At 72.1% G+C, this 57,671-nt stretch carries 45 protein-coding genes and 3 pseudogenes (1 of these 48 running past the window's edge); 28 read left to right on the top strand and 20 right to left on the bottom strand.

Annotated features, from left to right (window positions below):
* From E1166_RS02710 to E1166_RS02700, 3 genes are all read right to left on the bottom strand, one after another.
* A protein-coding gene (locus E1166_RS02710; RefSeq protein ID WP_132335478.1) for a long-chain fatty acid--CoA ligase crosses the window boundary here: on the bottom strand, positions 1 to 1,355 show its 5' portion. 472 nt of this gene lie to the left of the window's left edge; 1,355 of the gene's 1,827 nt are visible here — the first part of the coding sequence; its start codon is at positions 1,353 to 1,355; its stop codon lies beyond the left edge, outside the window.
* 141 nt (positions 1,356 to 1,496) lie between these two features.
* Positions 1,497 to 2,441, bottom strand: a complete 945-nt coding sequence (locus E1166_RS02705) for a terpene synthase family protein (RefSeq protein ID WP_132335476.1) — start codon at positions 2,439 to 2,441, stop codon at positions 1,497 to 1,499.
* Positions 2,442 to 2,651: 210 nt separating this feature from the next.
* Positions 2,652 to 3,281 carry a TIGR03085 family metal-binding protein gene (locus E1166_RS02700; RefSeq protein ID WP_132335474.1) on the bottom strand — a complete coding sequence of 210 codons (630 nt, stop codon included), beginning with the start codon at positions 3,279 to 3,281 and terminating at the stop codon, positions 2,652 to 2,654.
* A gap of 165 nt (positions 3,282 to 3,446) precedes the next feature.
* Here E1166_RS02700 and E1166_RS02695 point away from each other — a divergent pair, with 165 nt between their 5' ends.
* Complete coding sequence (locus tag E1166_RS02695; RefSeq protein WP_132335472.1) at positions 3,447 to 5,321, top strand: ABC transporter ATP-binding protein; 1,875 nt, start codon at positions 3,447 to 3,449, stop codon at positions 5,319 to 5,321.
* Between the two features lie 175 nt (positions 5,322 to 5,496).
* Positions 5,497 to 7,275 (top strand): ABC transporter ATP-binding protein, encoded by a 1,779-nt coding sequence (locus tag E1166_RS02690; RefSeq protein WP_132335470.1) that lies wholly within the window; start codon positions 5,497 to 5,499, stop codon positions 7,273 to 7,275.
* 61 nt (positions 7,276 to 7,336) lie between these two features.
* Here E1166_RS02690 and rpsD read toward each other — a convergent pair whose 3' ends face one another.
* Positions 7,337 to 7,948 carry a 30S ribosomal protein S4 gene (gene rpsD, locus E1166_RS02685; protein WP_132260647.1) on the bottom strand — a complete coding sequence of 204 codons (612 nt, stop codon included), beginning with the start codon at positions 7,946 to 7,948 and terminating at the stop codon, positions 7,337 to 7,339.
* 69 nt (positions 7,949 to 8,017) lie between these two features.
* Between rpsD and E1166_RS02680 the strand changes: the two genes are divergently transcribed.
* Positions 8,018 to 8,785 (top strand): DUF2470 domain-containing protein, encoded by a 768-nt coding sequence (locus E1166_RS02680; protein WP_132335468.1) that lies wholly within the window; start codon positions 8,018 to 8,020, stop codon positions 8,783 to 8,785.
* A 215-nt stretch (positions 8,786 to 9,000) separates the two neighbouring features.
* Here the strand turns inward: E1166_RS02680 and E1166_RS02675 are convergent, their stop codons facing one another.
* Together E1166_RS02675 and E1166_RS02670 are read right to left on the bottom strand one after the other, a co-directional pair.
* Positions 9,001 to 9,747 (bottom strand): NUDIX domain-containing protein, encoded by a 747-nt coding sequence (locus E1166_RS02675; RefSeq protein ID WP_243710113.1) that lies wholly within the window; start codon positions 9,745 to 9,747, stop codon positions 9,001 to 9,003.
* Positions 9,744 to 10,121, bottom strand: a complete 378-nt coding sequence (locus E1166_RS02670; protein ID WP_243710111.1) for a DUF4406 domain-containing protein — start codon at positions 10,119 to 10,121, stop codon at positions 9,744 to 9,746. Before E1166_RS02670 ends, E1166_RS02675 begins: the two co-directional genes overlap by 4 nt.
* A 57-nt stretch (positions 10,122 to 10,178) precedes the next feature.
* Between E1166_RS02670 and E1166_RS02665 the strand changes: the two genes are divergently transcribed.
* A complete protein-coding gene (locus E1166_RS02665) occupies positions 10,179 to 10,934 on the top strand; it encodes a DeoR/GlpR family DNA-binding transcription regulator (RefSeq protein ID WP_132335466.1) in 756 nt (251 codons plus the stop codon).
* Positions 10,935 to 10,979: 45 nt separating this feature from the next.
* On the opposite strand, the pseudogene E1166_RS32630 reads toward E1166_RS02665, so the two are convergent.
* The 5 genes and pseudogenes from E1166_RS32630 to E1166_RS02640 all read right to left on the bottom strand — a co-directional run.
* A pseudogene (locus E1166_RS32630) lies at positions 10,980 to 11,072 on the bottom strand (TetR/AcrR family transcriptional regulator); the annotation flags it as partial.
* An 85-nt stretch (positions 11,073 to 11,157) separates the two neighbouring features.
* Positions 11,158 to 11,562 carry a hypothetical protein gene (locus E1166_RS02655; RefSeq protein WP_132335464.1) on the bottom strand — a complete coding sequence of 135 codons (405 nt, stop codon included), beginning with the start codon at positions 11,560 to 11,562 and terminating at the stop codon, positions 11,158 to 11,160.
* 86 nt (positions 11,563 to 11,648) lie between these two features.
* Complete coding sequence (locus tag E1166_RS02650; protein ID WP_132335462.1) at positions 11,649 to 12,269, bottom strand: TetR family transcriptional regulator; 621 nt, start codon at positions 12,267 to 12,269, stop codon at positions 11,649 to 11,651.
* Positions 12,266 to 13,021, bottom strand: a complete 756-nt coding sequence (locus E1166_RS02645) for an ABC transporter permease (RefSeq protein ID WP_132335460.1) — start codon at positions 13,019 to 13,021, stop codon at positions 12,266 to 12,268. The genes E1166_RS02650 and E1166_RS02645 overlap by 4 nt, the downstream gene beginning before the upstream one ends.
* Before the next feature lie 116 nt (positions 13,022 to 13,137).
* Entirely contained in the window at positions 13,138 to 13,893 is a 756-nt protein-coding gene (locus E1166_RS02640) for an ABC transporter ATP-binding protein (protein WP_132335458.1), read from the bottom strand.
* Positions 13,894 to 14,004: 111 nt separating this feature from the next.
* On the opposite strand from E1166_RS02640, the gene E1166_RS02635 reads away from it, so the two are divergent.
* The 6 genes and pseudogenes from E1166_RS02635 to E1166_RS02615 all read left to right on the top strand — a co-directional run bounded on the left by E1166_RS02635 (position 14,005) and on the right by E1166_RS02615 (position 18,910).
* Positions 14,005 to 14,391: a MerR family transcriptional regulator gene (locus E1166_RS02635; protein WP_132335456.1), complete on the top strand. Its 387-nt coding sequence runs from the start codon at positions 14,005 to 14,007 to the stop codon at positions 14,389 to 14,391.
* On the top strand, positions 14,388 to 15,392 hold the full coding sequence (locus E1166_RS02630) for an aldo/keto reductase (RefSeq protein ID WP_132335454.1): 1,005 nt from the start codon (positions 14,388 to 14,390) through the stop codon (positions 15,390 to 15,392). The genes E1166_RS02635 and E1166_RS02630 overlap by 4 nt, the downstream gene beginning before the upstream one ends.
* A gap of 40 nt (positions 15,393 to 15,432) precedes the next feature.
* Positions 15,433 to 16,188: pseudogene (locus E1166_RS31740) on the top strand (phosphoribosyl-AMP cyclohydrolase); the annotation flags it as partial.
* 168 nt (positions 16,189 to 16,356) lie between these two features.
* Positions 16,357 to 16,770, top strand: coding sequence for a phosphoribosyl-AMP cyclohydrolase (gene hisI, locus E1166_RS31735; protein WP_132260686.1), 414 nt, complete (start codon positions 16,357 to 16,359; stop codon positions 16,768 to 16,770).
* Positions 16,767 to 18,320, top strand: coding sequence for an anthranilate synthase component I (locus tag E1166_RS02620; RefSeq protein WP_132335452.1), 1,554 nt, complete (start codon positions 16,767 to 16,769; stop codon positions 18,318 to 18,320). The genes hisI and E1166_RS02620 overlap by 4 nt, the downstream gene beginning before the upstream one ends.
* Positions 18,317 to 18,910, top strand: a complete 594-nt coding sequence (locus tag E1166_RS02615) for a Trp biosynthesis-associated membrane protein (protein WP_132335450.1) — start codon at positions 18,317 to 18,319, stop codon at positions 18,908 to 18,910. Before E1166_RS02620 ends, E1166_RS02615 begins: the two co-directional genes overlap by 4 nt.
* On the opposite strand, the gene E1166_RS02610 is transcribed toward E1166_RS02615, so the two are convergent.
* On the bottom strand, positions 18,903 to 19,172 hold the full coding sequence (locus tag E1166_RS02610; RefSeq protein WP_132260658.1) for a hypothetical protein: 270 nt from the start codon (positions 19,170 to 19,172) through the stop codon (positions 18,903 to 18,905). The two genes, E1166_RS02615 and E1166_RS02610, sit on opposite strands and share 8 nt — an antisense overlap.
* Positions 19,173 to 19,658: 486 nt before the next feature.
* Here E1166_RS02610 and trpC point away from each other — a divergent pair, with 486 nt between their 5' ends.
* The 5 genes from trpC (at position 19,659) to E1166_RS02585 (ending at position 25,371) form a co-directional block, all read left to right on the top strand.
* Positions 19,659 to 20,462, top strand: coding sequence for an indole-3-glycerol phosphate synthase TrpC (gene trpC / locus E1166_RS02605; protein ID WP_207913957.1), 804 nt, complete (start codon positions 19,659 to 19,661; stop codon positions 20,460 to 20,462).
* Between the two features lie 38 nt (positions 20,463 to 20,500).
* Entirely contained in the window at positions 20,501 to 21,733 is a 1,233-nt protein-coding gene (gene trpB / locus E1166_RS02600) for a tryptophan synthase subunit beta (RefSeq protein WP_132335446.1), read from the top strand.
* A 5-nt stretch (positions 21,734 to 21,738) separates the two neighbouring features.
* The gene (gene trpA, locus E1166_RS02595) at positions 21,739 to 22,542 is read left to right on the top strand and encodes a tryptophan synthase subunit alpha (RefSeq protein ID WP_132335444.1); all 804 of its coding nucleotides are present in this window, start codon (positions 21,739 to 21,741) and stop codon (positions 22,540 to 22,542) included.
* A 398-nt stretch (positions 22,543 to 22,940) separates the two neighbouring features.
* A complete protein-coding gene (gene lgt, locus E1166_RS02590; RefSeq protein WP_132335442.1) occupies positions 22,941 to 24,164 on the top strand; it encodes a prolipoprotein diacylglyceryl transferase in 1,224 nt (407 codons plus the stop codon).
* Between the two features lie 13 nt (positions 24,165 to 24,177).
* Positions 24,178 to 25,371: an NAD(P)/FAD-dependent oxidoreductase gene (locus E1166_RS02585; protein WP_132335440.1), complete on the top strand. Its 1,194-nt coding sequence runs from the start codon at positions 24,178 to 24,180 to the stop codon at positions 25,369 to 25,371.
* 22 nt (positions 25,372 to 25,393) lie between these two features.
* On the opposite strand, the gene E1166_RS02580 is transcribed toward E1166_RS02585, so the two are convergent.
* Positions 25,394 to 26,236 carry a GNAT family N-acetyltransferase gene (locus E1166_RS02580; RefSeq protein ID WP_132335438.1) on the bottom strand — a complete coding sequence of 281 codons (843 nt, stop codon included), beginning with the start codon at positions 26,234 to 26,236 and terminating at the stop codon, positions 25,394 to 25,396.
* A gap of 146 nt (positions 26,237 to 26,382) precedes the next feature.
* Here E1166_RS02580 and gltB point away from each other — a divergent pair, with 146 nt between their 5' ends.
* Both gltB and E1166_RS02570 read left to right on the top strand, forming a co-directional pair.
* A complete protein-coding gene (gene gltB, locus E1166_RS02575) occupies positions 26,383 to 31,038 on the top strand; it encodes a glutamate synthase large subunit (RefSeq protein ID WP_132335436.1) in 4,656 nt (1,551 codons plus the stop codon).
* On the top strand, positions 31,031 to 32,539 hold the full coding sequence (locus E1166_RS02570; protein WP_132335434.1) for a glutamate synthase subunit beta: 1,509 nt from the start codon (positions 31,031 to 31,033) through the stop codon (positions 32,537 to 32,539). The genes gltB and E1166_RS02570 overlap by 8 nt, the downstream gene beginning before the upstream one ends.
* A 93-nt stretch (positions 32,540 to 32,632) precedes the next feature.
* On the opposite strand, the gene E1166_RS02565 is transcribed toward E1166_RS02570, so the two are convergent.
* A complete protein-coding gene (locus tag E1166_RS02565) occupies positions 32,633 to 34,168 on the bottom strand; it encodes a M1 family metallopeptidase (RefSeq protein ID WP_132335432.1) in 1,536 nt (511 codons plus the stop codon).
* Positions 34,169 to 34,351: 183 nt separating this feature from the next.
* On the opposite strand from E1166_RS02565, the gene E1166_RS02560 reads away from it, so the two are divergent.
* Both E1166_RS02560 and E1166_RS02555 read left to right on the top strand, forming a co-directional pair.
* Positions 34,352 to 35,275 (top strand): hypothetical protein, encoded by a 924-nt coding sequence (locus E1166_RS02560; protein WP_132335430.1) that lies wholly within the window; start codon positions 34,352 to 34,354, stop codon positions 35,273 to 35,275.
* A complete protein-coding gene (locus E1166_RS02555) occupies positions 35,276 to 35,929 on the top strand; it encodes a hypothetical protein (RefSeq protein WP_132335428.1) in 654 nt (217 codons plus the stop codon).
* Between the two features lie 57 nt (positions 35,930 to 35,986).
* On the opposite strand, the gene E1166_RS02550 is transcribed toward E1166_RS02555, so the two are convergent.
* Positions 35,987 to 36,427, bottom strand: a complete 441-nt coding sequence (locus tag E1166_RS02550) for a VOC family protein (RefSeq protein WP_132335426.1) — start codon at positions 36,425 to 36,427, stop codon at positions 35,987 to 35,989.
* Positions 36,428 to 36,595: 168 nt separating this feature from the next.
* Between E1166_RS02550 and E1166_RS02545 the strand changes: the two genes are divergently transcribed.
* From E1166_RS02545 to E1166_RS02530, 4 genes are read left to right on the top strand one after another with little or no spacing between them, the layout of a single operon-like run.
* Positions 36,596 to 40,063 carry a DEAD/DEAH box helicase family protein gene (locus E1166_RS02545; protein WP_207913956.1) on the top strand — a complete coding sequence of 1,156 codons (3,468 nt, stop codon included), beginning with the start codon at positions 36,596 to 36,598 and terminating at the stop codon, positions 40,061 to 40,063.
* Positions 40,060 to 41,457, top strand: a complete 1,398-nt coding sequence (locus E1166_RS02540) for a restriction endonuclease subunit S (RefSeq protein WP_207913955.1) — start codon at positions 40,060 to 40,062, stop codon at positions 41,455 to 41,457. Before E1166_RS02545 ends, E1166_RS02540 begins: the two co-directional genes overlap by 4 nt.
* Positions 41,454 to 42,974, top strand: coding sequence for a class I SAM-dependent DNA methyltransferase (locus E1166_RS02535; protein WP_132335422.1), 1,521 nt, complete (start codon positions 41,454 to 41,456; stop codon positions 42,972 to 42,974). Before E1166_RS02540 ends, E1166_RS02535 begins: the two co-directional genes overlap by 4 nt.
* Positions 42,974 to 45,202 (top strand): DUF262 domain-containing protein, encoded by a 2,229-nt coding sequence (locus tag E1166_RS02530; RefSeq protein WP_132335420.1) that lies wholly within the window; start codon positions 42,974 to 42,976, stop codon positions 45,200 to 45,202. The genes E1166_RS02535 and E1166_RS02530 overlap by 1 nt, the downstream gene beginning before the upstream one ends.
* Before the next feature lie 54 nt (positions 45,203 to 45,256).
* Here E1166_RS02530 and E1166_RS02525 read toward each other — a convergent pair whose 3' ends face one another.
* Positions 45,257 to 45,502: a flavin reductase gene (locus E1166_RS02525; RefSeq protein WP_132335418.1), complete on the bottom strand. Its 246-nt coding sequence runs from the start codon at positions 45,500 to 45,502 to the stop codon at positions 45,257 to 45,259.
* 203 nt (positions 45,503 to 45,705) lie between these two features.
* Between E1166_RS02525 and E1166_RS02520 the strand changes: the two are divergent.
* From E1166_RS02520 to E1166_RS02510, 3 genes and pseudogenes are all read left to right on the top strand, one after another.
* Positions 45,706 to 46,473, top strand: a pseudogene (locus E1166_RS02520) (helix-turn-helix transcriptional regulator).
* Entirely contained in the window at positions 46,464 to 46,658 is a 195-nt protein-coding gene (locus E1166_RS02515; protein ID WP_132335416.1) for a DUF397 domain-containing protein, read from the top strand. Before E1166_RS02520 ends, E1166_RS02515 begins: the two are co-directional and overlap by 10 nt.
* Before the next feature lie 421 nt (positions 46,659 to 47,079).
* The gene (locus E1166_RS02510; protein ID WP_132335414.1) at positions 47,080 to 47,877 is read left to right on the top strand and encodes an alpha/beta fold hydrolase; all 798 of its coding nucleotides are present in this window, start codon (positions 47,080 to 47,082) and stop codon (positions 47,875 to 47,877) included.
* A gap of 48 nt (positions 47,878 to 47,925) precedes the next feature.
* Here E1166_RS02510 and E1166_RS02505 read toward each other — a convergent pair whose 3' ends face one another.
* Both E1166_RS02505 and E1166_RS02500 read right to left on the bottom strand, forming a co-directional pair.
* Positions 47,926 to 48,324, bottom strand: coding sequence for a hypothetical protein (locus tag E1166_RS02505; protein WP_132335412.1), 399 nt, complete (start codon positions 48,322 to 48,324; stop codon positions 47,926 to 47,928).
* 48 nt (positions 48,325 to 48,372) lie between these two features.
* The gene (locus tag E1166_RS02500) at positions 48,373 to 49,374 is read right to left on the bottom strand and encodes a YafY family protein (protein WP_132335410.1); all 1,002 of its coding nucleotides are present in this window, start codon (positions 49,372 to 49,374) and stop codon (positions 48,373 to 48,375) included.
* Between the two features lie 158 nt (positions 49,375 to 49,532).
* Between E1166_RS02500 and E1166_RS02495 the strand changes: the two genes are divergently transcribed.
* Positions 49,533 to 49,970, top strand: coding sequence for a VOC family protein (locus E1166_RS02495; protein ID WP_132260673.1), 438 nt, complete (start codon positions 49,533 to 49,535; stop codon positions 49,968 to 49,970).
* Between the two features lie 13 nt (positions 49,971 to 49,983).
* Here the strand turns inward: E1166_RS02495 and E1166_RS02490 are convergent, their stop codons facing one another.
* Positions 49,984 to 53,199, bottom strand: a complete 3,216-nt coding sequence (locus tag E1166_RS02490; protein WP_165944221.1) for a SpoIIE family protein phosphatase — start codon at positions 53,197 to 53,199, stop codon at positions 49,984 to 49,986.
* A gap of 600 nt (positions 53,200 to 53,799) precedes the next feature.
* On the opposite strand from E1166_RS02490, the gene E1166_RS02485 reads away from it, so the two are divergent.
* A complete protein-coding gene (locus E1166_RS02485; protein ID WP_132335406.1) occupies positions 53,800 to 56,649 on the top strand; it encodes a LuxR C-terminal-related transcriptional regulator in 2,850 nt (949 codons plus the stop codon).
* On the opposite strand, the gene E1166_RS02480 is transcribed toward E1166_RS02485, so the two are convergent.
* On the bottom strand, positions 56,641 to 57,671 hold a 1,031-nt coding region (locus E1166_RS02480; RefSeq protein WP_132335404.1), incomplete at its 5' end, for an aminotransferase class I/II-fold pyridoxal phosphate-dependent enzyme. The two genes, E1166_RS02485 and E1166_RS02480, sit on opposite strands and share 9 nt — an antisense overlap.

Below are 57,671 nucleotides of genomic sequence, written 5' to 3'. Positions count from 1 at the left end.
CTGCCGATGTCCCCGGTACGGAAGAAGCCGTCCTCGGTGAACACGGCGGCCGTCTCGGCGGGCAGGTTGTGGTACCCGCGCATCACCGGCCCGCCCCGCAGCAGGATCTCCCCGTCGGTGTCGATCCGGCACTCCAGGTCGCCCAGCGCCTGGCCGACGGTGCCGATCCGGTTGGCGTGCGGCCGGGCGACGAAGGCGCCGGCACTGGTCTCGGTGAGGCCGTACCCCTCGCAGATGGGCAGGTTGGCGGCGGCGAAGAAGGTGGCGATCTCCGGGCTCAGCGGCGCGGCGCCGGAGACCAGCACCCGGATCCGGCCGCCGAGGCGAGCCTGGAGCTTGCTGAACACCAACTTCTCGGCCAGCGCGTACTTCAGTCTCAGCCCGGTCGGGAGCGGCCTGCCGGCCTGCTCCAGGGCGACCTTCTCCTTACCGACCGCCACCGCCCAGGCGAAGATCTTGGCCTTGGCGCCACCGGCGTCCCGGGCCGTGGTGACCGCCTTGTTGTAGACCTTCTCGAAGACCCGCGGCGCCCCGCACATCAGCGTCGGGCGGATGATGCCCAGCAGGTCGACCAGCTTCTCCACCCGGCCGTCGACGTAGGTGGGCAGGCCGACGTGGGTCGCCCCGCACAGCAGCGTCTTGCCGAACGAGTGGGACAGCGGCAGCCAGAGGTACTGGAGGTCGTCCTGGCGCAGCAGCCCGATCTCGGACTGCGCCACACCCTCCCAGCACCAGCCGCCGTGCAGCAGCTCGACGCCCTTGGGGCGGCCGGTGGTGCCGGAGGTGTAGATCAGGGTGGCGAGGTTCTCCGGTCCGATCGGGGCGACCAGCCGCTCGATCAAACCCCGGTCCGCCGCGAGGACCTGCCGGCCCTGCTGTTCCAGCTCGGCCAGGGTGAGCTGGGGTACCGCGGCGGCCGGGTCGGGCACTCCGTCGAACAGGACCACGTGGGTCAGCGCCGGCAGGTGCGCGCCCGCGACCTTGGCGGCCTGGGCGGGATTCTCGGCGAACAGCACCCGCGACTTGGAGTCGGCGATGATGTACACCGCGTCCTCCGGTTCGGTGGTCGGGTACACCGTGGTGGTGGCGCCACCGGCGCACATGATGCCGAAGTCGGCGATCACCCAGTCCAGCCGGGTGTTGGCCAGGATCGCCACCGGATCTTCCAGGCCGACGCCCAGCCCGTGCAGGCCGGCGGCGACCGCCGTGGCCCGCTGTCCGACCTGTTCCCAGGTGAGCCACACCGCACCGGAGTCGTCCGCGTTGGGGTGACCGAAAGCGTGGCGATCGGGTGTCGCGGCCACGCGCTTGAGGAACATGTCGGGGATGGAACGGTACGGTACATCGAGAGCCATCGCTGTAGCCGCCTTCAAGGGGTGTCAGACGTGACGGGGGTCACGTCGCTTTGCGGTTACCGAAGAGTATTGCCTGCACCGGCGGGTCGGCTAGCCCTCAAAACTGAGAGGCGGCTGAGCCCCGGACGCAGCAGGTGAAGATCATGCATATCGGTCCGCCCGCAGCGACCAGTCGTACGTCGCCCGGATCCAGGCTCGCCGGGCGGCGAGGAAGGACGCCAGCGCCGGATCGGCGGCCAGCACGCTGTCCCGGGCCAGGTACCGGGCCAACCCCTGGTTGAACCGGTCCGCCGCGACCCGGAAGGCGCTGTCCGCGTCCAGCCCGGCCTGCGCCGCGATCACGGTGACCAGATTCTGCGCGTCGGACTCCGCCTGCCGCTCCTTGTGGTGCGAGAACAGGTCGTTGCACCAGCAGACCAGGTCGGCGGCGAGGTCGTCCAGGGCGAGCACCTCCGGGGCGCTGCGCCGCCGCGCCGTCGGCTGCCCGTCGTACGCCAGGTCGGTCAGGGTCAGGCTCGGCCGGGCGCCACCGGTGTGCCGCCGCATCTGCACGTATTCCGCCAGCCCCGGCACCCGCCGGCGTTCCCGGTTCGCCGCCTCCCAGAGTAGGGAGAGCAGGTATTCCCGCAGTTGGCTGATCAGTCGCAGCAGCAAAGCCGGCCGGTGCTGGTCCCGGACCCGCCGGCAGATGTCGGCCAGCGCCAGCCCGAGTGGGCCGGCGTCCCCCGGTGCCTGCCCGTGCGGCGCGCCGAGCCGGTCGAGCACGTCCAGCAGGGCGGCGACGGTCGGAGCCAGCCGGATTGCCTCCGCCCCGAGGCCGTCCTCGTCGCAGGCGTCGTCCATCACGAACAGCCAGGTGATCAGGTCGGTGAGCAGCCGGAGTCGGTCGAGCGGGGCGGCCGGGCAGGTGCGGCCGGCCAACTCCGCCGCGGCGGCCCGCCCCAGCCGGCGCTGCCGGGGCCCGCAGTCGACCAGTTCGAGGCGTCCGGCCCAGTGCAGGCTCTGCGCCGCCACCTCGTCGGTGCCCGGATGTCGGGCCGTGGCGAAGGGCGGCTCGTGCAGTGCCGACACGGCGGTGCTGCGCATGATGGCCCCCTGTCCGCACCGACCGGTCCGGGCCGGTGCGCAGAAGGGTACGGGAAATGCGACGGCGAGAATCCAGTGTGTACGGACGGCCAGCGTATTGACAATGACCGATTGTGCACATCGCGGTGGCTGGGTTCCCCGTCCCGGCCCCCGGCGGGCGGGGCCGCCCCGTCGGGGCGAGCGGGACTCCCGGGCGGGCCGGCCTGGGAATCAGAGGCCGAGCCGGGCGGTACGGAGTCGCTCGACGCCGGCCGGCGGGCCGTCGACCTGGACCCGGGCCACCCGCTGCCGCCCGGAGAGGAACAACGCCAGTTCGCCGGGGCTGCCCACCAGACGCAGCCGGTCGCCGCCCCGGCCCACGCCGACCTCCCCGTGCCCGGGCGCCTGCACCAGCAGGTCCGCCGGGAACCGGCGCAGCGCTGCGCGGGCCACCAGCCAGACCCGCTGCCACAGCTGGGTCTGCAGGCCGCTGGGCAGATCGCGGGGCTGCCATCCCGACTGCGCCCGGCGGACGTCCTCGTGGTGGATGAAGAACTCCAGGGTGTTCGCCAGCTCGTCGGTGACCGGGTTGCTCAGCGGGCTCCACAGCGGCGGCCGGCGGACCTGCCCGACCAGTTCCGCCCAGGGACGGGCGGCGATCCGCAGGCGTACCCGCTCGGCGTACCCGCGCAACGGCGGCAGCAGGATGCCGCCGGCGGCGTCCAACCTGCGTTCGCGCAGCACCAGGTGCGCGGCGAGGTCCCGGGTCGTCCACCCCTCGTTGACCGTCGGCGCCTCGGGGCCCCGCTCCAGCATGAGGTCGGCGAGCGCCTCGCGCTCCGATCGGGCGTACCGCGGCATGACAGAGATGGTAGGCCCGCGGGCAGCCGCCGGCGCGGCGGGGCGGACCGTCGGCCGGGGCTGTGGCACAACACGTGATGTCGGACATAGCGCTTGCGGTCGGCGGGGCTGGCTTCGAACGGTAAGGATGAAGGGATCCAAAGACGGCTTACGGCGGGGGAGAGCGTGGCGAGCGGAACGAGTCGGGACGTCATCGTTCGGGGCCTGTCGGTCCTCGGTCGGGCGATCCGGGAACAACCACGCATCTTCGCGGTGGCGGTGGCGGGAAGTGTGCTGTTCAGCCTCCTGATAGTCGCCAGCGCGTACGTGGTGGGCGCGGTGGTCGGCGAGGTGGTGGTCCCGGCGATCGACCGCGGGTCCGTCCCGGTCGCCGCGCTGGCCCTGGGCGCGGCGGCGCTGTTCGGCATCAGCGTGCTGCGGGTGGTGGGCATCGTCGGCCGTCGCCTCGGTGCCGGCTACATGCAGTACCGCCTCCAGGCCGCCTACCGCCGCCGGGTCACCCGCCGCTACCTCGAACTGCCGCTGGCCTGGCACCAGCGCAACGCCACCGGCACGCTGCTGTCCAACGCCAACTCGGACGTGGAGGCCATCTGGCATCCGATCGCCCCGCTGCCCTTCGCGGTGGGCACCCTGGTGATGCTGGTCGGCGCGATCGTCTCACTCTTCGTCACCGACTGGGCGCTCGCGCTGGTCGGCCTGACCGTCTTCCCGGCGCTCTTCGCGCTCAACGTGGTCTACTCCCGACGGATGGCCCCCCGGCAGGCCCACGCGCAGCGGCTGCGCGCCGAGGTGAGCGGCATCGCCCACGAGAGCTTCGACGGCGCCCTGGTGGTCAAGACGATGGGCCGGGAGGCCCACGAGACCGCCCGGTTCGCCGTCCGGGTCGGGGAACTGCGGGACGCACTGATCTCCGTCGGCCGGCTGCGGGGCGTCTTCGACCCGATGTTGGAGACCCTGCCCGGTCTCGGCACCCTGGCCGTGCTGGTGGTCGGGGCCTTCCGGCTGCGCTCCGGCGCGATCAGCGTCACCGAACTGGTCAGCGTCGCCTTCCTCTTCACCGTGCTGGCCTTCCCGGTGCGCGCCATCGGCTGGGTGCTGGCCGAGCTGCCGCGCAGCGTCGCCGGCTGGGACCGGGTCCGCCGGGTGCTGGACGCCACCGGCAAGATGCCGTACGGCGACCGCCACCTCGACCCGGCGAATCCCACGCCGGCCACGCTCGCCTTCCACGACGTGCACTTCCGCTACGAGCCGGCCGAGGCGCACCTGCCCGGCGCCGAGGTGCTCGGCGAGGTCTCCTTCAGCGTCCCGGCCGGGAAGACCGTCGCCCTGGTCGGCCCGACCGGAGCCGGCAAGTCGACCGTGACCGCGCTGGCGGTACGCCTGGTCGACCCGCGCGCCGGCCGGGTCACCCTGGACGGTGTCGACGTGCGCGAGCTACGTGCCGACGCCCTCGCCTCGAACGTCGCCCTGGTCGCCCAGGTGCCGTTCGTCTTCGACGACACGGTCCGGGCCAACATCTCCCTCGACCGCCCGGGCATCGACGACGACGACGTGTGGGCGGCGCTGCGGCTGGCCGAGGCCGACGGCTTCGTCGCCGCGCTGCCCGAAGGACTGGACACCATGGTCGGCGAGCGGGGCACCTCGCTCTCCGGCGGGCAGCGGCAACGGCTCACCCTGGCCCGGGCGTTGGCCGGGCGGCCCCGGCTGCTGGTGCTCGACGACGCGACGAGCGCGGTCGACCCGCGGGTGGAGGCGGCCATCCTGGCCGGGTTGCGCGCCCCGACCGACGGCCGGGCCGCCGCGTCGATCCTGGTCGTCGCCTACCGCCGGGCCACCATCGCGCTCGCCGACGAGGTGATCTACCTGGAGCAGGGGCGGGTGCGGGCCCGGGGTACGCACAGCGAGTTGTTGGCCGCCGTCCCCGGATACGCCGACCTGGTCACCGCGTACGAGCAGGCCGAGCAGGAACGTGAGCAGCAACGCGGGTACGCCGAGGTCAGCCCGTTGACCTCCGGACTGGAAATCGAGGTGGACCGGTGAGCGCGAGGAGTGAGCCGGGTTGCGAGCCCCGCAGTCGCGAACGTCAGGTGGTTCGGTGAGCGCGAGGAGTGAGCCGGTGTTGCGAGCCCCGCAGTCGCGAACGTCAGGTGGTTCGGTGAGCGCGAGGAGTGAGCCGGTGTTGCGAGCCCCGCAGTCGCGAACGTCAGGTGGACCGGTGAGCGCGGCGGCGGAACCAGTGCAGCAGAGCGAGTCGACCTGGCGGACGCTGCGCCGGGGTCTCGCGCTCTCCCCGGAGCTGCGGACCGGGCTGGCCGGCACGCTGGTGCTGGCCCTGGTCTACATGGTCGGGCGGGTGGCGGTGCCGGTGGCGGTGCAGCGCGGCATCGACGACGGCATCGTCGGCGGGCTCGACCTGGGCGTGGTCTGGACGGTGGTCGCGGTCACCGCCGCCGTGCTGGTGGTGACCACCGCCTGCGGCTACCTGATGATGCGCCGGCTGTTCACGGTCAGCGAGACCGCCCTGGCCAACGTCCGTACCCGGGCGTTCCGGCACGTGCACGACCTGTCGATGCTGCACCAGCAGTCGGAGCGGCGCGGGTCGCTGGTCTCCCGGGTCACCAGCGACGTCGACCAGATCACCCAGTTCCTCCAGTGGGGCGGCGTGATCCTGCTCGTCAACCTCGGTCAGCTCGTGGTCACCACGGCGGTGATGCTGGCGTACTCCTGGCAGTTGACCCTGGTGGTGCTCGGCGCGTTCGCGCCGGCGGTGCTGCTCATCCGGATTCTCCAGCAGCGCCTCGCCGCGGCCTACGGGGTGGTGCGGCAGCGGACGGGCGCCCTGCTCGGCGCCATCGGCGAGAGCGTCGTCGGGGCGCCGGTGATCCGGGCGTACGGCATCGCCGGGCGCACCGCCCAGCGGCTGGACAGCGCGATCGAGGGGCAGCAGAAGGCCCAGCAGCGGGCCATCCGGATCAGCATCATGGGCAGTTCGGTGGGGGAGCTGGCAGCCGGACTGGCGCTGGCCGGCGTGGTGGTCGTCGGCGTCACCCTGGGTGCCGACCGCACCCTGTCCATCGGCCAGCTCACCGCCTTCCTGTTCCTGGTCACGCTCTTCATCCAGCCGGTGCAGATCGCCACCGAGGTGCTCAACGAGGCGCAGAACGCGGTCGCCGGCTGGCGGCGGGTGCTCGACGTGCTCGACGTCGCCCCCGACGTGGCCGACCCGGGCGCGCAGGGGCGGGAGCTGCCGCCCGGCCCGCTGGACATCCGCTTCGCCGGGGTGACCTTCGCCTATCCGGGCGGGCCGCCGGTGCTGCACGACGTCACCCTGGACATCGCGGCCAAGAGCCGGGTCGCGGTGGTCGGTGAGACCGGCAGCGGCAAGACCACCTTCGCCAAACTGCTGACCCGGCTGATGGATCCGACCGCCGGTGAGGTGCTGCTCTCCGGCGTGCCGCTGCACCGGGTGCGGTTCGACTCGCTGCGCTCCCGGGTGGTGATGGTGCCGCAGGACGGCTTCCTCTTCGACGCCACCGTGGGGGAGAACGTACGGTTCGCCCGCCCGGAGCTCACCGACGACGAGCTCACCGTCGCCTTCACCGAGCTGGGGCTGGTGGACTGGCTCGACGGACTGCCGTCGGGCCTGGACACCCCGGTCGGGGAGCGGGGCGAGGCGCTGAGCGTGGGGGAGCGGCAACTGGTCGCGCTGGCGCGGGCGTACGTGGCCGACCCGGACCTGCTGGTGCTGGACGAGGCGACCAGCGCGGTGGACCCGGCCACCGAGGTACGCCTGCAACGCACCCTCGACGCCGTCACCCGGGGCCGGACGACGCTGGCCATCGCGCACCGGCTCTCCACCGCCCAGGCCGCCGACGAGGTGATCGTGGTGGACCGGGGCCGGGTCGTGCAGCGCGGGCCGCACGACGAGCTGGTCCGCGACCCGGAGTCGATCTACGGCCTGCTCTACGCCTCCTGGCTGGAGCAGACCCGCTAGCCCGACCGCCCGGCACCCGGCCGCGGTCCGGGCGATCCACCGGCCGGGCGGGCGGCGGCGCTCACCGCGAGTAGTACTCGACCACGAGTTGCTCGTCGCAGATCACCGGCACCTCGTGCCGGGTCGGCTCGCGCAGCAGGGTGACCCGCAGACCGGCCAGGTCGACCGACAGGTACGGCTGCCCGGGCCCGTCGGTGGCGTTGGCCCCGGCGGCGGCGAGCTGGAACGGCAGCCGCTCGCGGCTGCGTTGCCGGACGGCCACCACCTGGCCCGGCCGCAGCCGGTACGAGGGGCGGTCGACCTTCCGTCCGTCGACGGTGAAGTGTCCGTGCGCGACGAGCTGTCGGGCCTGGTAGACGCTGCGGGCCAGCCCGGCCCGGTGCACGACGGCGTCGAGCCGGCGTTCCAGGAGCACGACGAGGGTCTCGCCGGTCTTGCCGGCGGCCCGCGCGGCCTCGTCGAAGGCCCGGCGGAGCTGGACCTCGCTGACGTTGTACTGGTGCCGCAGCCGCTGCTTCTCCAACAGCCGCACCTGGTAGTCGGAGGTGCGGCGGCGGGCGCGGCCGTGTACGCCCGGCGGGTAGGGGCGGCGCTCGACGTAGCGGACGCACTTGCGGGTCAGCGGGATGCCGAGGGCCCGGGAGAGCCGGGCCTTGGGTCGGGGGTGGTTCACGGTGGACGTCTCCGCTCGGGTGCTCTAGGGTGCGAGTTAGGTAAGCCTAACCTATGTTGGAGGTGTCCGATGGGACCGAGCCCCGCAGAGATCGTTCGCACCCTGGTCGCGGGCCGGCTTCCCGGCCTGGTGCACCTCGCCCACCGCCCCGGGCCGTTCCACGTCCGGCACGCCACGGACCCCGACGGCCGGGTGCTGATGCTCGTGCCGGTGGTCAGCGACCTCGCCGCCGAACTGGCCCCCCACCCGGGCGACGACGTGGCCGTGGTGCTGGACGTGCTGGACCTGCCCCCGGCCGCGGGCGCGCCGTCGCTCGGCCGGGCCTGGGTGTCCGGCTGGGCGGCGCCGCTGACCGGTGCCGAGACCCGCGCCGCCGCGGCGGACTTCGCCGCCGTCGACCCCACCGGCGACCTGTTCGACGTCGGCGCCCGGTTCCGGCTGCACCGCTTCGAGGTGGTCGAGGCCCGGCTGGAGAGCGCCGGCGTGCACCGCATCGACCCGGCGGAGTACGCCGCCGCCGCACCGGACCCGCTGCACCCGGTCGAGGCCGCGCTGCTGGCCGACCTCGCCGACCACCACGGCCCCGAGGTGGCCGGATACCTGCGCCGGCGGCTCGACCTGACCGGCGGCGAGCCGCGCGTGGTGCGCCTGGACCGACACGGCCTGGTGGTGGCGTACGGCGGCCCGGGCGACCGCCGGCGGGCCCGGCTGGCCTTCCCCCGGCCGGTGGCGGACGTGGCGGAGCTGTCCCGGCTGCTGCACCCGATGCTCGTTTCTCGTGGGTTCGAGAAGTCTGAAACGCCGGCGCGCCGGAACCCTCGGGCGGCCGCCCCCTGATGCCGCAGGCAGTGCCTGCGGTGGCGAGCCGGAGGTCACCGATGCGTTCGGCTGGGCTCGGCGTGCCTACCGCGCTGCTGCCGGCCTCGCTCACCTTGACCCCTGCGGGGCGTCGGCCGCGCTGGCTCCGCGTCATCGAGGGCGTCTCCCGCGACTCGCTGGCCAGACTCGCCCGCATCGGCGCAGCCATCGTCGATGACCAGTTTCAGGCCACCTCAACACGCCGCCTGTCGATACAGTGACTGTCCGGCGCGGAACGGACCGCGCAGTGCTGCCCATTGCAGCAGCATGATGGTCTTCGCGTCGGTGATGCGTCCGTCGTGCGTCATGTCGAGCGCCTCCGCGAACGGCAGCTCGACCACGATGATGTCCTCACCCTCGTCGGCCACCCCGCCGCCGGCCCCGGTACGCGTCGCGGGCGTGTACGCGGCGGCGTAGCAGTGCAGCCGTTCGGTCACCGAGCCGGGGCTGGTGTAGACATCGAACACGTGCTCCAGCTCGCCGACCGTGACGCCCAGCTCCTCGGCTGCCTCCCGGCGGATCGCCGCGTCGGGGGCGTCGTCGTCGAGGAGCCCGGCCGCCGTCTCCAGCATCATCCCGTCGGGGTGGCCGTTGACGTACACCGGGTAGCGGAACTGGCGGGTGATCAGCACCGTGCCGCGATCGACGTCGTACAGCAGGATGGTCGCGCCGTTGCCCCGGTCGTAGGTCTCGCGTTGTTGCCGGCTCCAGGTGCCGTCGGTATGCCGGTAGTCGAACGTGGTGCGTCGCAGCACGTACCAGCCGCTGGCGAGCAGCTGGACGTCGCGGATGACGACGCCGGGGTTTCCGGTGAGGTGGCGACCGGCCTGGTCCAGGCCGGTGCGACCGCGGGCGTCGGGTACGTCGATGCCCGGCACGCCGGTCGGCCTCGACGGTGTGACTGGCTCGGCCAGCGCGGTCCCGGTGCGCACGCCACTCATGCCGCGACCCCCGGCACGTCGGCGACGTCGTAGTACACCGGCAGTCCGCGCTCCCGCGCGATGGCCACATCCTGATCGGCGCCGGTCGACACTCCGGGCAGCCGCAGTACCGCGTCGCAGTGTTGCAGCAGCCGCTGCGCGGTGGGGTAGAGCACGTCCTGCGCCAGCGGGTCACCGACGCCGTCGGCACCCGCGCCCCGCAGCACCGGAAGGGCGACCCACTCGCCGATCATCGGGACGTGCCCGGCCTGGAAGATCGGCCAGGCCGCCTCCTCCAGCCGGCGTAGGTTCGCCGCGAGCAGATCGGGGTGGTCGTTGGTGCCCGACCGGTACGGGCCGGCAATGAGGATCATCAGGGGTTTCGCTGTGGTCATGAACATGAGATTATCGGGAGATCGTGCAGAAACAAAGAAGATTGTGAAGGAACGTGCATGCTGGCTGCGCAACGTCGTGACCTCCTGCTGGACCGGTTGCGCCGGGACCGGCGGGTCGTCGCCAAGGACATCGCGACCGAACTCGGCACCTCGGAGGACACAATCCGCCGCGACCTGCGCGACCTGGCCGCGATGGGGCTGTGTCAACGGGTGTACGGCGGCGCGTTACCAGCCTCCCCGGCGGTGGCCGACTACCCGACCCGCCGCCAGGTTGGGGTGGACTCCAAGGGGCGGGTCGCCGCCGCCGCCGCCGCGCTGATCCAGCCCGGCACAACGGTCATCGTCGACGGCGGCACCACCGCCCTCGCGGTCGCCCGTATCCTGCCCGCCGCGCTGCGGGCCACCGTGGTCACCCACAGTCCCACGGTGGGTGCCGCGCTCGCCGAGCACCCGAATGTCGAGGTGTACCTGCTCGGTGGTCGGCTCTTCAAGCACTCGGTGGTCGCCTGCGGCGCCGCCGCAGTGGAGGCCGCGCAGGCGGTCAACGCGGACCTGTTCCTGCTCGGCGTCACCGGGGTCCACCCCGATGCCGGCCTGACCACCGGTGACGCTGACGAGGCCGCGATGAAACGGGCACTCGCCCAGCGGGCGGCCGACACCTACGTGCTGGCGAGCGCGGAAAAGATCGGCGCGGCGTCGCGCTTCGCGGTCCTTCCGCTGACCGCCGTCGAGGGCATCATCAGCGACGCGCCGCCGGAGGACGACACCCTGCGGCGGCTCGTGGAGGGCGGCGTCCCGATCGTCCATGCCTGATGTGCGGGTCATCTGGCGTTGTTGTGGTCCACCGAATGCCCGCCGCACGGCCGCCCGTTGCGCCGCTACCGGGTACGTCTTCGGGTCGACCGCGCTGAGCGTGTCGAGCCCTTCGACGAGCGCCACCAGCCCGATCGCCTGCTGCGCCGGGTGGTCTTCCAGTGCGGGCCTGGCGGCGCGGACCAGGGTGGCCGTCGGTCGGCTGAGCCCCCGGCCCGCCGGGTCAGCAGTCGTAGTGGTGCTCGCGCAGCAACCGCTCGACCGTCGCCGGATCCGGGCTGTCGCCGCCCCAGCCGTCGACGTCCCGGTCGTCGACCTCCTCGATTTGCCAGTGGTCACCACGCAGCGACCGGTCGTTGTACGCCGGATGCCGCAGGACGACCTCGCAGGTCGCCGGGTCGGTGTCGGTGTTGACCCGCCACGCGAAGGTGTAGGCGACGGTGCTGCGGCGCTCACGGTTCTTCCGCAGGGACTTCTTCACCTCCGGGGACACCGTCACCGAGGTGAAGCCAGCCCGGGTCAGCTTGTCGGCGTACTCCCGCCCGGCGTCGCCCTCGCTGCCGCACGCCGTGCCGCCCACCAGCACGACGCCCACCACGCCCACCACGGCGAACCTGCTGCTTCCCATCTGGCCTCCCGCCTGCGTACCCGTTGACCGATCCGCGCCGGCCGCGGCGTCGTCACGGTAGACGGTCGCCACAACGCCGCCGGCCCTCAGGCGCGACGGCCGCCCGGCGGATCCGCCAGCTCGCCGGTGAGATAGCGCTGCACCGTGGGGCCCACCGCCGCGACCAGTGCCTCCGGGGCGGCGGAGGCGACCGGCTCCAACCGGACGACGTAGCGCATCATGGCCAGTCCGATCATCTGGGAGGCCACCAGCGAGCCGCGCAGCGGCAGCTCGGCCGGGTCGATCGCGAGCTGGTCGAGCACCCGGCGCAGCACCTGGGTGACCAGGAACTCGCGCAGCAGCCGGGCGGTCCACTCGTTGGCGACCGCCGAACGGAGCAGGGCCACCGCTGCCGCGCCGGCCGGCGAGTCCCACACCGTGAGGAACATCCGCACCAGCCGTTCACCCACGGTGTCCCGGTCACCGGACAGCACGGCGGGCAGCAGCTCCGCCGGGTCCACCGAGATGTCGATGGTGGCCCGGAAGAGCTGCTCCTTGGTGCCGAAGTAGTGGTGCACCAACGCCGGGTCGACGCCCGCGGCCGCCGCGATCACCCGGATGGAGGCCGCGTCGAATCCGCGCTCGGCGAAGGTCGTGCGGGCCGCCGCGAGGATCACCTCCCGGGTGTCCGGGTTGCCGGGGCGCCGGCCCGAACGTCGCGGACTCATCCGCTGCGCCGCCGCAGGGTCGCCGCCGCCAGCACCAGGGCCACCACGGCGGTGCCGGCCACGATCGCCACGTCCCGCCACATCGTGCCGGTCGGTTCGGCGTGCGCGCCGACCTCCTGCAGCGCCTCGACCGCGTACGACAGGGGCAGCGCGTCGCTGACCGCCTGGAGCCAGCCGGCCATCTCCCCACGCGGCACGAACAGCCCGCAGAGCAGCATCTGCGGCAGCACCACCACCGGCATGAACTGCACCGCCTGGAACTCGGTACGGGCGAAGGCGCTGCACAGCAGACCGAGCGCGACCGCCAGCACCGCGTTCACCGCGGCGATCAGGACCACCAGCCAGGCGTTGCCCGCGGTGTCCAGGTCGAACAGCCAGTACGCCGCGGCCGAGGCGATCGCCGCCTGTGCCGCGCCGGCCAGGCCGAAGGCGATGCCGTAGCCGAAGAGCAGGTCGAGCTTGCCCAACGGGGTGGTGAGCAGGCGCTCCAGTGTCCCGCTGGTGCGTTCGCGGAGCATCGCGATGCTGGTCACCAGGAACATGATGACGAACGGGAAGAAGCCGAGCATCACCAGGGCCACCCGGTCGAAGAACGATGGCTGCCCGGGCGGGGTCGGTTGGTCGACGTACATGAAGTAGACCAGGGTCAACAGCGCGGTCGGCACCACCACGAGCAGCGCCACGGTGCGCCGGTCGTGGCGCAGTTGGCGCAGGATGCGCCCGGTGGTGGCGGTCAGGATCCTCGGGTTCACGGTGCCTCCTTCGGTTCGCGGCTGCGGGGCTCGCAGGATCGGCTCACTCCTCGCGCTCACGGTGCCTCCTTCGGTTCGCGGCTGCGGGGCTCGCAGGATCGGCTCACTCCTCGCGCTCACGGTGCCTCCTCCACCCGCGGCGGGGGTGCCTGCCCTTCCCGGGCCTCGTTCGCGCGGATCAACCGCAGGAACGCCTCCTCCAGGTCGTCGACGCCGGTGCGGGCGCGGACCGCGTCCGGGGTGTCGTCGGCGACCAGCCGGCCCTGCCGGATCAGCAGCAACCGGTCGCAGCGGGCTGCCTCGTCCATCACGTGGCTGGAGACCAGCAGGGTCGTGCCGGCGGCGGCCAGCGCGTGGAACCGGGCCCACAGTTCGGCGCGCAGGACCGGATCCTGCCCGACGGTCGGCTCGTCGAGGACGATCACCTCCGGCTCGCCGACCAGGACGCACGCCAGTGAGGCACGGCTGCGTTGCCCGCCGGAGAGGGTGCCGACGAGTTGGTGGGCCGCCGTGCCCAACCCGACGTCGGCCACGGCCTGGTCGGCGTCGGCTGCCCGCCGGCCGTGCAGGGCCGCGAAGTAGCGGGCGTTCTCCCGCACGGTCAGATCGCCGTACACGCTCGGCGCCTGGGTCAGGTAGCCGACCTGGTGCCGCAGCGGTGTCGCGCCGGCCGGCTGGCCCAGCACTGTCACGCTCCCGCCGCCGATGACCTGCACCCCGACCACCGCGCGCAGCAGGGTCGTCTTGCCGCTGCCGCTGGGACCGAGCAGCCCGGTCACCGAGCCGCGCGGCACCGCGCAGCTGATGCCGTGCAGCACCCGTCGTCGGCCTCGGTTGACGACCAGGTCGCGGATCGCGATCGCGTCCTCCACCGTTCACCTCCAGATAAATTCATCATCCGTTGAACTCAACACTAGATGAATTCACTGGACGCCCGCAACGGGTTGACTTCGAGGGCACTCGAACTGGAAGCCTTGGTAGCCGTGGACATCGCTGCACGGGAACGAGGGCTGTCCGTCGGTGAGGCGGCGGCCCGGGTCGGCCTGACCACCTACACGTTGCGCTGGTACGAGCAGGAGGGCCTGGTCGCCCCGGTGGGTCGGGACTCCGCCGGCCGTCGTCGGTACGGCGACGCGGACCTGCGCTGGCTGGTCCTGCTCACCCGGCTGCGCCGGACCGGGATGCCGGTGCGCGACATGCGCCGGTACGCCGAGCTGGCCCGGCTGGGGGACCGGACGCTGGGTGCGCGACGGGCGCTGTTCGAGGCGCACCGGGACCGGGTACTGGCCCGGATGGCCGAACTGGAGGAGGACCTGAAGGTGCTGGACTTCAAGATCGACAATTACCGCAGGGCCGAGGAGGGGCGATGATCCGCCGACGGATGGGGGCCGGTGGGCCCGAGGTTTCCGCCATCGGGCTGGGCTGCATGGGCATGAGCTTCGGCTATGCCGGCCGCGACGACGCCGAGTCGACCCGTACCCTGCACCGCGCCCTCGACCTGGGCGTCGACCACCTCGATACCGCTGACATGTACGGCGCGGGGGCAAACGAGCGGCTGCTCGCCCCGGTCGTGCAGGCTCGCCGTGACGAGGTCTTCCTGGCCACCAAGTTCGGCAACCGTTTCCGCGGCGACGGCTCCGGCGGCACCTCCGCCCCCGGCGCGTACGTCGACAGCAGTGCCGCCTGGGCCCGTGAGGCGTGCGACGCCTCGCTGGACCGGCTCGGGGTGGACCGCATCGACCTGTACTACCTGCACCGGCGCGACCCGGCCACGCCGATCGAGGAGACCGTGGACGCCATGGCCGACCTCGTCCGGGCCGGCAAGGTGCGGCTGCTCGGCCTGTCGGAGATCAGCCCGGCCACCCTGCGTGCCGCGCACGCCGTGCACCCGATCGCGGCGGTGCAGATGGAGTATTCCCTGTTCACCCGCGAGGTGGAGGGGGAGATGCTGGACACCTGCCGGGAACTGGGGGTGGCCCTGGTGGCGTACTCGCCGGTCGGGCGAGGGCTGCTCACCGGCGCGATCACGGGCCGGGACCAACTCGCCGCCGACGACTGGCGAGCCGGTGTCCCGAGGTTCGCCGAGGGCAACATCGAGGCCAACCTCCGGCTCGTGGCGGCGGTCCGCGAGGTGGCCGGGGAAATCGGCTGCACCCCCGCCCAGGCGGCACTGGCCTGGCTGCTGGCCCAGGGTGAGGACATCCTGCCCATCCCGGGCACCAAGCGGGTGCGTTGGCTGGAGGAGAACGTGGCGGCGGCCGACCTGCGGCTCACCGACGAGCAGCAGGCCCGGTTGCGCGCAGCGGTGCCCGCCGAGGCTATCGCCGGCGAAAGGTACCCGGAGGCAGGAATGCGAACGGTCGGGCACTAGCCTTCGGAGTCGGACAGGGTGTCCGTCAACGGGCATTGCGGTGTGTTTCGCCGTGCGGCAGGATGGCGAAGTGGATCACGGGCCGTCGGAAAGCTCCTTCCTCGCCCATTGGACGAACCGGCTCCGTGCCACCGCCGAGCGACCCGTGGTCGGCATCCTGCTCCGGGGCAGCCATGCCCGCCGCGCCGCCACCGCGCACAGCGACGTCGACCTCGACGTGCTCGTCGACGATCGCCCCGCCCCGCACCGGCCCGGCGCGGCGGGTCACACCGCCGCGCCGTACGCCGCCCGGCAGGCGTACCTCGCCGAGTTGGACGGACGGCTCGTGCACGTCTCGGTCTCCGCCCGGGACGTCCGCTCCTGGGTCGACCGGCTCGGGGAGCCGGCCGACTGGGCGTTCGGCCTGCCGGTGGCCACCCCCGCCCGACTGCTCTGGGCCGAGGACGACTGGCGGTCCCGGATCGACCTGCCGGTGCTCTGCCAGCCCGCCGACCAGCCCCGGCTGGAGGAACTGGTCGCCACCCTCGGCAAGGTGGCCTCCGCCCGGGCCGCCGCGGACCCGTTCGGGGTCCGGCTGGCCGCCGCCGACCTGGCCCGGCTCTGCCCCTCGGTGCTGCGGCTGGCCAACCCCGGGGTCCGGGTGGTCTCCCGCCGTGCCGCCTTCGCCGCCGCCCTCACCCTGCCGGTCGCCCCACCCGGCTACCGCGAGGACATGCTGCTCTGCCTCGGGCTGCACCCCGGCGCCACCGGCCGGCTCGCCACCGCCGCCGCCCGCCTGGTCGCGGGGGTCGTCCCGCTGATCCGCCCGTACGCCGGCCGGATCGCCGAGGTCGCCGGTGCCGACCTGGCCGCCGCGCTCGCCGACGGCCGGCTGGACCGCTACGTCGCCCAGCTCGGCCGGGCGGCCCGTCAGGTCGGGGACGGCCCGCAGCTGCCCACACCGCGTGCGGGAGAATGGCGGACTGTGCCTGTACCCGAGTCTCCCGTGACCGGCGGAGTCCCCGCCGGCGCGGCTCGCCCCTCCCGCCTCGACCCGGCCGTCGCCGCCCGGCTGCGCCGCACCCCCGACGGCCTGGTGGCCGCGGTGGTGCGCCAGCACGACACCGGCGAGGTGCTGATGGTCGCCTGGATGGACGACGAGGCGCTGCACCGCACGCTGACCACCGGCCGGGCCACCTACTGGTCGCGCAGCCGGCAGGAATACTGGGTCAAGGGGGCCACCTCCGGCCACCACCAGTACGTCCGCTCGGTCGCCCTGGACTGCGACGGCGACGCGCTGCTGGTCAGCGTCGACCAGGTCGGAGCGGCCTGCCACACCGGCAACCGCACGTGCTTCTTCACCGAACTGCCGGTCAGCGCCGAAGGAGCCTCCTCATGACCGACGGCACGATCCACCCCGACCCGGGCGTCTTCGCCGAGTTGGCCACCCGCTGGCGGGTGGTGCCGGTCACCCGACGGCTGTTGGCCGACGCGGAGACCCCGGTCGGTGTCTACCGCAAACTCGCCGGCGGCCCCGGCACGTTCCTGCTGGAGTCCGCCGAACAGGGCGTCGGGTCGGCCGGCACGGCCTGGTCCCGCTACTCCTTCATCGGGGTACGCAGCAGCGCCACCCTGGTCGAGCGGGACGGGGTCGCCGTCTGGACGGGCCACCCGCCGGCCGGCGTGCCGGCCTCCGGCGACCCGGTGGCCGTGCTGCGGGAGACCGTCGCGGCACTCGCCGGCCCGGCCCAGGATCTGGCCGCGGGCCTGCCGCCGCTGACCGGCGGCATGGTCGGCTACCTCGGGTACGACCTCGTCCGGCGCTTCGAACGGCTGCCCGAGTTGACCGAGGACGACCTCGGCCTGCCGGAGCTGGGCATGATGCTCGCCACCGACCTGGTGGTGCTGGACCACTACGACGGCTCGGCGATCCTGGTCGCCAACGCGGTGCTGCCCCCGGCCGACGCCCCCGACCGGGACGCGCAGGTCGTGGCGGCCTACCACCACGCGGTGGGGCGGTTGGACGCGGTGACCACCGCACTGTCCCGACCGATACCACCGATGATCTCCACGGTCGACCGCCCGGCGACGGACGCGGTGGTCAGCCGGACTCCCGACGGGGGCTACCTCAAGGCGGTCGAGGAGGCCAAGGAGGCGATCCGGGCCGGGGAGTGCTTCCAGATCGTGTTGGCCCAGCGGTTCGAGCGGGACACCCACGCCGACCCGCTGGACGTCTACCGGGTGCTGCGCACCACCAACCCCAGCCCCTACATGTACCTGCTGCGCTTCGACGGCTTCGACATCGTCGGCTCCTCGCCGGAGGCGCACCTCAAGGTCAGCGCCGGCCCGGACGGTGAGCGGCAGGCCCTGCTGCACCCGATCGCCGGCACCCGGCCCCGGGGCGCCACCCCGGACGCCGACGCCCAGCTCGCCGTCGAGCTGCTGGCCGACCCGAAGGAACGCGCCGAGCACGTGATGCTGGTCGACCTGGGCCGCAACGACCTGGGACGGGTCTGCCGTCCGGGGACGGTGCAGGTGCCGGAGTTCGCCACCATCGAGCGGTACAGCCACGTCATGCACATCGTCTCCACGGTGGTGGGCACGCTGCGCGAGGACCGCACCGCCTTCGACGCCCTCGCCGCCACCTTCCCCGCCGGCACCCTGTCCGGTGCCCCGAAGGTCCGCGCCATGGAGATCATCGAGGAACTGGAGCCGGTCCGGCGTGGCATCTACGGTGGCACCGTCGGCTACTTCGGCTTCGGTGGCGACCTCGACATGGCGATCGCCATCCGCACCGCGCTGATCCGCGATGGTCGGGCGTATGTGCAGGCCGGGGCCGGTGTGGTGGCCGACTCCGACCCAGCCGCGGAGGAGCAGGAGACCCGGAACAAGGCCGCCGCGGTGCTCGCCGCCATCGCCGCCGCCGAGACCCTGCGGCCGGCCCGGTGAGCGCAACCGGAGACGCCGCGACACCCGCGCCGAGCGGCGGCGCGCCGACCGTCCGGGGGCGGCGCGAGTTGGCGTACGCGGTGCTGCTCTGCCTGGCCGGCGCGGGCCTGGCCGTCTGGGCGGCGACCCGCACCTGGGCGGTGGAGGTGACCGCCCGGGGCGGCCTGCCGCCGATCCGGCAGGACCGTTCCGGCGCACAGCTGCTGCCCTGGCTGTCCGCGCTGGCCCTGGTCGAGCTGGCCGGCGGCGGTGCGGTGCTGGCCACCCGGGGGCGGGTCCGGCGGCTGCTCGGCGTACTGCTGGCCCTGCTCGGCCTGGCCGTGGCGGCCGGCGGCGGCTACGGGCTGACCGCCGGCTTCGTCGGCGAGCTCAGCCGGCAGTGGCCGGCGCTGTGCCTGCTCGGCGGGCTGCTCGCGGCGGCCGGCGGCGGGTTGGCCGCGTGGCGCGGCGACCGCTGGCCCGCGATGGGTGCCCGCTACGAGCGCCGGCCCCGCCCCGAGCCGACGCCCGACGGGCGGCCGGCCGCACAGCGCAGCACCCGGGAAACGTGGGACGCGCTCGACCGGGGTGAGGACCCGACGGTCAGCTGACCGGCTGCCGCAGCTCGTGGCGCTCCCGGGCCGCGGCACGGGCGGCGGCCAGTTCGGCGACGAGCCGGTCGAGTTCGGCGCGCTGGTCGGCGCGGGCCCGGTCGGCGCAGACCGCCTCCCAGGCGTTGCCCCGGGCGGTGCGCACCCGGCCGTCACCGACGACCGCGCGTTCGAGGGTGTGCACCACCCCGACTGCGAGGGAGGCGACGGTCCGGGAGATGGTCGTGAAGCCGAGGGTGGAATTCGGTCCCGTAGTGCTCATGGTCACTCCGCACGAGAAGTCCGACGGTCGGCAGGCCCGCCTCACGAGTCTGCCCGAATCCAGGCTGCCCGGTACACGTTTCGCCGTGGTGACGGGCAGATCAACTGTCCAACGGCACGGCCGTCCCCGGTAGGTCCGTTCGTCCTTGAGCTTGGTCACACCATCGACTGCCGTCGCCGTGCTGCGGGACCCGCACCAGTGTGCTGTCATGGTCCATGGGCTTCAATCGATGGCTTGAGCGGCGGCAGGCAGGCTCACCGGATGACCTGCGTCGATCGTCCCGGTGGCGCTGCGTGACATCGTGTTCACCGGAAGTCGGCCATCATGCCACAGCCCATTTCGTGAGGAGCGCCATACCCCCGGCACGTGCGGCCAGGTGACGCCACCTAGCATCGGCCCATGACACCCGGAGAGGGGAGTCCGTTGGTGACTGCAGACCATGCGCACGCGGAAGGGGACGGGCCCGGCCGGGCAACGTCCGGAAGCGTGCTCGACGAGATCCTGACCGGCGTCCGCGAGGACGTGGCGCGGCGACAGGCGCAGGTTCCGCTGGAGCGGATCCGTGAGCTGGCCGCCGCGGCACCGCCGCCGCTGGACGCGTACGCCGCCCTGCGCAAGCCCGGCGTGGCGGTGATCGCCGAGGTCAAGCGCTCCTCGCCGTCCAAGGGCCGGCTGGCCGAGATCGCCGACCCGGCCGACCTCGCCGGCCAGTACGCCGCCGGCGGCGCCCGCGCGATCAGCGTGCTGACCGAGGGGCGCTGGTTCGGCGGCTCGCTCGACGACCTCGCCGCCGTCCGGGCCGCCGTGCAGGTGCCGGTGCTGCGCAAGGACTTCGTCGTCTCCAGCTACCAGGTGCACGAGGCCCGCGCGCACGGTGCCGACCTGGTGCTGCTGATCGTCGCGGCGTTGGAGCAGAACGCGTTGGTCGGGCTGCTGGAGCGGATCGAGTCGCTCGGCATGTGCGCACTGGTCGAGGTGCACACCGAGGAGGAGGCCGACCGGGCACTGGAGGCCGGCGCGCAGGTGATCGGGGTCAACGCCCGGGATCTGCGTACCTTGGAGGTCGACCGGGCCGTCTTCGAACGGATCGCGCCCGGCCTGCCCAGCAACGTGGTCAAGATCGCCGAGTCGGGGGTGCGGGGCCCGCACGACCTGATCCGGTACGCCTCGGCCGGCGCCGACGCCGTCCTCGTCGGGGAGGGCCTGGTCACCCAGAAGAGCCCCCGGGAGGCGGTCGCCGAGCTGGTCAACGCCGGGAACCACCCGGCCACGCCGCGCCCGGTGCGCTGAGCCGTCCGCAGTTCCCCCCGCACCGAGAGGACACCGCGATGAGCACCGACACCTCGACCCCGCCCGGGCAGGTTCCCGACGCCGCCGGTCACTTCGGTCGGTACGGCGGCCGGTTCGTGCCGGAGGCGCTGGTCGCGGCGCTGGACGAGCTGGACGCGGCGTACCGCAAGGCGATGGCCGACGAGGACTTCCTCGCCGAGTTCGACGCCCTGCTGCGCGGCTACGCGGGCGGCCCGTCGCTGCTCTACTCCGCGCGGCGGTTCTCGGCGAAGGCCGGCGCGCGGGTCCTGCTCAAGCGGGAGGACCTCAACCACACCGGGGCGCACAAGGTGCGCAACGTGCTGGGCCAGGCGCTGCTCACCAGGCGGATGGGCAAGAAGCGGGTGATCGCCGAGACCGGCGCCGGACAGCACGGGGTGGCCACCGCCACCGCCGCCGCCCTGTTCGACCTCGAATGCGTCGTCTACATGGGCGAGGTCGACACCCGGCGGCAGGCGCTCAACGTGGCCCGGATGCGGATGCTGGGCGCCACGGTGATCCCGGTGACCACCGGATCGCGGACCCTCAAGGACGCGATGAACGAGGCGATGCGCGACTGGGTCGCCAACGTCGACGACACCCACTACCTGATCGGCACCGCCGCCGGTCCGCACCCGTTCCCGGAGATGGTCCGCGACTTCGTCCGGGGGATCGGCGTCGAGGCCCGCCAGCAGTGTCTCGACCTGACCGGCGCGCTGCCGGACGCGGTCGCGGCGTGCGTCGGCGGTGGCTCCAACGCGCTGGGCATCTTCCACGCCTTCGTTCCCGACACGGGCGTGCGGCTCTACGGCTTCGAGGCCGGCGGCGAGGGGATGGAGACCGGCCGGCACGCGGCCAGCATCACCGGCGGCAGCTCGGGGGTGTTGCACGGCACCCGCACGTACGTGCTCCAGAACGAAGACGGCCAGACGATCGAGTCGCACTCGATCTCCGCCGGCCTGGACTACCCGGGTGTCGGCCCCGAGCACGCCTGGCTGCACGACAGCGGCCGGGCCCGTTACCTGCCGGTGACCGACGCCGAGGCGATGGCCGCCTTCGAGCTGCTCTGCCGCACCGAGGGGATCATCCCGGCGATCGAGAGTTCGCACGCGCTCGCCGGTGCCCTGAAGATCGCCCCGCAGCTCGCCGCCGAGCTGGGCCGGGAGCCGGTCATCGTGGTCAACCTCTCCGGGCGGGGCGACAAGGACGTGCACACCGCCGGCGAGTACTTCGACATCCTCGACAAGGAGTGACGAGCGTGAGCCGGATCGGGGTGGCCTTCGACAAGGCCCGTGCCGACGGGCGGGGCCTGCTGGTCGGCTGCATGCCGGCCGGCTTCCCGACCGTCGAGGGCAGCATCGCCGCGATGACCGCGATGGTGGAGTCGGGTGTGGACGTCATCGAGGTGGAGATTCCCTACTCCGACCCGGTGATGGACGGCCCGGTGATCCAGAAGGCCAGCGACATCGCTCTCGCCGGTGGCGTCCGCACCGCGGACACCTTGCGCATCATCGAGGCGGTCGCGGCCACCGGCGCCCCGGTGGTCACCATGACCTACTGGAACCCCATCGAGCAGTACGGCGTCGACGCCTTCGCCCGCGACCTGGCCGCCGCCGGTGGCACCGGTCTGATCACCCCCGACCTCATCCCCGAGGAGGCCGGCGAGTGGCTGGCCGCCTCGGACGCGTACGGCCTGGACCGCACGTTCCTGGTCTCGCCGTCGTCGACCGACGCCCGGGTACGGATGACCACCGCGCACTGCCGGGGCTTCGTCTACGCCACCGCCATCATGGGGGTGACCGGAGCCCGGGCACAGACGTCGCAGGCCGCACCGGTGCTGGTCTCCCGGGTCCGTGAGGTCACCGACCTGCCGGTCGGGGTCGGCCTCGGGGTCGGCACCGGCGCCCAGGCCGCCGCCGTCGCCGGGTACGCCGACGGTGTCATCGTGGGCAGCGCCCTGATCCGCTGTCTGCTCGACGCCGCGGATCTGACGGACGGGCTGGCCGCCCTGCGTACCCTCAGCGCCGAGCTTGCCGACGGCGTCCGCAACCCCGTCCGCTGACCCACCACGCCCCCTCGGCGCGCGTGTCGGCCCGGCCGCGTCCGGTCCGCGTCGGCGGCGTCCGGCGACCACCAGCCCGGCCCGGTCCGCGCCCGACGAGACGATCCTGTCCGTGCCGCCTGATCGAGCCTGCCGTGCCATTGATCGGCTCCCGTTTGCGGCACCTTGCGGTCTCTCGGGCCGTGGACACCGCGAGGTGCCGCAGGCCGAGTTGACCATGGACGGGGACAGCGCATCTGGCGCTGGCCGCGTGGAGATTGGGTGAAGGCGTCGGGCATGGGACCGGTGGACGGTAGGCCCAGGCGTGGGGCGTCGGGCCGACGTCGGACCGATCGGCGCGCGGATCGGTGCGGACCGGGGTGCCGCGGTGGCGGTCCGCAACGGTAGCCTGTGCAGCCGTGACCCTCGCCTCGACCGTCCCGCAGGCGGCCCTGCCGAGCCCGACCACCGCCGTGTGGCAGCTCGGACCGGTGCCGATCCGGGCGTACGCGCTCTGCATCATCCTCGGCATTGTGGTGGCCTGCTGGGTCACCGAGCGCCGGTTGCGTCAACGCGGGGTGGCCCCCGGCGCGGTGCTCGACATCGCGGTCTGGGCCGTCCCGTTCGGCATCGTCGGGGCCCGGATCTACCACGTGATCACCTCGCCGGAGAAGTATTTCGGCGCCGGCGGTGAGCCGCTGAAGGCGTTCGCCATCTGGGAAGGCGGTCTCGGTATCTGGGGCGCGGTCGCCGGTGGCGCGGTCGGCGCCTGGATCGCCGCCCGCCAGTTGGGCCTCCCGCTCACCGTGGTGGCCGATGCGCTCGCCCCCGGCCTGCCGCTGGCACAGGCCGTCGGCCGGCTCGGCAACTGGTTCAACAACGAGCTCTACGGTGGCCGGACCACGCTGCCCTGGGGCCTGGAGATCCACAAGATGGACCCGGTCAACCCCGGCCACGCGCTGCGCGACGACGCCGGGCAGCCGATCCTGCTGCCCGGGCTCTACCACCCGACCTTCCTCTACGAGGCGATCTGGAACATCGGCGTCGCCGCCCTGGTCTTCGTCCTGGACCGCCGATTCAAACTGGGCAAGGGTCGGGCCTTCGCGCTGTACGTGATGGGCTACACCGCCGGTCGCTTCTGGATCGAGATCATGCGTACCGACGAGGCGAACCGCATCCTCGGGGCCCGGATCAACGTGTGGACCGCCGCCCTGGTGTTTCTCGGCGCGCTGATCTACTTCCTGCGGGTGCGTGGCCCCCGCGAGTACTTGGTCCCGGTGGGCGTCCCCGTCGTGGCCCCGCCGCCCGGCGGAGACGTCTCCCAGGTCGACCTCTCCCGCACCGGGAACGGCCCGCGGGCTGCCGCGCCCGAGGGATACCGGACGGTGAGCGAGGAGCAGTTCCGGGCGTACCAGGAGACCGGCGAGGTCCCCGACGAACCCGCCGCCGCGCCGCCCACGGCGACCGGCGCGGACGCCGCGGACCTCGGGACGCCGGCTGCCGACGCCGATGAGCAGGCCCCCGGGGACGAAGCCCGGGCGACGCAGGCCCAGGACGCCGCCGATGCGATGCCGGCCGCCACCGCCGACCGGGACGGCGCGTCGGGTACGGCCGGCGCCGGACCCGCCGACCGGGAACGCTGAGCGGGGGACGGGGATGCGGACCGCGGTGGTGGTCGGTGCCGGACTCGGCGGGTTGGCGGTGGCCGGCGCGCTGGCCCGCTCCGGCTGGCAGGTCACCCTGCTGGAACGGTCGGGCCGGGTCCGACCCGAACCCACCGCCGTGGTGCTCTGGCCCAACGGGGTCCGCGCGCTGCAGGCGCTCGGCCTCGGCGCGGGCCTGGACGCGATCGCCACCGCCGTGCCCGACGGCGGGGTACGCCGCCCCGACGGCCACTGGTTGGTGCAGCCGCGGCCCACTCCGGCGGACCGGATGCCGGTGGTGGTGCACCGCGAGGATTTGCACGACGCCCTCATCGCCGGCCTCGGCGACCGGGCGGAGCTGCGTACCGGGGTGGCCGTGGACACCGTGCAGGTCCGGCCGGGGCAGCGTCCGGCGGTCGGTGCCGGCGGCCACCTCGTCGAGGCCGATTTGGTGGTCGCCGCGGACGGCGTCGACAGCGCGGTACGCCGACGGCTCGCCCCCGAGGCCACGGTCGTCAGCTCCGGTTCCGCCTCCTGGCGAGCGGTGATCCCCTGGTACCGGGCACCGAGGTTCCCGGCCGACCAACCGCTCGGCGGGGAGGTGCTCGGCGCCGGCTACCGGTTCGTCGCCGCCTCGCTGGGGGAGCGCGGGTCATCCGGGGCGTCCCGCCGGGGCGGCGTCTACTGGGTGGCCACCGCCGCCGGCGCACCCCGACCGGAGCCGCCCGAAACCCAGCTCGCCCTGCTGCGGCGCTGGTACGCCGGCTGGCCGGCCCCCGTCGGCGCGTTACTGGAGGCCACCGAGCCGGACGACCTGGTCCAGCAGGAGGTACGCGAGCTGCGCCCGCTGCCCCGGGCGTACGGCTTCCCGGTCGGTCCGGGCGGCGTCGTGCTGCTCGGTGACGCCGCGCACGCCATGCCGCCGCACCTGGGGCAGGGCGCCTGCCTGGCCTTCGAGGACGCGGCGACCCTGGCGTCGCTGCTGCGCGAGTCGACGCTGCCCGACGCCCTGCAGGCGTACGACCGCTTGCGCCGCCCCCGCGCCGCGACCGTGGTGCGGCAGACCCGCCGTATGTCGGCGGTCCTCCAGGCCCGGGGTCGGCTGGCCCTGCGGGCCCGTGACGCCGCCCTGGGCACGATCAGCCCTCGCCTGCTCTCCAGCGCAGCGTCCGCCGCCGCCCAGTGGCGTCCTCCGTCCCCCTCCTGACCCGAACCCGTCCGGGGTGGGGTCAGATCAGGGCGGTGGGTTCGGCGATGCAGGCGGTGCCGATGCGGCGGAAGCCGACCCGCAGGTAGACCCGGGCGATGTCCTCGCTGCCGGCGGAGAGGAAGACCAGGTCGGTGCCGGCGACGAGCAGTGCGCGGGCGAGGGTTGCGGTGACCGCCGCGCCCAGGCCCCGGTGACGGGCGGCCGGCAGCGTGGCGACGCCGGCGATCTCGGCCACGTCGCCGACCCGCATCGCCATGCCGCTGGCGAGGGCGCCCTGCTCGGGGGTCCAGGCCAGCGCGGAGAGCCGCCGGCCGTCGACGATCCGGGCCCGTTCCTCGTCGAGGGCACTCACGTCGAGCGTGGGTACGGCGGCATCACGGGCGGCCGGGCCGGCCTCACCGCGTGCGGTGCCGGCGGCGGCGAAGCCGACCGTGGCCACCGCGCGCCGGGCGGCCACGTCGGCCGCGAAGTCGGGTGCCTCGGGGTCCAGCAGCCGCACCGGTACGTCGGTGAGCGTGCCCGGGTCGGGCAGCGCGGTCGGGTCGAGCACCATCAGCGGCGCCTCCAGGACGTTCAGCCCGGCCGCGCGGGCGACGGCGAGCAGGTCCGGAGTGGTCTCGTGGACCCACTCGAAGGACTCGGGCAGGCCCAGTTCCCGCTGCCGTTCCCGGACCGCGACCACATCGGCCAGCGACGGCGGCGCGGTGGCGTCGAGACGGGGTCGGGCGTAGAACGGCCAGCCGGCCCCGTCCCGGACGAAGAGCACCAGGGCACCGTGTTCCTCGCCACGGGCGGTGTCTCTGGGCACCGCGTCGTAGAAGCGTTCCAACCGGACGAACAGGTCGCGCTGGGTAGGATCCACCGCGCGAGACTACACGTCCCAGACTCTGGACGGTGTGATCAATCCGCACTGGCCTTGCATGGGTCGCCCTAACGTAGACTCAATAGACCGCTGAGGGCCGACGTCGTCCCGACCATGATCCAACCTGAGTGACGACAGGAGGCCCGGTGGCCTTTCCGTACCCTCACAGCCCGCAGTCGGCCCCGTCCCCGGCCGGTCTCTACGACCCGGCCAACGAGCACGACGCGTGTGGCGTGGCCTTCGTCGCGGACCTGTACGGCCGGCGCTCCCACGCGGTGGTGGCTGGCGGCCTTGACGCGCTCTGCCGCCTGGACCACCGGGGCGCGCGAGGCGCGGAGCACAACACGGGCGACGGCGCGGGGATCATGATCCAGGTTCCGGACGCCTTCCTGCGCGCGGTGGTGGAGTTCCCGCTCCCACCGGCCGGCCAGTACGCCACCGGGCTGGTCTTCCTGCCCGACGACGACGCCGCCGAGGCGCGTGCTCGGCAGGTGGTCGAGAAGTACGCCCTGGTCGAGGGGGCCGAGGTGCTCGGCTGGCGGGACGTGCCGACCAACCCCGGCGGGCTGGGGGAGACCGCGCTTCAGGCGATGCCGCGCATCCGGCAGCTCTTCCTCGCCGCGCACCGGCTCACCGACACCCCGGCCGGTCCGGCCGGCACCCCGCTGACCGGTCTCGACCTGGACCGGGTGGTCTTCTGCGTACGCAAGCAGGCCGAGCGGGAGACCGCCGAGCGGGGCGTGCCGGCGTACTTCCCGTCGCTGTCGTCGCGGACCATGACCTGGAAGGGCATGCTCACCCCCGACCAGCTTCCGGAGTACTTCCCGGAGTTGACCGACGAGCGGATGGAGAGCGCCATCGCGCTGGTGCACTCCCGGTTCTCCACCAACACCTTCCCGTCCTGGCCGCTGGCCCACCCGTACCGGTTCATCGCCCACAACGGTGAGATCAACACCATTCGCGGCAACCGGAACTGGATGCAGGCCCGCGAGGCCCTGCTGCGCAGTCCCGAGATCCCCGGCAACATCCGGCGGGTCTTCCCGATCTGCACCCCGGGCGCCTCCGACTCGGCGAACTTCGACGAGGTCCTGGAGTTGCTGCACCTGGCCGGGCGGAGCCTGCCGCACGCGGTGTTGATGATGATTCCCGAGGCGTGGGAGAACGACCCGGGCATGCGCGCGGACAAGCGGGCCTTCTACCGCTTCCACGCCAGCCTGATGGAGCCGTGGGACGGTCCCGCCTCGGTCGCCTTCACCGACGGTGAGATCGTCGGGGCGGTGCTGGACCGCAACGGGCTGCGCCCGGGCCGCTGGTGGCGCACCGCCGACGGCCTGGTCGTGCTGGGCAGCGAGGCGGGCGTACTGGACCTCGACCCGGCCGCCGTGGTCGCCAAGGGCCGCCTCCAGCCGGGCAAGATGTTCCTGGTCGACACGGTCAACGGGCGGATCGTCTCGGACGACGAGATCAAGACGGAACTCGCCGCCGCCGAGCCGTACGCCGACTGGCTGCACGCCGGCCTGATCGAGCTGGGCGACCTGCCGCCGCGTGAGCACGTCGTCTACACCCACGACTCGGTGCGCCGCCGCCAGCAGACCTTCGGCTACACCGAGGAGGAGCTGAAGATCCTGCTCGCCCCGATGGCCCGCAGCGGCGCCGAGCCGATCGGCTCGATGGGCACCGACACCCCGATATCCCCGCTGTCGACCCGGCCTCGGCTGCTTTACGACTACTTCCACCAGCTCTTCGCCCAGGTCACCAACCCGCCGCTGGATGCCATCCGGGAGGAACTGGTGACCAGCCTGGCGTCCACCATCGGCCCCGAGGGCAACCTGCTCGATCCCGGCCCGGCGAGTTGCCGGCAGATCGTGCTGCCCTACCCGGTGATCGACAACGACGAGCTGGCCAAGATCCTCAACATCGACGAGGACGGCGACCTGCCCGGCTTCAAGGCCGTGCGGGTCTCCGGGCTGTACCGGATCCGCGACGGCGGCCCCGGCATCAAGGCCCGGCTGACCGAGATCTGCCGGCACGTCTCCGAGGCGATCGAGGACGGCGTGCGGATCCTGGTCCTGTCCGACCGGGACTCCAACGCCGACCTCGCGCCCATCCCGTCGCTGCTGCTCACCGCCGCCGTGCACCAGCACCTGGTGCGGGAGCAGACCCGGACCCAGGTGGCGCTGGTCGTCGAGACCGGCGACTGCCGGGAGGTGCACCACGCGGCCGTGCTCATCGGGTACGGCGCGGCGGCGGTCAACCCGTACCTCGCCTTCGAGTCGGTGGAAGACATGATCTCCACCGGCGCACTGGTGGGCCTGGAACCGGACAAGGCCATCCGGAACTACGTCAAGGCGCTCGGCAAGGGCGTCCTGAAGATCATGTCCAAGATGGGCATCTCGACGGTGTCGTCGTACTGCGGAGCGCAGGTCTTCGAGGCGGTCGGCCTGGACACCCGCCTGGTCGAGCGGTACTTCCGGGGCACCCCGAGCACCATCGGCGGCATCGGGCTGCACGAGATCCACGCCGAGGTCGCGGCCCGGCACTCGCTGGCCTGGCCGGCGCCGGGCGCGCGCGGCTCCGACCGGCTGGAGGTCGGCGGCGAGTACCAGTGGCGCCGCGAGGGTGAGCTGCACCTGTTCAACCCGGAGACGGTCTTCCTGCTCCAGCACGCCACCCGCAGCCGCCAGTACGACGTCTTCCGGCAGTACACGGCGAAGGTAGACGAGCTGGCCGCGAAGGGCGGCTCGCTGCGTGGTCTGTTCACCCTGCGTACCGGGGTCCGGCCGGCGGTGCCGATCGAGGAGGTGGAGCCGGCCAGCGAGATCGTCAAGCGGTTCGCCACCGGCGCCATGTCGTACGGCTCGATCTCCGCCGAGGCGCACGAGACGCTCGCCATCGCGATGAACCGCCTCGGCGGCAAGTCCAACACCGGTGAGGGCGGCGAGGACGTCGAGCGCCTGTACGACCCGAACCGCCGCTCCTCGGTCAAGCAGATCGCCAGCGGCCGGTTCGGCGTGACCAGCGAATACCTGGTCAACGCCGACGACCTCCAGATCAAGATGGCCCAGGGCGCCAAGCCCGGTGAGGGCGGCCAGCTGCCCGGCAACAAGGTCTGGCCGTGGATCGCCCGGACCCGGCACGCCACCCCGGGCGTCGGCCTGATCTCCCCGCCGCCGCACCACGACATCTACTCCATCGAGGACCTCGCCCAGCTCGTGCACGACCTCAAGTGCGTCAACCCGGCCGCCCGGGTGCACGTGAAGCTGGTCAGCGAGACCGGGGTGGGCACCGTCGCGGCCGGCGTGGCCAAGCTCAAGGCCGACGTCATCCTCATCTCCGGCCACGACGGCGGCACCGGCGCGTCGCCGCTGAACTCGCTCAAGCACGCCGGCACCCCCTGGGAGCTGGGATTGGCCGAGGCTCAGCAGACGCTGCTGCTGAACAAGCTGCGCGACCGGGTCACCGTGCAGGTCGACGGCCAGCTCAAGACCGGCCGGGACGTGCTCGTCGCGACGCTGCTCGGCGCCGAGGAGTTCGGCTTCGCCACCGCCCCGCTGATCGTCGAGGGCTGCGTGATGATGCGGGTCTGCCACCTGGACACCTGTCCGGTCGGCATCGCCACCCAGAACCCGGTGCTGCGCGAGCGCTTCACCGGCAAGCCGGAGTTCGTGGAGAACTTCTTCCTCTTCCTCGCCGAGGAGGTCCGCGGCTACCTGGCCGAGCTGGGCTTCCGCAGCATCGAGGAGGCGATCGGGCACACCGAGCTACTCGACGTCGCCCCGGCGGTCGATCACTGGAAGGCCCACGGGCTGGACCTGTCGCGCGTACTGCATCTGCCGGAGCTGCCGGCGGGCGCCGCGCGGCGCGGTGTGCGCGCCCAGGACCACGGCCTGGAGCTGGCGTTGGACAACGAACTGATCGCGCTGGCGCAGCCGGCGCTGCGCGACGGCACGCCGGTCCGGGTCGAGGTGGCGGTGCGCAACGAGCACCGCAGCGTCGGCGCGATGCTCGGTGGCGAGGTCACCCGCCGGTTCGGCGGTGCCGGACTGGCCGACGGCACCATCGAGTTCGTGCTGCGCGGCACCGCCGGGCAGTCCTTCGGCGCGTTCCTGCCGCGCGGGGTGACACTGCGGCTGCACGGAGACGCCAACGACTACGTCGGCAAGGGGCTGTCCGGCGGGCGGGTCGTGGTCCGCCCGGACGCCGCCGCGCCGTTCGTCGACCCCGAGGCCCCGACCGGGCAGCGGGCCGAGGACCAGATCGTCGCCGGCAACACCATCCTGTACGGAGCCACCGCGGGTGAGTTGTTCCTGCGTGGCCGGGTGGGGGAGCGGTTCGCCGTGCGCAACTCCGGCGCGGTGGCGGTCGTCGAGGGGGTCGGCGACCACGGCTGCGAGTACATGACCGGCGGCACGGTGGTGGTGCTCGGCGAGACCGGCCGCAACTTCGCCGCCGGCATGTCGGGTGGCACCGCGTACGTGTGGCGGCTGGACACCGCGCGGGTCAACACCGAACTGGTGGATCTGACCCCGCTACGCGACTCCGAGCGTGACCTGCTGCACGACCTGGTGCAGCGGCACGTGGCGGAGACCGACTCGGCCGTCGGGGCGGAGCTGCTCAAGCGCTGGCCGGAGGCGGCCGAGGAGTTCACCGCGGTGGTGCCCCGGGACTACCGCCGGGTGGTGGAGATCATGAAGGCCGCCGAAGCCGCCGGCCGTGACGTCGACGACGCGGTCATGTCTGCGCTGGCCGCGCCGGTGCTGCCCGCTGCGCGGGTGGCGGTCCAGGAGGTGGCTCGTGCCTGACCCGAACGGTTTCCTGCGTTACGACCGGCGGTTGCCGGCCCGACGCCCGGTGCCGGTGCGGATCATGGACTGGCGGGAGGTGTACCCGCCCGCCGGTGAGGAACTGGTCCGCGAGCAGGCCACCCGCTGCATGGACTGCGGCATCCCGTTCTGCCACGACGGGTGCCCGCTGGGCAACCGCATCCCGGACTGGAACGACCTGGTCCGTACCGGCAACTGGGACTCGGCGGTGGAGTCGCTGCACGCCACCAACAACTTCCCCGAGTTCACCGGTCGGCTCTGCCCTGCGCCGTGCGAGGCGGCGTGCGTGCTCGGTCTCGGCGGTCAGCAGCCGGTCACCATCAAGCAGGTCGAGGTGGAGATCGCCGACGCGGCGGCGGCCCGGGGCGGCCTGCGGCCCCAGCCGGTGCCGCCACCGACCGGCCGGTCGGTCGCCGTGGTCGGCTCCGGCCCGGCCGGGCTCGCCGCCGCGCAGCAACTCGCCCGCGCCGGTCACGCCGTGACCGTGTACGAGCGCGACGACGCGATCGGCGGCCTGCTCCGGTACGGCATCCCCGACTTCAAGCTGGAGAAGCGGCACATCGACGCCCGGCTGGCCCAGTTGGCCGCCGAGGGGGTGCGGTTCCGCACCGGGGTGAACGTCGGTGTCGACGTGACCGCCGAGCAACTGCGCGCCGAGCACGACGCGGTGCTGCTGGCCTGTGGCGCGTTGCAGGGCCGGGACACCCCGGAGACGCCGGGGCGGGCGCTGCGCGGCGTACACCAGGCGATGGCGCACCTGGTGGCCTCGAACCGGGTGGTCGCCGCGGCCGGTGAGGGTAGACCGGCCCTGGCGGTGCTGCCCGACGGCATGCCGATCGACGCGGCCGGCAAGCATGTGGTGATCATCGGTGGTGGTGACACCGCCGCGGACTGCCTGGGCGTGGCCCACCGGCAGGGCGCGGCCGGGGTGCACCAGCTCGACCTGTACCCCGAGCCGCCGCACAGCCGCGACGCCGCCCGCGACCCGTGGCCGACCTGGCCGTGGGTGCTGCGCAACTACCCGGCGCACGAGGAGGGCGGCGAGCGGGTCTTCGCCGTGGCGGTGCAGGAGTTCGTCGACGACGGCACCGGCCAGGTGAAGGGGGTGCGGATCGCCGAGGTCACCGTGGAGAAGCGGGACGGCCGGCGGATCGTCACCCCGCTGCCCGGCTCGGAGCGGGAGCTCCCCGCCGACCTGGTGCTGCTGGCGATCGGCTTCGAGGGCACCGAGGAACAGCCGCTGCTGGCGCAGTTCGGGGTGGCCCGCAACGCGCGCGGCGCGGTGGACGCACGCCCGGACTGGCAGACCGACGCCGACGGCGTTTTCGTCGCCGGCGACATGCACCGGGGCGCCTCGCTGATCGTCTGGGCGATCGCCGAGGGTCGGGCCGCCGCCGCGGCCATCCACACCTACCTGGGCGGGGTTGGCGGGTTGCCCGCGCCGGTGGATCCCGGCCGGCAGCCGCTCGCCGCACGCTGACGCGGTCGCTGACGGCCCGGTCGCCGGTGGAGCACACCGCCGGTGACCGGGCCGTCGCTGTCTGGGCTGCACGGACAGCCGGCCGTCCGCCGGTCAGTGCCGCCGCGCCTGGTGCGCCTCGCGGATCTTCGTCCATGACTTCGGCTGTTGCGGGGCGAGCGCCGCACGGGCGGCGGTCGGTAGGGCCGGACGGCCGGCAGTGAACAGCCAGGTGGTGAAGACATCGTCCAGGTCCAGGCCGGAGATCCGCTCGGCCAACGCCTGGAACTGCGCGATCGTGGCGTTGCCGTGCCGGTGCGCGGCGGTCCACGCCGGCAGCAGCGCGAAGAACGCCTCGTCGCCGACGGCGAGCCGCAACTGGTGCACCGCCATCGCGCCCCGGTCGTAGACCGCGTCGTGGAAGATGCGGCCGGCGCCGGGGTCACCCGGGAGTACCTGCCAGAAGGCGGAGTCCTCCGGATAGGCGGCGTAGGTGAAGTCGAACACCTCCTGGGCGGTGCCCTCGCCCTGTGCCTCGGACCACAGCCACTCGGCGTAGGTGGCGAGGCCCTCGTTCAGCCAGATGTCGCGCCACTGCGCCACCGACACCGAGTTGCCGAACCACTGGTGGGCCTGCTCGTGCACCACCACGTACGGGTTGGATCCGCGCCGCCAGAAGCCCGGGCCGTACACCGGCCGGGTCTGCGTCTCCAGCGCGAACCCGATGCCGTCGACCGGTCCGGCCACCCCGCCCTGGGCCTCGAACGGGTACGGCCCGAAGACCCCGCCGGCCCAGTCGACGATCTCGGCGGTGCGCTCGATGCTGGCCCGGGCGGCCGGCGCGAGCTCGCCCAGTGTGGTGCTGTACGCGTTGACCACCGGTTGCCCGTTCGGCGCGGTGTCGGCGACCAGGTCGTACTGGCCGATGGCGAGGAACGCCAGGTAGGTGGCGGTGGGTGTGGTGGTACGCCAGCTCCACCGGACCCGGTTGCCGGATTCGGCGAGTGCGGGACGCGGCTGCACCCCGTTGCTGACCACCTCGACACCGGTGGGCACCGACACCGAGATGTCGAAGGTGGCCTTGTCCAGCGGGTGGTCGTTGGCCGGGAACCACCACCAGGCCGACTCCGGCTCGTTGACGGCCAGTGCGCCGTCGGCGGTGCGGGTCCAGCCGGTGTAGCCGTCCAGCAGGGTCTCCGACGGCACGCCGGAGTACGTCACCACGATGGTCAACGCCTGGCCTCTGCTGATGCCGCGCGGCGCGGTGACCACCAACTCATGGCTGCCGTCGCGGGTGAACCGGGCCGTCCAGCCGTTCACCCGGACCGACTCCACGTCGAGCAGGAAATCCAGGTTGAACCGGGACAGGTCCTGGGTGGCCCGCGCCAGGATGGTGGTGGTGCCGGTGAGCCGGTCGGTGGCCGGGTCGTAGCGCAGGCGGACGTCGTAGTGGTCGACGTCGTACCCGCCGTTGCCGTAGGTCGGGAAGTAGCCGTCACCCAGGCCGGGGCTGCCGGGCGTGGATGCGGTGACCGGGATCTGCCGGCTCCGACCGGGTCGGTCGGCGGCCTGGCCGGGGCTGCCGGCCACCAGGGCGCCGGCGGTGGTGACGGTCAGGGCGGCGATGGCCGCCGTGAGAACGCGTCGCACGAAAGGGACTCCCTCCGTCGGGGATGCTCGCGTGATCAACCTAATTGATGTTTGTGAACGCGGTGGTACCGGCAGGTCAGGTGCCCGGTCGGACGGCGTCCCGGCCGATGGTCGGCTGGTGCGTGGCCGCAACGGCTCCACTAGGGTTTCCACGACCGGACGGCACGTCGTGGGGAGCAGAGGGTGGGCAGGCTCGCTTCGGCGTACGGGCAGGCGGTCGCCGCGCACCGGCAGGCGCGGGAGCGGCTGGCCGAGGCCCGGATCCTGCTCGACCGCCTGACCGACCGGCCCGTGCCGGAGCGGACCGTCGACCTCGTCGCCCGGCTCGGCCGGCTCGCCGAGACACTGACCGCACCCGGGTCGCCGGCCGCCCGACCGGCGGGCACTGTCGCGCCGGTCCGGATCGGCGCGGCGTCCACCGCCGATGGTCGCTTTCCGCTGCTGGTGCCGTTGGGTGCCGGCCGGCACCTCGCCGTCAACGCCGACGCCCGCGATCCCCGGGTGGCGGTGCTGCTGCGGGTGCTGGTGCTGCGGCTGCTCGCCACCACCGCCCCCGGCACGGTCCGGGTGGTGGGCATCGACCCCGCCGCGCTGGGCGCCACCTTCCTGCCGCTGCGCCCGCTGCGGGACGCCGGTGTCCTCGGTGTGACCGCCACCACCGAGGCGGAGATCGCCGCGCTGCTCGGCGCCGCCGAGGCACACGCCCTGGCCGCCCGGCACTTCGACCGCGACGACCAGGAGCTGCTGCTGGTGGTGGCCGCCTCCGCCCCCGGTCCCCGGGAGTTGGCCCGGCTGGCCGCGCTGACCCACGCCGGGCCGGCCGCGGCGGTCTGCGTGCTGCTCGCCGGCTACCCGGCTGCCGCGTCCGGGCAGGCGCCGCCGCTGGGCGCCACCACGCCGGTCCGGCTCGACGAGCGGTACGCCTGGGTCGGCGACCCGCCTGGGAACCCGTACGGTGACGACGGCGCCGGGCTGGCCGTACCGGTGCTGCTGGACGCTGACCCGCCGGCGCGGGCGGTACGCGCGCTCGCCGGGCGGCTGGAACCGGCCGTGCGGGCCGAGGCGGCGTTCGCGCTGCGGGTGACGCTGCCCGGCGAGGAGCACTGAGTGTCCACCTTCGAGGAGTACGCCGCCGCCGTCCGCGAGCTCTCCGCCCGGGTACGCGGCGGGGAGCGGGAGATCGCCGCCGAGATCGAGCGGCGTCACCGGCTGCACGCGGGCGCCGAACAGCTCGGGCAGCGGCTCGCCGGGCAGGAGCAGCGCCTCGACCGGCTCGGCCAGGCGATCGCGGTGTCCCCACCCGTGCCGGCCGGCCCCGCTCCCGCCGATGCCGCTTGCACCGATGTCGACGCGGCGGCGGTGCTGGACGCAGCGCGGGCGCTGGTCGACGAGGCGGACCGGCGCACCGGGTACGCCGAGGCCCTCGCCCAGCGGCCGGCTCTACTGCCCACCTGGTCACCGGCGGCCCGCGCGGTCGCCGTCTACGTCACCTGCGCCGCCGTCGGGGTGCTGCTGATGCTGGTGCTGGTGGTTGCCTCCGGGGTGGGGCGGGCCAGCGGCTTCACCCTCGGCGCGTGGGTCTGCGCCGGTCTACCGGTGCTCACGTTCGTCGCCGGCTGGCTCATCCTCGGTCGCTGGGGCCGTCCCGCCCTGGCCGCCGTCGATCCGCCGCGCTTCGTCCCGCTCGGCTTCGTCGTCTGTGTCGCCCTGGTCCCCATCGCCTACTGCGCCAGCCTGCTGCTGGTCCGCGTCCTGCGCTGAACCGTCGACGCGCCTACCGGCGGGCGCGGTTGCTGACGGTGAAGTCCGCCACCACGGTCAGCCGAAGGAAACGAGCGCACCTCGTTCGTCGAACAGCGCCGTGCGTGCCCAGGCGATCTCCCAGCGATTGCCCTCCGGGTCAGCGATATAGGCGGAGCGCCCACCCCAGGATCGGTCGGTCGGTTCGGTCACGACTGTCGCACCCGCCTGGACCGCGGTGGCGAACGCCGTGTCGACCTGCTCGCGGTTGTCGACGTTGCAGGCCAACGTCACGCCGGACCAGCCACCAGCCGGCTCCGACACGCCGGACGCCGCCTCGGCCGCCAGTGCCGGCAGCGGATAGAGCGCGAGCAGCGCGCCGCCGAGCAGGAACGCCGACCAGGTCTCGTCGCTGACGGACAACTCCGACCAACCGAGCGCACGGTAGAACGAGCGCAGTGTGGGCAGGTCACGTGCGCCAATGGTCACGACCGACAGGCGGGAGGGCATAGCTGCCATGCAACCGATCATGCCCCAGCCGTACGACCGCCGGTCACCGGCGTCCGCTGCTCCTGTCGGGTACCCGACAAATGCCGGGCTGTCGGTGGTGGACTCACATTCATATCCTGACGTGTTCATCGTCGACTATGGACGTGGAGAGCCGTGGATCCTCGCCAGATACGCCGCTTGGCGGAGCAGTCCGCCAACTTCGGGTTCCTGAAGGACCATCCGCTGCTGGTCTGGTATGGCGCGGGCGCGGAATCGCTGATCTACGTCGATGCTCAGGCAGCGATGTTCAAGGCTCGCACGTTCGGCGATGTCCTCGCTCGTGACCTGGTCCGGCGCACTCAGGTCACCCCGGTCAGTAACAGCTTCTTCCATCAGGTGCAGGCCCTACACACCGCGGGTGCCCTCACCGCGAAGGTGTACGCCGCCTTCGATCGGCTGCGGGACACCGGCAACAAGGCCGTCCACGACCACCTGGGCGAGGTCCGCGAGGCGCTGGAGCTGCTGCGTACCTGCTTCGAGCTGGGAGTCTGGTATCACCGTGCGTTGACCGACGACCGTTCGCCCATTGGCTTCGTGCCGCCCACCCCGCCGCCAGCCCAGGTCCCCGCGTCGATCGCCGAGGGGCTGCGGGCCGAGATCGAGCGGTACAAGCAGGAGCTTGCCGAGACGAAGCTGTTGTTGGACGGGCAGCCGTCGCTGGCCCTGGCCAAGGCCCAGGCGACGGCCGCCGCCGAGCAGGCCGTGCGGGAGGCCGACGCCCGTCGTCCACAGGCCGCCGCGCTGCTCGCGAGCCTGGAGCCGGCCGTGGAGGCGGCGCAGCAGGCGTTCGACAGCGCGAAGCCGGCGAAGGTCTCCGCCGCCAAGCGGGAGGAGTTCATCAGCCGCGCCCGCCGCGCCTCCCAGGAGCCTCTGAACGAGGTGCAGACCCGGGCCGAGATCGACCGGCAGCTCATTGCCGCCGGCTGGCAGGTCCAGGACACCAACCAGCTCAACCTGTACGCCGGCCCGGGCGTCGCGGTGCGGGAGGTGACGCTGGCGACCGGTCGGGCCGACTACCTGCTCTACGTCAACCAGCGCCTGGTCGGCGTGATCGAGGCCAAGCGGGAGGGCACCGCCCCGCGCGGGGTCGAGGCGCAGCTCGACCGCTACCTCAACGGGCTCACCGCCGAGCAGCGGTTCAGCGCCTGGCGGCGGGACGCCGCCCTGCCCTTCGGGTACGTCGCCACCGGCACCGAGACCGCCTTCGTCAACCGGCTCGACCCGTTCCCGCGTACCCGTGAGGTCTTCTCCTTCCACCGGCCGGAGACGCTCGCGCGGTGGATGCGGGAGGCGGACGACGAGCCGGACGCGCCCACCCTGCGGGCCCGGCTGCGCCGGATGCCGGCGCTGGACCGGCTCGGCCTGCGTCCGGCGCAGGTCGACGCGGTCGAGGGGCTGGAACGGTCGCTCGCCGTGGACCGGCCCCGCGCGCTGATCCAGATGGCGACCGGTGCCGGGAAGACCTTCACCGCGGTCACCGCCAGCTACCGGCTGCTCAAGCACGCCCGCGCCCGCCGCATCCTCTTCCTGGTCGACCGGAACAACCTCGGCAAGCAGACCCTGCGCGAGTACGCCGGCTACCAGACCCCCGACGACGGCCGGAAGTTCACCGAGCTGTACACCGTCGACCGGCTCTCTGGTACCGGCATGCTCGACTCGTCGAACGTGGTGATCTCCACGATCCAGCGCCTGTACGGGGCGCTGCGGGGCACCGAACTGCCCGACGTGGACCTCGACGACCGGGCCTACGACAGCTACGACCTCGACGAGCCGGCCGAGGTCGGCTACAACCCGCAGCTTCCGCCGGAGACGTTCGACCTGATCGTGGTCGACGAGTGCCACCGCTCGATCTACGGCAAGTGGCGGGCGGTCATCGAGTACTTCGACGCCTTCGTGGTCGGGCTGACCGCGACGCCGGTCAAGCAGACCCTCGGCTTCTTCCAGCAGAATCTGGTCTCCGAGTACACCTACGAGCAGGCGGTCGCCGACGGGGTCAACGTCAACTTCGACGTGTACCGGATCAAGACGGAGATCACCGAGTCGGGGCAGAAGATCGAGGCCGGCACCGTCGTGCCGCTGCGCGACCGCCGCACCCGCGCCGAGCGCTACCAGGAGCTGGAGGACGACTTCACCTACGCCGGCCGGCAGGTCGGCCGGTCCGTCATCTCGAAGGGCCAGCTCAAGCTGGTGCTGGAGACCTTCCGGGATCGGCTGTTCGACGAGATCTTCCCCGGCCGTTCCACGGTGCCGAAGACGCTGATCTTCGCCTGCGACGACAACCACGCCGAGGAGATCGTGGCCATGGTCCGGCTGGTCTTCGGGCGCGGCAACGACTTCGTCAAGAAGATCACCTACTCCTCCCGCCGGGACGGCGACAACCCCGACACCCTCATCCAGGCGTTCCGCAACAGCCCGGAGATGCGCATCGCGGTCACCGTCGACATGATCGCCACCGGCACCGACGTACGGCCCCTGGAGTGCGTGTTCTTCCTCCGGCCGGTGCGCAGCGCCACCTACTTCGAGCAGATGAAGGGGCGTGGGGCGCGCACCATCGACCCGGCCGACTTCCAGTCCGTCACCCCGGACGCCGAGGTCAAGGACCGGTTCGTCATCGTCGACGCGGTCGGGGTCACCGAGGCCGACCTCGACGAGGCGGTGCCGCTGCAACGGCACACCGAGCAGCAGATCTCGCTGCGTGACCTGCTCCGCAAGGCCGGCACCCTGACCGCCAACCCCGACGAGGTGGCCACCCTCGCGTCCCGGCTGTCCCGGCTCGACCGGCAGCTCACCGACGACGAGCGTGCCGAGCTGGCCGAGCTGGGCGGGCAGCCGCTCACCGGCATCGTGCGCGGCCTGGTCGACGCCGTCGCCCCCGAACAGCTCAACCCGGCGACCCTGGCGGGGCCGGAGGCCGTACGCGACCTGCTGGCCGGCGCGCTGCGCCCGCTCGCGGCGAACCCGCAGCTACGCGAACGCATCCTGGAGATCCGCCGCGCGCACGACATCACCATCGACGAGGTCAACGTCGACCGGCTCGTGTCGGCGGCCGGGGTGCCGGCCGCCGAGCGCGCCCAGGTGACGGTGCGGAGCTGGCACGACTACCTGGAACAACACCGCGACGAGATCACCGCGTTGCAGGTCTTCTACGAGGGCAAGGGCCGGATCAGCTACGACCAGCTCAAGGAGCTGGCCGCCCGGATCGCCCGGCCCCCGCAGGCGTGGACGCCGGAGTCGCTGTGGAAGGCGTACGTCCTGCTCGGCCGGACCTCGGAGCAGGCCGGGCCGCGCGGGGTGACCGACCTGGTCGCCCTGATCCGGTACGAGCTCGGCATCGACCAGGAGTTACGCCCGTACCGGGCGTCCATTGAGGAGCGCTTCCGTGGCTGGCTGCTGCGGCAGCAGCAGGCGGGAGCCACGTTCACCGCCGACCAGGTGTGGTGGCTGGAAAGGATCAAGGACGTGATAGCGGTCAGCGTGGAAATCATGCCGGACGACCTGGAAGGAGCGCCCTTCACCGAACGGGGCGGCATCGACGGGTACGCGGGCGAATTCGGGGACCGCGCCGAGCCCTTGCTGGACGAGCTGAACGAGGAGCTGACCGCGTGACCGATCTGCCGCAGGGCTGGACGCGGGTGAGACTCGAGGAAGTCGCTGAAGTTCGTCTCGGTCGTCAGCGTTCGCCGAAGAACCACACCGGCAGCCAGATGCGCCCGTATCTCAGGGCGGCGAACGTGGACTGGAACGGTCTCAAGCTTGACGACGTCAAGCTGATGAACTTCACGGATGACGAAGCGGACATCTACCGGCTTCGCCCCGGGGACATCGTCCTCAGCGAGGCTTCTGGAAGTGCCGGTGAGGTTGGTAAGCCAGCTATCTGGAACGGTGAGATCGAAGACTGCTGCATCCAGAACACGCTACTCCGTGTTCGCAGTCACGGTCCTGAACCTCGCTTTTTGTTGCACCTTCTTCGCTATGAAGCGCTTCGAGGTGCTTTCATAGAACACTCGCGGGGAGTGGGCATTCACCATATCGGCGCTGCCCGGCTTGCGTCGTGGCTCGTGTTGCTGCCGCCGCTCGCCGAGCAGCGCCGCATCGTGGCCGCCATCGACGGCCACCTCTCTCGACTTGATGCAGGGGTAGACCTGCTTCTCAGGCAGTTGATGCGATTGCGTGGGCTGAAGAAGCGGCTGTTAATCGAGGCTGTTCCGCTGCGTGACGATGCTGGCTGGCGAACCCTGACGGTCGCTGATGCTGGACGGGTCGACCTTGGCCGCCAACGGCACCCGGACTGGCACACCGGTTCGCACATGCGCCCCTATCTGCGGGTGGCAAACGTGTTCGAGGACCGCATCGACACGGCTGACGTGATGGAGATGGACTTCCCGCCGGCCGTCTTCGAGAAGTTCAAGCTCTTGCCAGGTGACATCCTCCTTAATGAGGGCCAAAGCCCGGAACTGCTCGGTCGCCCGGCACTTTATCGCGGCGTTCCCGCAGACGTTGCCTTCACCAATAGTCTGCTGCGTTTCCGGGCCAGTCCTGAAGTCGATCCAGAGTGGGCGCTCTTGGTTTTTCGGCGCCATATGCATGCCGGACGCTTTTCTTCCGAGGTTCGCATCACTACCAACATCGCTCACCTCTCGTCGTCCAGATTCAAGTCGGTCGAGTTTCCGATCCCCCCGCTTGTCGAACAGCGAGAGATAGTGGCGCGTACCTCCGAGCGGCTATCGGGCGTGGAGAGGTTGATAGGCGCAATTGAGCGAGGCAGGCGACAGGCGGCGGCGCTACGAGCCTCGTTGCTCGCGGAGGCATTCGCCGGGCGACTCGTGCCGCAGGACCCGAACGACGAGCCCGCCTCCGAACTGCTCGCCCGGATCAGGGCCGAGCGGGCAGCCACCATCCCGAAGCAGCGCACCCGCTCTCGGCGTACCCCCAAGGAGCTGCCGGCTCCGCCGACCAGGGTGACCGGCGACGACTACCAGCAGGAGACCTTGCCACTGTGAGCACTGTGGATTCGCGCCGTCTGGTGCAGAAGCTCTGGAACTACTGCGACGTGCTGCGCGACGACGGCGTCTCGACCATCGATTACGTCGAGCAGTTGACCTACCTGCTGTTCCTCAAGATGGCCGACGAGCGGGCCAACCGGAAGCTCAAGCCGGAGCAGATCGTGCCCGACGAGCTGAGCTGGCAGACCCTGCTCGACGCCGAGGGCGACGCGCTGGAGGTGCAGTACCGGCACATCCTCACCGGGCTGGGCCGGGCAGAGGGCACCCTCGGCACTATCTTCCGCAAGGCGCAGAACAAGATCCAGGACCCGGCGAAGCTCAAACGGCTTATCGTCGACCTGATCGATAAGGAGCAGTGGTCGGGCACCGGGGTCGACGTCAAGGGCGACGCCTACGAGGAGTTGCTCGCCAAGGGTGCGGAGGACGCGAAGTCGGGTGCCGGGCAGTACTTCACCCCGCGTGCGTTGACCACCGCGATGGTTGACTGCATGCTGCCCACCCCTGACGACACGATCACCGACCCGGCGTGCGGCACGGGTGGCTTCCTGCTGGCGGCGTTCGAGCACATCCAGCGCCATCACGGCAGCTCGCTCACCCCGGACCAGCGGCGACGGCTCGCCAACGGCGCGATCTTCGGCACCGAGCTGGTCGACGGTACCGCGCGGCTGGCCGCGATGAACATGCTGCTGCACGGCATCGGCACCCCGAACGGGCCGTCGCTGATCGACGTGCGGGACGCGCTGGGCCGGGTGCCCGACCGGCGGGTCAGCCTGGTGCTCGCCAACCCGCCGTTCGGGCGCAGCTCGTCGATCCGCATGGTGGGGGAGGGCGGTCGGGCCGCCAGCCGGGGTGACGGTGAGGTCGACCGGCCTGACTTCTGGGCCACCACCGCCAACAAGCAGCTCAACTTCGTGCAGCACATCGCCTCGCTGCTGGAGATCGACGGCCGGGCTGCGGTCGTCCTGCCGGACAACGTGCTCTTCGAGGGCGGTGCGGGGGAGACCATCCGCCGCCGGCTGCTCAAGCAGTACGACCTGCACACCATGCTGCGCCTGCCCACCGGCATCTTCTACGCCGGTGGGGTCAAGGCCAACGTGCTCTTCTTCGAACGCAAGCGCGCCCGCGAGCAGCCGTGGACCCAACAGCTCTGGGTGTATGACTTCCGCACCAACCAACACTTCACGCTCAAGCAGAACCCGTTGCGCCGCGGGCACCTCCAGGACTTCGTCGACTGCTACCTGCCCGGCAAGGACCGGTCCGAGCGGGTGGAGACCGAGCGGTTCCGCGCCTTCTCCTACGACGAGCTGATCTCCCGGGACAAGGTAAACCTGGACATCACCTGGCTCAAGGACGCCTCCCTGGAAGACGCCGACGCGTTGCTGCCGCCCGAGGTGATCGCCCAGGAGATCGTGGAGGACCTTCAGGCGGCGCTGGCCGAGTTCGCCGCCATCGCCGAAGCCCTAAATGCCCGAGGTTTCGAACCTCGACCAAGGTCACGTGGGGAGGTGATCTGATGCCCGAGGCGCCGATCCGCGGTGACGGTTTCACGATCCAGCAGTTGTTCAGCCAGTTCCAGTTCCGGCTCGACCCCTACCAGCGGGAGTACAGCTGGGGTCGCGAGGACGTCAAGATGCTCGTCGACGACCTAACCGGACACTTCATCGAGGACTGGACGCCGGGCCATGATCGGCGGGAGGTGCGGCACTACCGGCCCTACTTCCTTGGGCCAATCGTCTACTACCGCGACGATGAGCTGGCGGCGCTCGTTGACGGGCAGCAACGGATTACCACACTCCACCTCCTGTTGCTTCAGCTGCGTCGCCTGGCGATCGAGGCCGATCGACTGGAGTACCAGAACGACATCGCCGCTTTGGAACCGCTAATCGCCGGTACGTCGTACGGGGAGCGAGCCTATGCGATCCGGTCGCAGGATCGGACTCCCGTGTTGGAGGCGATTTACGAGGACAAACCCTTCACGCTGCCAGCCGACGCCGGGCCTTCGGTGCAGAACCTGTACGAGCGAAGCCAGGAACTCCACGATCTCCTGCCCGAGTCCGTGCGCGATGAAGCTCTCCCCCTGTTCATTCACTGGCTGCTCAACCGCGTGTGCCTGGTCGGCATCAACGCCAACGACCGCCGCCAAGGCTGGGAAATTTTCGAGACGATGAACGACCGGGGGGTGCAGTTAGGCCCAGCCGATCTTCTCAAGAGTTTCCTATTGCGTAAGGCAAGTAATCGGGACAACCTGCCCCGCCTCGGTCAGGCATGGGGTCGGGTCCTGACGCGGATCGACAGCCGTGCGCCCCAAGCGGCGGCAAGGTTCCTCCAAGCGCTGCTGATTGGCCGGTACGCCGAGAGCGAGGACGAGGCGGCGGACGTCGCTGTTTCGTTCCACGGTTGGGTTCAGGAGAACCATGCCCGGCGGATGAGCCTCGTCAACGCACCTGATTTCGCCCGCTTCATCGAGCATGATCTGGTGCGTCTGGCCGAGCGCTACGCAACCCTGAACGCAGCCTCAACCGTTCTCGAGCCGGGGCTGGAGCCGATCTTCTACAACGCCAGGAACGAGCTCGACCAAATGCCGTTCCTGATGGCCGTGATCGATCCGGACGACTCCGACGCCCAGTTCCGAGACAAGTCGTTCCTGGTGGCTGCCTACCTCGATCTGGTCTTCATCCGGATGGCCGTGAACAATCGGATCACGAAGCTCGGGGCGCTGCACGGCGACCGGCTTCCGGCCCTGCTCGACCTGCGGGCCACTCGCGACATCGACGGCCTCGCCAAGGTGCTGGGGAGGCGGATCGCCCAGCTGGATGCCGACTTCACCGGGGTCAAGGGCTATGGCCTCCGGGCGGATAACCGTGCCCAGGTCAGGTACCTGCTGGCCCGGTTGACTGCGTTCGTGGAGATTGAAAGCGGCCGGCCGAACGAGATGGCTCGCTACCTGGACAAGGACGAGCCCTACGAGATTGAGCACATCTGGGCGAACAAGTTTGAACGCCACCAGCCCGAGGTGAGGACCGAAGCGTCCTTCCGGGTTAACCGCAACCGGGTCGGCGCGCTGTTGCTGCTCCGCAAGTCGCACAATGCCAGCTACCAGGATGCGCCCTATGAGAAGAAGATCGAATGGTATCGCAGTCAGAACCAACTGGCGGCCTCTCTGCATGAAGTGACACATCAGCGGAACAAGCCGTTCACGGACGGGGTGGTCAAGAAGCACCGGCTGGGCCAGCTCTTCCACCCGATGCCGCGCTTCGACCTGCCGGCGATCGAGACGAGGCAGCGGCTTTACGAGCGACTCTGTGAGATCATCTGGGATCCGGAAAAGCTCGGCTTCGTCCTCCCGCCGGGGGTCGGGGTGGTACCTGACCAGGCGGTGGAGTCCGAGCCGGAGATCCCTTTTCAGCGCGTTCCGGCGAGGGTCGCACGGCGGACTCGAGCCCACTTCGGCGGCGTCACGGTCGCCAAACTGGTCAGGGCAGGGACGCTCGGCGTAGGGGAGGAACTTCTCCTGACCTACAAGCGCGTCACGTACACCGCCCGGATCAACAGCGTGGGCCACATTTTGCTTGACGGTGGCGAGGCGTTCGAATCGCCTTCTCCGGCCGGCTCCACGGTCACTGGCAAGCCGACGATCAACGGCTGGAGCGCGTGGAAGGTACGCCGGAACGGGAAGCTGATGCCGTTGTTCGACATCCGTGCCGATGCGCTGCGTCGCGGTCTTCTCGAGGGGCCGGAATGAGGTAGCGATGCTCGCCTGTCCTGTCGCCGCACCGGTCGATCTCTGTGGCCGCAGTCAGCGGGCCCGCGCCCAGCCGAGGAAGCGTTCGGTCAGTTCTTCCGGCACGGCGTGCCCGTTGAGCTGCGACAGTTGCGCGCGCGCCTCGGCCATCAGCGTGCTCAGGTAGACCAGCAGGGCGGTGCGGTCCGCCCGGTACTCCACCAGCAGCGCCAGCCGGGCCGGCTGGCACGGCCACTCGGCCCCGCAGGCCCGGCACCGCCACAGTGGACGCATCGGCAGGTGTGGTCGCGTGCGGCTCATCGTCGGGATGCCTCCTCGCTGAGTGGGGCCGCCGCTGCCGGCATCGTTGGCGGTGGCGGCGGCCCCGGTGACAGGCGCGGTCGCCGGGCTGTCCCTCCACCGGCCGCGCCGTCCTCTGCGCAACACCCTGCTCTCCGTCGCCGGTCACCTACACCGCGTAGCGATATGGTCGTCAGAAATCCAGGACGTCTGACGGAGGTCTCATGAACGAGGCGTTGCGGGTGGCGCTCAACGAAACCGGGTTCACCACTGAGGCTCTCGCGGAGCGTGTGGGGGTGGATCCGAAGACCGTCGGACGGTGGCTCAGCGAGGGGCGGATCCCGCACGCCCGGCATCGGGTGGCGGCAGCCGACGTCCTCCGGAGGGACGTGGCGGACATCTGGCCGGACACATCGAGACGTCGCGAGCCCGTCTGGTTCCGTCCGTGACAGGAGATCGAGCGGGAGTCGGTGTCGCTGCGCTCGTTCGAACCCCTGGTGTTGCCCGGCCTGCTCCAGACCGAGGCGTACGCCCGGGCCGTGCTGTGGGAGGCCGGCCTCCTCCTGCGCGGCGACGTCGAGCGCCACGTGGCGGCTCGCCTGGCCCGGCAGGCCGTCCTGCGCCGCGACGATCCGCCGCAGTTCACCGCCGTGGTGGACGAGGCGGTGCTGCGGCGGCCGGTCGGCGGTCCCAGCACCATGCGCGAACAGCTGCTCTCCGTGGTGGCCGCCTGCGCCGAGCCGCACGTCCGGGTGCACGTGGTTCCGTCCACCGTGGGCGCATACGCCGGGCTGAACGGGCCGTTCGTCATCGCGACCTGTCCGGACCACCGCGTCGCCGGCTATCTGGACAATCAGTTGCAGGGGCAAGTCGTTAGCGATCCCGACGACATCACGGCCATGATGGCGGTGTGGGAGAACGTGCGCGGCGAGGCACTGTCCCACCGGCAGTCAGTCGACCTTCTCAGGGAAGTGGCGGAGACATGGAGCTGATCGGCGCGCGTTGGCGCAAGAGCAGCCGCAGCAGCGGCAACGGTGGCAACTGTGTCGAGGTCGCCGACAACCTGCCCGGGGTGGTCGCGGTCCGCGACTCCAAGGACCCGACCGGCCCGGCGCTGACCTTCACCCCGGACGCCTGGCGCACCTTCGTCAGTCGCATCAGCGACCGGCGACCCTGACGGGAGGAGGCCGGCCGCCGGCAGGGTTTCCGGACTCGGCCGCCGGATGGCCGCGCGCACGGTCACCGGGTGCGGCTGGCCAGATCTTCTCCGCGTACGCGAGGACGCTGATCATCTCCTTGCGCATCTGCTGATATTGGCTCGTCAGGTTGCCGGGGCTGCTGGCCCCGAGATCGCCGTGAGTTGACCGTCGATCGTGTCCAGCAGTTCCTCCGCGCCGAGCTGGAGATCGGTGGCGGCCATCTTCACCTCCTGGTCGTTCGTCCGATAGGACGGTTTGTGCTCCTGGAGCGACTTCACGTTACCGACACGTAACTTGTCATTGACGGATGCGAATGGAGCCGATCATCATCGATCCACGATCGATCGGATTCCACCCACCGTTCCCGGCTCCCGGGTACCTCCCACCGGAGGTGCAGCCATGCTGCTCCGAACGATCCTCGCGGCCACCGCCGCCGTCACCGCGCTGCTCGTCCCCGCCACCGCCGCCCACGCCGCCCCGGAACGATCCACCACCGGCCGGTCTGCCGCTTTCGGCGGACCGTCGATCTCCGCCGCCGGCGCGAACCCGGTCATCGTCGTCGGTGGCCTGATGGGTGTCAGCATCGCGTACGAGCCGATCGTCGCGCGGCTGCGCGCCGACGGCTTCCGCGTCTCGATCTACCAGCTTCCCGGTCTCGGCTTCGGTGACATCAGGGAATCGGCCCGGGCGTTCCAGGGGTACGTCGAGCAGGTACGGTCCCGTACCGGAGCCGCCCGGGTCGACATCGTCGCCCACTCCGAGGGCGGCCTGGTCTCCCGCTGGTACGTGAAGTTCCTCGGCGGCGTCGACACCGTCGGCCGTTACGTCAGCCTCGGCAGCCCACAGCACGGCACGTACGTCGCCAACATCCTGAAGGTGGTCGGCCTGGGCAGCTGCGCGGGCGTGCCGGCCTGCCAACAGATGTCCATCGGTTCGGACTTCCTGGCCAGCCTCAACGGCGGCGACGACACCCCCGGCGCGATCCGCTGGCACACGATTCGCACCCGGCAGGACGAGCTGGTGCGCCCGGTGGACAACGCCGTGCTCGCCGACGGTGCCACCAATCTGCTGATCCAGGGCTCCTGCCCGCTGCGGGTGGTCAACCACCTGGGTCTGGTCCTCGACGGCACCACCTACACCGCGGTCCGTCAGATGCTCACCGACCGCCCCGTCGCCCCCGACTGCCACGCCCTCTGAACCCGTCCCGGCGCTGCGGGCGGGGGCGTCCGCCCCTGCCCGCGCTGGTCAGGCGACTCCGTTGTTGGTGATTTCCAGGTTGTAGGCCCTGGTCCCCTTGTAGTTGAAGACCCAGATGTTGAGTGGGGTCTCCTCGGGCCACATGTCCCACTGGAACGACTCGCAGTGGCCGTTGTTCGACGGATCCGAGATCAGGACCTCGTCATCGAGGTTGTTCTGGTTGCGGATGATCGCCCGGGTTCCCATGCCGTCGGTGGTGTTGTCGCAGACAGTGATCTTCTCGTAGCCCGGATGCCCGGCCAGGTCGGCGTCGAAGAACACCCCGTCCCGGCCGTTGCTGGTGTAGAACCAGCCGACGTTGCGTGACGCGAAAGCCGGCGTGCCGGCGCCGATCACGGCGACCGCGGTTGTCGCCACAATCGCGGTGATGCTGCGTACCGAATTCATGTGATAGATCATTGTCGTTGTCTGCGGTCAGCGGAGTCCCGGTGCGCATCAGCTACCCAAGGCACATGAACCTGCCGAAACGGGTGAGGCTCCCGCGGGTCGGGCCATGGTGGTGAGGCGGTGGGCGAGCTGGGCGGCGGCCTCCCGCAGCTCCGGAGGATGCAGCACCTCCGCCTCGAAACCCAGCCGGGCCACGTGCAGGGCAAGCCAGCCCAGGTCGTCTCCGCCCACGACGAGCACGCACCAGCCGTCCCGATCGTCCTCGACGCGCCCCAGCTGGGGCGGCACCAGCTCCCGCACCTGTTCCGGCCGGGCGTGCAGCCGCACCCGGGCCAGATGCCGGTACGGCGCCCCGGTCACCGACCGCTGCACGTAGGCGACCGGGTCCGGATGGTCCCCCGGCCGGAAGCGCCAGGTCGTCGCCGTCACCGCGCGCATCCGATCCAGCCGGAAGGTGCGCCAGTCGTCGCGCTCCACGTCCCGGGCCATCAGGTACCAGCGGCGGCCGGTGGTGACCATGCGCACCGGCTCGACCGTGCGCTCCTGCTCCCCACCGTCGCGGCCGGCGTACCGGAACCGCACCCGCACCGCGTCGCGACAGGCCCGCGCCAGCGTCACCAGCAGTTCCGCGTCGATCTCGACTCCGGGGCCGACGAGGGTCTCGGTGGCCCCGTGCACCGCCCGCACCTCGGCACGGAGCCGGGGCGGCATCACCTGGTCGAGCTTGGCGAGCGCCCGCAGGGCTGCCTCGCCCGCCCCGGCGACCGTGCCCCCCGAGGCCAGCCGCAGGGACACCGCCGTCGCGATCGCCTCCTCGTCGTCGAGGAGCAGCGGCGGCAGCCGGGTGCCCGAGCCGAGCTGGTAACCGCCACCGACACCCGCCGTGGCGTGCACCGGATAGCCGAGCGCCCGCAGCCGCTCCACGTCGCGACGCACGCAGCGGTCGGTGACGCCCAACTCGGCGGCGAGTTCGGCGGCCGTCCAGGAGGGCCGACGCTGCAGCAGCCCCAACAACCGCAGCACCCGTTCGGTGGTCCCCTCGACGGTCACCCGTTCATCGTTCCACGGATCACGGAACGATCCTGTCCGCTATGGTCGGGAGACTGGTGCCATGACCGACCCGAAAGGGAACCCACCGCGCGAGCAGCTCGGCCGGTGCGACCTCAACCAGCCCAACAACCAGCAGATTCGACGGGGGATGAGCTGACATGGCCCGCGAGATCCAGGTCACCTTCGACTGCGCCGACCCGGCCGGGTTGGCGGCGTTCTGGGCCGAGGCCCTCGGCTACCGGTTGCCGGACCCGCCCGGAGGATTCGAGTCGTGGGAGCAGGCGCTGGAGGCGATGGGCGTACCGCCCGAGCGTCGCAACGACGCGGCGGCGGTGGTCGACCCCGACGGCTCCGGGCCACGGCTGTTCTTCCAGCGAGTGCCGGAAGGCAAGCAGGTCAAGAACCGCGTACACCTTGACGTGCGGGCGGCACCCGGACTGCAGGGTGACGCGCGGATGGCGGCCCTGGAGGCGGAGGCCGAGCGGCTCGTCTCCCACGGTGCCACCCGGCTGCGCCGCCACGAGCCGGCGCCGCCACTCGGCACCGGTCACATCGTGCTGGCCGACCCCGAGGGCAACGAGTTCTGCCTCGACTGATCCGCTCACGCGGTCAACCGACGCGCCGGATCACCACCAGTGCCTGGTCGTCGTCGGAGGCGGACAGCTTGCCCAGGATCGCGTCGGCGATCGCCCCGACCGGCTGGTCACGTACCGGCACGATCACCTCGTGCAGCGCGGTCACCCCCGCGTCGTACGGCTGGTCGCGTCGCTCCACCAGCCCGTCCGTGTACGCCACCATCAGGTCGCCCGGGCCGAACGGCACCGTGGTCACCGGCACCGGCTCGCGGACCAGACCCAGCGGCAGCGCGGAGGCGGTGGCCACCGACCGGGGCGGCTCTCCGGCGGGCACCAGCACCGGATGCGGGTGCCCGACCCGGGCCACCGTCACCTCGCCGGCCGCCGGGTCCACCACCATCGCCAGGCAGGTGCCGAGGAACCCCACCCCGAGCAGTTCGGTCAACCGGGGGAACACCTCGGCCAGCGGCACCCCGGTGCGGATCAGGGTGTTCACCACGGTCCGCAGCTGGGCCATGTCGGCGGCGGCCTCCACCTGGTGGCCCACCACGTCGCCGACCACCACCGCGAGCCGGTCGCCGTCGAGCGCGATCAGGTCGTACCAGTCTCCGCCGAGGTGCAGGCCACTCATCGCCGGCTGGTAGCGGGTGGCGATCTCCAGGCTGGCCGGGATCCGGGTGGCCGAGGTGCGCAGCCGCCCCGCCAGCCGGGTCACCAGATTGTGTTCGGCGGCGGCCAGCCGGACCCGCTCCAGGGTCTGCTCGCACAGGTCGGCGATGGTGTTGAGCAGCGCCAGGTCACCGTCGCGCAGCGGGTGTTCCCGACGCCACCCGAAGGCCAGCGCGGCGATCGGCTGGCGCTGCGCGTCCAGCAGCGGCAGCGCCACCGTGGTGACGATCCCGTGCCCGTCGACCGGGTCGGCCTGCCCCGGAAACCGCGCCGCGAACTCGGCCCGGTCCCGCAGGACGATCCGCTCGCCGGTACGCAACGCCGCGACGGTCGGTCGGGGATCGTCGACGGCCAGCTCGGTGGAGGTCACCGCCGTGGTGCCCGGCACCGCCTGGCACCACAGCCGCACCCGGCGTCCCTCGTCCCGCATCGCCAGCTCCGGCAGCGCCGCGAACAGCGCACGAGGCGCGGCGGTCAGGATCACCTCGATCGCCTCGGCGGTGGAGCGGGTGACGCTGAGCCGGGCCGCCAACTCGGCCATCGCCTGCGTCGAGCCGCTCAGTTCGGCCCGCTGCAACGCCTGGCTGCACAGCCCGGCCACGGCGTACAGCAGGCTGCGCCGCGCCTCGTCCTCGCGGTGACCGTGACCGTTCTGCGCCGGGTCGACGGCCGGCCGCTCCCACCGCACCTCCAGCGCGCCGAGCACCCCACCGTCGCCGTAGCGCAGCGGCAGGCAGGTCCCCGCGCCGGCGGGCAGCGGCACCTCGGCGTTGTCCCGCACGGCCCGGGCCAGCGGCACGTCGGCGGTCACCGGCAGCCGCTGCGGCCCCGCCCCGTCGGACACCTCCAGCGTCGTCGCGCCGGGCGGTGCGACGGCCAGACGTACCAGCTGCGCCCCGACCACCGCCGGGGCCAGGGACGTGACCACCTCGACCACCGCGCGACCCTCCTGCGCGGAGCTGAGCGCCCCGGCGAGCCGGGCCAGCCCCTCGGCCTGCCGCAGCGCACGCTGCCGGTCGCTGATGTCCCGGCCGACCGTGGCGACGAACGCGGCGGTGTCCCGGCCGTCCCCGGCCGTCACGGTGAACGTCTGGTGGTCCACGTCGAGCTGCTCGCCGGTGTCCAGCCGGACCAGCCGGCTCTCCGTCCGGTGGTGCCCCTCCCGCAGCGCGGCCGGGATCAGCTCCCGGCGCCACACCTCCCGCACCTGCGGCGCGGCGAAGTCCAGCAGCCGCAGGTCGTCCAGGCACACCCCGTCGGTCAGGCCGACGAACTCCCGCCCGGCCGGGTTGACGTAGACCGCCCGTCCGTCCGGGGCGGCCACCGCGATGAAGTCGCCGGAGCGCTCCACCAGGGCCTGGAACAGCCGCAGCTCCGCCTGGGCGGCCCGCTCGGCGCTCAGGTCCAGCGCGTACGCCAGCCAGCGCAGCGGTTGCCCGCGCAGCGCGACCACACCGATCTGCACCGGCACGGCGTGCCCGTCGGCGTGCCGGTACTCCTTGTCGTAGGCGCGGGCCCGGCCGGTGGCGCGCAGCTCCGCCAGGGCGCGGGCGTCAGCTTCCTCCCAGCCGGGAGGGGTGAGCGTGCGCCAGTTCAGCCGACCGGCGGCGACGTCGGCGGCGGTGTGGCCGAGCATGGTCAGAAACGCCTCGTTGGCCTCGGTGACCCGGTCCTCCTCGCCGCCGTAGACGGCGAGCACGTCGGTGGCGGCCAGCCGCTCGTAGCGGGTCCGTTCCTCGTTCAGCGCCTCCAGCAGCCGGGTGCGTTCGGTGACGTCGACGATGGCGAAGCCCAGCCCCACCAGCTCGTCGGTGTCGGCGATGCGGATCGGGAAGTAGCTCGCCACCAGGTTCCGCCGGGCCTGGTCCGGGCCGCTGGCCGGGGTGGTGAACTCGACGCCCAGGATCGGCCCCCGCGCCAGCGCCTGGCGCATCAGCTCCTCGATCCGCGCGCCGTACGTCGGGATCACATCGCGGGGTCGGCGCCCGAGGTGCCCGGCCACCGGCACCCGGTGCATCCGGGCCAGCGCCGGGTTGACCTGCACGTAACGCAGGTCGGTGTCGACCATCCCGAAGCCGACCGGCGCGGTGTCCAGCAGGGACACGCTGATCGCCATGGTCCGCCGGGCCGCGGCCTCGGCCACCACCCGGTCCTCGATGTCGTAGATGGTGCCGATCCACTCGGTGATCGCGCCGTCGGCGTCACGGAGGCTGGCCGCGCGGACCGCGAAGTGCCGGTACGCCCCGTCCGGGGCGTGCCAGAGCCGGCCCTCCGCCTCGAACAACGGCGCCTGGCTGGCCAGTGCCTCCCGCCAGGCGACCTCAATGCGGGGCCGGTCGTCGGGGTGCAGCGCCGACCCCCAGCCGCTGCCCCGGTACTGCGTCCAGCACTGGCCGGTGTAGGCCTCCCAGGAGGGCTGCGGTTCGATGATCAGCCCGACCGCGTCGGCGGTCCAGATCACCGCGGTGGACGCCTCCACCAGGGTGCGGAACCGCCGGTCGGCGGCGTGGTGCGGTGCGGCCCGGGCGTCCCGCGAGTGGGAGCCGTCGGGCCGGCTGGGTCCGGAGGGGGAGTCCGTCACGTCGGCACCTCCACTCACCGGCTCAGGCGCTTCCCCACCATTCGGACGGTACCAGCGCCGGGCGGTGCCGGAACTTTGATCATGAGCTCGTGGTCCACACCAACCCGGAACGTCCGCCCCCCGACGATCCGGCGACCGCCGACGCGAATCCGGTCATCGTGGTCGGGGACCTGATCGGCGACCGGGTCCGGGCAGGCGCGAGGGCTGTTCCGTTGCCGGCCGGTGGTAGGAAGGGTGGATGCTCCCTGTCGGGATGCTCGGCGGGGTGAGTGGGGAGTCCAGCGCCCACTACTACCGACCGCGTCCGCCGTCACCGCCGCGTTGCACGACAGGACGGCGAACTCGGGAGCTGGCGCAGCCTGACCTCAGCAGGGCCGCCGTCCGCCGAAGGGGCAATGGCGGCCGAAGAGGCAGTGGCGGCCGGGCAACCACCGGTGTGCGACAGGCAGCTCGACGACAGCACGTCGTCGGACGTTGCTTCCATCGACCAATCTGCGGCGGTTGATCGCACGGTTGTCAGGCGCGCTATCATCGACTCCGCCTGTGAGTGCGACGCTGATCGCCAGCCGCGGGTCTGCCCGCCGCCGAGCCGGGAATGTGATGCGCCCCGCTACCAACCTCCCGCCCCTTCAGGAGCGGGAGGATCACGTCCGCGACCTCGTGGCCGCCGCCGTCACTGCCGACGCGGCCACCGGCGGCCGGATCATGGTTGTGGAGGGCCCAGCCGGCATCGGGAAGACCCGGTTGCTCGCCGATGTCAACGACCGACTGCGGCAGCTGGAGCACCGCACCGCACTGGCTGGCGGCCGGCCGCTGGAGAACGACTTCGCCTATGGCGTGGTGCGGCGGCTGTTCGAGCCGATGTTCGCCAGCGATCCGGTCCTCCCGGCGCGCGATGCTCTCTTCACCGGCGCGGCGGCGAAGGCCGCGTCCGTGTTCAGCGCCAGAGCGGCCGGCCCCGTCGGAGATCTGGCCGTGTTGCACGGCCTCTACTGGCTCGTGGTCGGCGTGTGTGCGGAGGCACCGCTGGCGATCATCATCGATGACGTCCAGCACGCCGACCAGCCGACGCTGCGTCTGCTCGCCTACCTGCGACCCCGGCTGGACGGGCTGCCGCTCACCCTGATCCTGGCGTTGACCTCCGGTGCGCCCGTGTCCGACCCGCTTGCCGAGATTCTGCAGTCGCCGGTGACCACATTCGTGCGGCCAGGGCCGCTGAGCCCGGCCGGCGCGGCGGCCGTTCTAAGTGCCATCTTCGGCACCCGCCCTGATGACGACTTCGTCGCCGCCTGTCACCAGAGCACCGGGGGCAGCCCGCTTCTGCTCACCGAGCTGGCCCGAAGCTGCCTTGAGCACGACATCGCACCGGTGGCCGGCAGCGCCGGCCGGGTGGGTGACGTGCGTCCGCCGCACCCCGCCTCCCGGGTCGCCGACCACCTGAACGCACTACCGTCCGATGTGGTGGCGGTGGCGCATGCCGTCGCCGTGCTCGGCGACGAGGCCGACCTGCCGGCCGTGGCCGCAGTCGCCGGGGTCACCGTGGAGACGGCGGCGGTCGCCGCCGACCGGCTGCTGCGCAGCCAACTACTGGTGTACGCACCGGGCAACGGCCGGCTGGCCTACCCGCACCAACTGTTGCGCACGGTGGCCTACGAACATGCCAGCCCCGACCGGCGACACGAGGGGCACCGGGCGGCGGCGCTGCATCTGGCCGCCGTGGGGGCGGAGCCGGAGCTCATCGCCGCCCACCTCCTGCGTGTGCCGCCCCGGCTGGTACCGGAGGCCGGCCCGCGACTCAGGCACGCCGCTGAGACGGCGCTGGGCCGCGGATCGCCCGAAGTCGCATACACGTACCTGCGTCGGGCGCTGCCGGAGGTCACCGACGAACGCGTCCGCGCCGAACTGCTGGACCAGCTCGCGGGCGTGGCGATGCAGACCGACGTGGTCGCGGCCGCGCGCTACGGCGAGGAGGCGCTCGATCTGGCGGCGTCGCCGGGTGCCCGGGCCCAGATCGGGCTGCGGTTGGGCGAGGCACGGCTGTTCCAGGGCGACACCGCTGGTGCGGTGCGCGCCTGGCGAACGGCACGGCGCGCGCTCGTCGACGCCGGTGAGCCCACCGAGTTGGCCGGGCTGGGCAGCGCCCTCGACGCGTACCTGGTCAACGTGACCGTTCTGGAGCCGAACCAGCTGCACCTGATGGACGAGGTCGCGCCGCCCGTGGCTGGCGGACCACTGCCGACAGTCGGCGGGCGCGCGCTGGACTGCGTGCTGTCCCTGCGCGCGGCGTTCGAGGCGCGCCCGGAAGCCGCCGCCCTGGCCGGCGGCGGGCTTGCCGACGGACTGTTGGTGCGCCACGGCACCGGCGACAGTCCGCTGGTGTGTGGCTGGCTCACCCTGCTGGCCGCCGAGAGCGACCAGGCAGCCGCCAGCATCGCCCATGCCAGGCGGGAGGTCTACCGACAGGGCAGTGTCCGGGCCTATGGTCCGGTCCACGCCTTCGCCGCGCTCGAAGAACTGTGGCGGGGCAACCTGGCCGACGCCGAACGGGAGGCGCGGGCAGCCGTCGAGGCGGTCGAAAGTTCCGGCGTGCGGCTGGGCCGGCTGTTCGTGGCTCCGTTCCTGGCCGACATCCTGGCCGAACGCGGTGACCTGGCTGGTGCGCAGGCGGCGCTGGCGTGGGCCGGGCTGCCGGAGGAGCCGCCGCCCGTAGGGCCGATGTACTTCTTTCTCGACACGCGAGCCCGGCTGCTTCGTCGGACGGTGGGCGGGGAGCGGGCGCTCGCGGCGGCGCTCGACGCCGGGCGGCGCTTCCGCGCCTTCGGCGCGGACAACCCGGCGTTCGTGCCCTGGCGCAGCGAGGCGGCCCGCACGCTGCATCAGATGGGGCGTACGGCGGAGGCGATGCGGCTGGCGATGGCCGAGGTGGAACTGGCTCGGCGGTGGGGAGCGCCCCGGCCGTGGGGCCGCGCGCTACGCGTCGCCGGTGTGGTGCTCGGCCCGCACGACGGGCTGGACCTGCTCTGCGAGGCGGTTGACGTGTTGGCCGGCTCGCTGGCCCGGCTGGAGTATGCCAAGGCCCTGGTCGAGCTGGCCGGGGCGGCGCACCAGCACGGTCGGCGCGGCTGGGCGCGCGAGCTGCTCGACACGGCCCGGGAAGTCGGATCGCAGTGTGACTGCCCGCCGTTGCTGCGCCGGGTCGACGCCATGTTGGCCGTGGTGGGGCGCCGACCGGAGACCCGGGTTGGTGTCTCGGCCGTGTTGACCGCGAGTGAGCGACGGGTAGCCGAGTTGGCGGCCACCGGCCTGTCGAATCGTCAGGTTGCCGAATCGCTGTTCGTGACGCCGAAGACGGTGGAACTGCACCTCACCAACGTGTACCGCAAGTTGGGCATCAACGGTCGGGTGGGGCTGGTGACGGCTCTCGCCGCGCACGGTGGTCGGTCAACCTAGGCCGGCGAGGATGGCTCGGATGGCTGTTACTCCGCAGTGGAGTTCTTCGTCGGCCAGGTGGCCGAAGGCCAGCACGATGCCGCCGGGTGGGTTGGTGGGATTGATCCGGTAATAGGTGGTCAGTGGGGTTACGGCTACGCCGAGTGTGGCGAGTTGGGCCGTCATGGTGGTGGCCAGGTGTGGCGGCAGCAGCAGCGTCGCGGTCGAGCCGCGGGGGCCGATGATGACGCGGGCGGGTGGTGGCAGTGGGTCGAGTGCGGCTCGTATCTGTGCGCGTCGTTCGGCGAAGAGTCGGCTGATTCGGGTGGCGCGGTGTGCGAGTACGCCGTCGCGTAGTAGTCGGGTGTAGGCGGTTTGGGTGGTGCGGGCGACCCGGGTGTCGTCCTCGTTGATCAGGTTGGTGATGCGTGGGCCGAGTTCGGGTGGTACGACGAGGTAGGCCAGGCCGGGGGGAGCGAGGCTGTCGCCGATCGTGCCGGCCATGGCTACCTGCTGGCCGCCGGTGAGGCTGAGGAGTGCGGGTAGCGGCAGGCCGTTACCGGAGGTGGCTTGTTCGGTGCTGATGTCGACGAGGTATCCGCCGGTGCGGGTGGCCCAGTCGACGAGGGCGTGACGTCGGTGCAGTGGTAGTACGGTGCCGAGTGGGTGGTTTCCCTCCGCGAATACGACCGCGACGTCGGCGGTGTCGGTGGGTTCTGGGATCGTGTTCTCTGGTAGGGCGGTGACTGTCCAGCCGGCCTGTCGTGCGGCGAGTACCGGGTAGGCGGGTGCGGGTTGTTCGATGGCGATGCGGCGGTTGTTTGTGGGTGTCTGGCCGATGGCTTCGAACAGCAGCCAGCAGGCTTGTCGTAGGCCGGCGGCCACGATGACCTGGTCGGTGTCTACGGCGATGCCCCTGGTGCGGCGTAGGTGTGCGGCGATGGCTTCTCGGAGGGCGGGCAGGCCCAGGGTTGCGGTTTTCTCCAGCGGGGGTTGGTAGCTGGCTTCGCGCCAGGCGGCGCGCCAGGCGGCCAGGGGGAACG

The sequence above is a fragment of the Micromonospora sp. KC213 genome (assembly GCF_004348325.1).
GTDB lineage: Bacteria > Actinomycetota > Actinomycetes > Mycobacteriales > Micromonosporaceae > Micromonospora.
Note: the sequence above shows the minus strand (reverse complement) of the source record. Positions and strands in the feature narration are given on the sequence as shown.

Excerpts from the sequence above, each read along its gene's own strand:
- E1166_RS02705 (WP_132335476.1), bottom strand. The coding sequence starts at position 2,441 with ATGCGCAGCACCGCCGTGTCGGCACTGCACGAGCCGCCCTTCGCCACG.
- E1166_RS02700 (WP_132335474.1), bottom strand. The coding sequence starts at position 3,281 with ATGCCGCGGTACGCCCGATCGGAGCGCGAGGCGCTCGCCGACCTCATG.
- E1166_RS02680 (WP_132335468.1), top strand. The coding sequence starts at position 8,018 with ATGGGACCGAGCCCCGCAGAGATCGTTCGCACCCTGGTCGCGGGCCGG.
- E1166_RS02675 (WP_243710113.1), bottom strand. The coding sequence starts at position 9,747 with ATGAGTGGCGTGCGCACCGGGACCGCGCTGGCCGAGCCAGTCACACCG.
- E1166_RS02670 (WP_243710111.1), bottom strand. The coding sequence starts at position 10,121 with ATGACCACAGCGAAACCCCTGATGATCCTCATTGCCGGCCCGTACCGG.
- E1166_RS02665 (WP_132335466.1), top strand. The coding sequence starts at position 10,179 with ATGCTGGCTGCGCAACGTCGTGACCTCCTGCTGGACCGGTTGCGCCGG.
- E1166_RS02655 (WP_132335464.1), bottom strand. The coding sequence starts at position 11,562 with ATGGGAAGCAGCAGGTTCGCCGTGGTGGGCGTGGTGGGCGTCGTGCTG.
- E1166_RS02650 (WP_132335462.1), bottom strand. The coding sequence starts at position 12,269 with ATGAGTCCGCGACGTTCGGGCCGGCGCCCCGGCAACCCGGACACCCGG.
- E1166_RS02630 (WP_132335454.1), top strand. The coding sequence starts at position 14,388 with ATGATCCGCCGACGGATGGGGGCCGGTGGGCCCGAGGTTTCCGCCATC.
- E1166_RS02620 (WP_132335452.1), top strand. The coding sequence starts at position 16,767 with ATGACCGACGGCACGATCCACCCCGACCCGGGCGTCTTCGCCGAGTTG.
- E1166_RS02610 (WP_132260658.1), bottom strand. The coding sequence starts at position 19,172 with ATGAGCACTACGGGACCGAATTCCACCCTCGGCTTCACGACCATCTCC.
- trpB (WP_132335446.1), top strand. The coding sequence starts at position 20,501 with ATGAGCACCGACACCTCGACCCCGCCCGGGCAGGTTCCCGACGCCGCC.
- E1166_RS02585 (WP_132335440.1), top strand. The coding sequence starts at position 24,178 with ATGCGGACCGCGGTGGTGGTCGGTGCCGGACTCGGCGGGTTGGCGGTG.
- E1166_RS02550 (WP_132335426.1), bottom strand. The coding sequence starts at position 36,427 with ATGGCAGCTATGCCCTCCCGCCTGTCGGTCGTGACCATTGGCGCACGT.
- E1166_RS02530 (WP_132335420.1), top strand. The coding sequence starts at position 42,974 with ATGCCCGAGGCGCCGATCCGCGGTGACGGTTTCACGATCCAGCAGTTG.
- E1166_RS02525 (WP_132335418.1), bottom strand. The coding sequence starts at position 45,502 with ATGAGCCGCACGCGACCACACCTGCCGATGCGTCCACTGTGGCGGTGC.
- E1166_RS02515 (WP_132335416.1), top strand. The coding sequence starts at position 46,464 with ATGGAGCTGATCGGCGCGCGTTGGCGCAAGAGCAGCCGCAGCAGCGGC.
- E1166_RS02510 (WP_132335414.1), top strand. The coding sequence starts at position 47,080 with ATGCTGCTCCGAACGATCCTCGCGGCCACCGCCGCCGTCACCGCGCTG.
- E1166_RS02505 (WP_132335412.1), bottom strand. The coding sequence starts at position 48,324 with ATGAATTCGGTACGCAGCATCACCGCGATTGTGGCGACAACCGCGGTC.
- E1166_RS02495 (WP_132260673.1), top strand. The coding sequence starts at position 49,533 with ATGGCCCGCGAGATCCAGGTCACCTTCGACTGCGCCGACCCGGCCGGG.
- E1166_RS02485 (WP_132335406.1), top strand. The coding sequence starts at position 53,800 with ATGCGCCCCGCTACCAACCTCCCGCCCCTTCAGGAGCGGGAGGATCAC.